The 57,671-nt window shown below is 65.4% G+C and carries 35 protein-coding genes (1 of these 35 running past the window's edge); 21 read left to right on the top strand and 14 right to left on the bottom strand.

Annotated elements, in window-relative coordinates; genetic code table 11:
* Positions 1-890: the 5' portion of an AraC family transcriptional regulator gene (locus ABFE16_19315; GenBank protein MEN6347450.1), read on the bottom strand. The gene continues 298 nt to the left of window position 1, outside the view; 890 of the gene's 1,188 nt are visible here — the first part of the coding sequence; its start codon is at positions 888-890; its stop codon lies off the left edge, out of view.
* Positions 891-1,117: 227 nt separating this feature from the next.
* Here ABFE16_19315 and ABFE16_19310 point away from each other — a divergent pair, with 227 nt between their 5' ends.
* Entirely contained in the window at positions 1,118-1,939 is an 822-nt protein-coding gene (locus ABFE16_19310) for an MBL fold metallo-hydrolase (GenBank protein MEN6347449.1), read from the top strand.
* Between the two features lie 16 nt (positions 1,940-1,955).
* Here ABFE16_19310 and ABFE16_19305 read toward each other — a convergent pair whose 3' ends face one another.
* Positions 1,956-3,317, bottom strand: coding sequence for an FAD-dependent oxidoreductase (locus ABFE16_19305; protein MEN6347448.1), 1,362 nt, complete (start codon positions 3,315-3,317; stop codon positions 1,956-1,958).
* 34 nt (positions 3,318-3,351) lie between these two features.
* Complete coding sequence (locus ABFE16_19300; protein ID MEN6347447.1) at positions 3,352-5,778, bottom strand: BNR-4 repeat-containing protein; 2,427 nt, start codon at positions 5,776-5,778, stop codon at positions 3,352-3,354.
* Positions 5,779-6,021: 243 nt separating this feature from the next.
* On the opposite strand from ABFE16_19300, the gene ABFE16_19295 reads away from it, so the two are divergent.
* Positions 6,022-7,275: an MFS transporter gene (locus ABFE16_19295; protein ID MEN6347446.1), complete on the top strand. Its 1,254-nt coding sequence runs from the start codon at positions 6,022-6,024 to the stop codon at positions 7,273-7,275.
* A gap of 18 nt (positions 7,276-7,293) precedes the next feature.
* On the opposite strand, the gene ABFE16_19290 is transcribed toward ABFE16_19295, so the two are convergent.
* Together ABFE16_19290 and ABFE16_19285 are read right to left on the bottom strand one after the other, a co-directional pair.
* On the bottom strand, positions 7,294-9,390 hold the full coding sequence (locus ABFE16_19290; protein MEN6347445.1) for an alpha-amylase family protein: 2,097 nt from the start codon (positions 9,388-9,390) through the stop codon (positions 7,294-7,296).
* Positions 9,391-9,450: 60 nt separating this feature from the next.
* On the bottom strand, positions 9,451-11,436 hold the full coding sequence (locus tag ABFE16_19285) for an alpha-amylase family protein (protein MEN6347444.1): 1,986 nt from the start codon (positions 11,434-11,436) through the stop codon (positions 9,451-9,453).
* A gap of 259 nt (positions 11,437-11,695) precedes the next feature.
* Between ABFE16_19285 and ABFE16_19280 the strand changes: the two genes are divergently transcribed.
* The 5 genes from ABFE16_19280 to ABFE16_19260 all read left to right on the top strand — a co-directional run bounded on the left by ABFE16_19280 (position 11,696) and on the right by ABFE16_19260 (position 17,605).
* Positions 11,696-12,859: a Xaa-Pro peptidase family protein gene (locus ABFE16_19280; protein ID MEN6347443.1), complete on the top strand. Its 1,164-nt coding sequence runs from the start codon at positions 11,696-11,698 to the stop codon at positions 12,857-12,859.
* 101 nt (positions 12,860-12,960) lie between these two features.
* Positions 12,961-13,845 carry a polysaccharide deacetylase family protein gene (locus ABFE16_19275; protein ID MEN6347442.1) on the top strand — a complete coding sequence of 295 codons (885 nt, stop codon included), beginning with the start codon at positions 12,961-12,963 and terminating at the stop codon, positions 13,843-13,845.
* Between the two features lie 46 nt (positions 13,846-13,891).
* The gene (locus tag ABFE16_19270; GenBank protein ID MEN6347441.1) at positions 13,892-14,266 is read left to right on the top strand and encodes a sensory rhodopsin transducer; all 375 of its coding nucleotides are present in this window, start codon (positions 13,892-13,894) and stop codon (positions 14,264-14,266) included.
* A 3-nt stretch (positions 14,267-14,269) separates the two neighbouring features.
* Complete coding sequence (locus ABFE16_19265; GenBank protein ID MEN6347440.1) at positions 14,270-16,540, top strand: hypothetical protein; 2,271 nt, start codon at positions 14,270-14,272, stop codon at positions 16,538-16,540.
* Between the two features lie 33 nt (positions 16,541-16,573).
* On the top strand, positions 16,574-17,605 hold the full coding sequence (locus tag ABFE16_19260) for a hypothetical protein (protein ID MEN6347439.1): 1,032 nt from the start codon (positions 16,574-16,576) through the stop codon (positions 17,603-17,605).
* Positions 17,606-17,679: 74 nt separating this feature from the next.
* Here the strand turns inward: ABFE16_19260 and ABFE16_19255 are convergent, their stop codons facing one another.
* A complete protein-coding gene (locus ABFE16_19255; protein ID MEN6347438.1) occupies positions 17,680-18,957 on the bottom strand; it encodes a Gfo/Idh/MocA family oxidoreductase in 1,278 nt (425 codons plus the stop codon).
* 53 nt (positions 18,958-19,010) lie between these two features.
* On the bottom strand, positions 19,011-21,323 hold the full coding sequence (locus tag ABFE16_19250; GenBank protein ID MEN6347437.1) for a Tex family protein: 2,313 nt from the start codon (positions 21,321-21,323) through the stop codon (positions 19,011-19,013).
* 236 nt (positions 21,324-21,559) lie between these two features.
* On the opposite strand from ABFE16_19250, the gene ABFE16_19245 reads away from it, so the two are divergent.
* Positions 21,560-22,525, top strand: a complete 966-nt coding sequence (locus ABFE16_19245; protein MEN6347436.1) for a sugar kinase — start codon at positions 21,560-21,562, stop codon at positions 22,523-22,525.
* A 65-nt stretch (positions 22,526-22,590) separates the two neighbouring features.
* Positions 22,591-23,223, top strand: coding sequence for a bifunctional 4-hydroxy-2-oxoglutarate aldolase/2-dehydro-3-deoxy-phosphogluconate aldolase (locus ABFE16_19240; GenBank protein MEN6347435.1), 633 nt, complete (start codon positions 22,591-22,593; stop codon positions 23,221-23,223).
* Between the two features lie 9 nt (positions 23,224-23,232).
* Here ABFE16_19240 and ABFE16_19235 read toward each other — a convergent pair whose 3' ends face one another.
* The 4 genes from ABFE16_19235 to ABFE16_19220 all read right to left on the bottom strand — a co-directional run bounded on the left by ABFE16_19235 (position 23,233) and on the right by ABFE16_19220 (position 29,079).
* Positions 23,233-24,483, bottom strand: coding sequence for a hypothetical protein (locus tag ABFE16_19235; protein ID MEN6347434.1), 1,251 nt, complete (start codon positions 24,481-24,483; stop codon positions 23,233-23,235).
* A complete protein-coding gene (locus ABFE16_19230) occupies positions 24,480-26,054 on the bottom strand; it encodes a LamG-like jellyroll fold domain-containing protein (protein MEN6347433.1) in 1,575 nt (524 codons plus the stop codon). Before ABFE16_19230 ends, ABFE16_19235 begins: the two co-directional genes overlap by 4 nt.
* 87 nt (positions 26,055-26,141) lie before the next feature.
* Positions 26,142-27,323 carry an amidohydrolase family protein gene (locus tag ABFE16_19225; protein ID MEN6347432.1) on the bottom strand — a complete coding sequence of 394 codons (1,182 nt, stop codon included), beginning with the start codon at positions 27,321-27,323 and terminating at the stop codon, positions 26,142-26,144.
* 124 nt (positions 27,324-27,447) lie between these two features.
* Positions 27,448-29,079 carry an SHOCT domain-containing protein gene (locus ABFE16_19220; protein ID MEN6347431.1) on the bottom strand — a complete coding sequence of 544 codons (1,632 nt, stop codon included), beginning with the start codon at positions 29,077-29,079 and terminating at the stop codon, positions 27,448-27,450.
* 168 nt (positions 29,080-29,247) lie between these two features.
* Between ABFE16_19220 and ABFE16_19215 the strand changes: the two genes are divergently transcribed.
* Positions 29,248-31,620, top strand: coding sequence for a carbohydrate binding domain-containing protein (locus ABFE16_19215; protein MEN6347430.1), 2,373 nt, complete (start codon positions 29,248-29,250; stop codon positions 31,618-31,620).
* A 46-nt stretch (positions 31,621-31,666) separates the two neighbouring features.
* Here the strand turns inward: ABFE16_19215 and ABFE16_19210 are convergent, their stop codons facing one another.
* Together ABFE16_19210 and ABFE16_19205 are read right to left on the bottom strand one after the other, a co-directional pair.
* Positions 31,667-33,274, bottom strand: a complete 1,608-nt coding sequence (locus tag ABFE16_19210) for a hypothetical protein (GenBank protein ID MEN6347429.1) — start codon at positions 33,272-33,274, stop codon at positions 31,667-31,669.
* Positions 33,275-33,421: 147 nt separating this feature from the next.
* Positions 33,422-34,051 carry a GDSL-type esterase/lipase family protein gene (locus ABFE16_19205; protein MEN6347428.1) on the bottom strand — a complete coding sequence of 210 codons (630 nt, stop codon included), beginning with the start codon at positions 34,049-34,051 and terminating at the stop codon, positions 33,422-33,424.
* 220 nt (positions 34,052-34,271) lie between these two features.
* On the opposite strand from ABFE16_19205, the gene ABFE16_19200 reads away from it, so the two are divergent.
* From ABFE16_19200 to ABFE16_19170, 7 genes are all read left to right on the top strand, one after another.
* The gene (locus ABFE16_19200) at positions 34,272-35,990 is read left to right on the top strand and encodes a hypothetical protein (protein ID MEN6347427.1); all 1,719 of its coding nucleotides are present in this window, start codon (positions 34,272-34,274) and stop codon (positions 35,988-35,990) included.
* 129 nt (positions 35,991-36,119) lie between these two features.
* Entirely contained in the window at positions 36,120-36,311 is a 192-nt protein-coding gene (locus ABFE16_19195) for a hypothetical protein (GenBank protein MEN6347426.1), read from the top strand.
* 289 nt (positions 36,312-36,600) lie between these two features.
* Positions 36,601-37,614, top strand: coding sequence for a serine hydrolase domain-containing protein (locus ABFE16_19190; protein ID MEN6347425.1), 1,014 nt, complete (start codon positions 36,601-36,603; stop codon positions 37,612-37,614).
* A 72-nt stretch (positions 37,615-37,686) separates the two neighbouring features.
* The gene (locus tag ABFE16_19185; GenBank protein ID MEN6347424.1) at positions 37,687-41,184 is read left to right on the top strand and encodes a carbohydrate binding domain-containing protein; all 3,498 of its coding nucleotides are present in this window, start codon (positions 37,687-37,689) and stop codon (positions 41,182-41,184) included.
* Positions 41,185-41,312: 128 nt separating this feature from the next.
* Positions 41,313-43,877, top strand: a complete 2,565-nt coding sequence (locus tag ABFE16_19180; GenBank protein ID MEN6347423.1) for a glycoside hydrolase domain-containing protein — start codon at positions 41,313-41,315, stop codon at positions 43,875-43,877.
* Positions 43,878-44,017: 140 nt separating this feature from the next.
* Positions 44,018-45,445 (top strand): glycosyl hydrolase family 28 protein, encoded by a 1,428-nt coding sequence (locus tag ABFE16_19175; protein MEN6347422.1) that lies wholly within the window; start codon positions 44,018-44,020, stop codon positions 45,443-45,445.
* A gap of 73 nt (positions 45,446-45,518) precedes the next feature.
* The gene (locus tag ABFE16_19170; protein ID MEN6347421.1) at positions 45,519-48,650 is read left to right on the top strand and encodes a glycoside hydrolase family 2 TIM barrel-domain containing protein; all 3,132 of its coding nucleotides are present in this window, start codon (positions 45,519-45,521) and stop codon (positions 48,648-48,650) included.
* 85 nt (positions 48,651-48,735) lie between these two features.
* Here the strand turns inward: ABFE16_19170 and ABFE16_19165 are convergent, their stop codons facing one another.
* On the bottom strand, positions 48,736-52,968 hold the full coding sequence (locus tag ABFE16_19165) for a VCBS repeat-containing protein (protein ID MEN6347420.1): 4,233 nt from the start codon (positions 52,966-52,968) through the stop codon (positions 48,736-48,738).
* A 357-nt stretch (positions 52,969-53,325) separates the two neighbouring features.
* On the opposite strand from ABFE16_19165, the gene ABFE16_19160 reads away from it, so the two are divergent.
* From ABFE16_19160 to ABFE16_19145, 4 genes are read left to right on the top strand one after another with little or no spacing between them, the layout of a single operon-like run.
* The gene (locus ABFE16_19160) at positions 53,326-54,348 is read left to right on the top strand and encodes a thiamine pyrophosphate-dependent dehydrogenase E1 component subunit alpha (protein ID MEN6347419.1); all 1,023 of its coding nucleotides are present in this window, start codon (positions 53,326-53,328) and stop codon (positions 54,346-54,348) included.
* A 9-nt stretch (positions 54,349-54,357) separates the two neighbouring features.
* Entirely contained in the window at positions 54,358-55,317 is a 960-nt protein-coding gene (locus ABFE16_19155; protein ID MEN6347418.1) for a transketolase C-terminal domain-containing protein, read from the top strand.
* Positions 55,314-56,363 (top strand): Gfo/Idh/MocA family oxidoreductase, encoded by a 1,050-nt coding sequence (locus ABFE16_19150; GenBank protein ID MEN6347417.1) that lies wholly within the window; start codon positions 55,314-55,316, stop codon positions 56,361-56,363. The genes ABFE16_19155 and ABFE16_19150 overlap by 4 nt, the downstream gene beginning before the upstream one ends.
* 54 nt (positions 56,364-56,417) lie before the next feature.
* Complete coding sequence (locus tag ABFE16_19145) at positions 56,418-57,461, top strand: Gfo/Idh/MocA family oxidoreductase (protein ID MEN6347416.1); 1,044 nt, start codon at positions 56,418-56,420, stop codon at positions 57,459-57,461.
* Positions 57,462-57,671: the final 210 nt, after the last annotated feature.

Below are 57,671 nucleotides of genomic sequence, written 5' to 3'. Positions count from 1 at the left end.
TACTGCACAGCCGCACCGACGAGGGCGCTGATGGGGTAGCTGTGGTGAGTGTGGATGGCGTCCATGATGCGCTCCAGCATCCCCACCAGCCAGGCGCAGAGCTCCTCCTCACCTTCAAGGCTTGCCAGTTCGGCGAAGGAAGAGTAGTTCGCGCCGAGGAGCGCTGCCGGATCGCCACCGGCCTCCACGGCGCTGCGCGACATCATCACCACAAGCTCCAGCAGCAGGCTCTTGAGCAACTCGGGTCGCTCGCGGCCGAGGAAGTACAGGCCGACGAGGACGCGGTTGATGCTCTCCCTTGCCGACGCACGATCGCCCCGCTTGATCGCCGCGATCAGTGCAGGCTCCTCGACCAAGTACACGTCGCGAAGGGTATGATGCCCGCGCTCCTTGAGAGCATGAATCGCCTCCGCCCGCCGTGACTCACGCTGCGCGGCCGCACGCCGGAGCTCGAGCAGCGCACCGTTGGTGAGGTTGGCCTCCTCGGCCTTCGCGAGCAGGTCCAGGGCAGCCTGGCGGATCTGCGTCGGGGTGAGTTGCGGCGACTCCTCAGGGAGACTGGGATCGGGCGCTGCAGACATCAGCCCGCCCAGGAGATCGGCATTGTACATCACCGGCACGGCCCACAGGATCATGCCATGCTGACACAGCATCATCGTCGGCTCGCCCCAACGCAGGGCCTCACGAAGTGCCCGTCGCCGCTCGCGGTTGCACTCGCTCTCACGGTCGCAGCCAGACTTGCAGTCGCCAACCTGGGCCAGCACGAGGCCATTGGCGTCTGTCAGCAGGCAGCACAGACCCCAGCTCTGGGAGTATCCGCGCCCCAGCGACTCGAAGCGGCTGCGGAGGTTCTCCGCTGTGGGCAGGGGCGTCAGAGGTGATCGTGGCACCGGTGGAGCGGTCATGCGCTAACCGTGCGTAGGTGATGAGTGAACAGCGCCCGCAGGCGGCCTGGGGCGATGATACCTGAAGCGCTCCTCCCTGCCAAGGCCCCGGAAGGCCGGCCTTGTCAGGAGGGACTGGTGCCGACCTTCGTCTCCACCAGCGGCCTGTGGCGTACACCAGGCCTCCCTTCCTCCTTCGTGACCACGCGACAGAGGTTGCAGGGACTGGTCTCGTGACCGTCGAAGTTCAGGACCCGGAGGTGGTGACGATGGTAGCTGCAGCAGGTGCGCAGTTGCTCTTGCTGTCAGGTGTGGTGCTGATCGCCGCAGCCCTGCCCGGAGTCGCAGCGTCTCAGACGAAGGAAGCACCGGCCGAGCAGGGGCAAGCTCAGGACGATGGCGTCACGATACGCTGGTGGGGTCACGCTTGCTTCTCGATCACCGATCGAGAAGGCACGTGCGTCATGACCGACCCCTTTCCGGAAGGGTACGGATACCCTCGTCCAGGAGCGGAGCCGCAGGTCTGCCTGATCACCCACGAACACCGCGACCACAACGGGATCGAGAACGTGCTGGGCCATCCTATCGCTTTGCGCGGAACGGGCATGCATGAGACAGCGGGCTTGCGCTTCAAGGGAGTGGCAACCTATCACGATGCGCAGCAGGGCGCTGCTCGGGGACCGAACACCGTTTTCGTCTGGCAGATGGGCGGCCTGAGGATCGCGCATCTGGGCGACCTGGGTCACGTGCTGACGGAGGAGCAGATGGAGGCCCTTGGCCGCGTCGACGTGCTCATGGTTCCTGTCGGCGGCTTCTACACCATCGACGCGCCGCAGGCGGTGCAGGTGATCCGCCGGCTCGAAGCACGGATAGTGCTGCCCATGCACTACAAGACGCCTGCGATCCCGAAGTCACCGGTGGCCTCGATCGACGCCTTGCTCGCGGCGGTCCCGCCGACGTGGAAGGTCGAGAAGCCGGCTGCTGCCGCCTTCCAGGTGCATCCTTCTGACCTGCCCGGTGAGACCGTGCGCGTGGTTGTGCTCAAGTACGAGTGAGCTGCGGCGGTAGGCGTCAGAGCTCGAGGATTGCGCCACGCTCAGTGAGCTCCTGGCGCAGGAGCGCCGTGTCCACTTGGTTGAAGGCTATGCCTGCGCGGCAGACCTGATGGGCAGCAAGTCCGGCTGCTTCGCCCATCGCCATGCAGGGCGCCATGACACGTAGCGGCCCCAGGACCTCGCGCTCCACGCTCACGGCCCGACCGGGGCAGATCAGGTTCCCCACAGGTCGCGGCACCATGATCCGGTAGGGAAGAGGAGTTACCGGCGGCTTCGCCTGGGCCCGCTCGTGCATGGGTTGGTGGCTCGGACGATGCGGGTCCGGGAGGTCCCAGCCGTAGCTGCTCAGGCCGATGGTGTCCTCGAAGGTTCGGCCGGTCACCACGTCCTCGACGGTCATCACCAGGTCACCCACGATCCGGCGTGTCTCTCGCACTCCCAGCAGCGGCGCCACGGCCTTCAGCCGGGCCTGCGAGAAGCCGGGAACGTGCTTGCGCAGGACGAGCAGCAGCGCTTCGGTCTCCTCGCGGCCCGCGCACATTCCATCACTGACCGAACGCGGGTCGGTGCCGTCCACTCCCACCAGGCGCGAGGTGTTGATCATCATCACGCCGGGCTCCACAAGCTGCACAGTGATGAGGATCTCGTAGGGGAAGGGCCAGTCGCCCTGTTCACGCCACCTTGTGATCTCCAGCCGGAAGCGCGGCGAGTCGTGCTCGTGGAGGTAGTCCGAGAGCATGCGCTGATCCACGTTGTCCACGTGGAACATCAGCGTGGCGGGCGCCATCAGTCCATCGCCCTCGCGTCCGCACTGGACCTCACAGCCAGAGGCGGCTGCCACGTCTGCGTCACCAGTGGCGTCCACGATAGCCCGTGCCCGCACCGCCGAAAGCCCCTGCTTGTTGGCGAGGATCACGTGACGGATCTCGTCACCTTCGCACGTCACGTCCACGGCGCGGGTGAAGTAGAGGACGTCGACCGATGCCTCGGCCAGCTTGCGGTCCAGCAGTCGTGCCATGGCGAAGGGATCGAAGGGCACACCATGCTGCAGGCCCTTGAGCCAGCCATGGGGAGTGAACCTCTCCTCCGGGTCATCGACGGGAAGCAGGGCCGCACCGGCTGCAGCCGCCTCCTCACTCAGCTCCCGAAAGATTCCACCGACTACCCACCGGCGTCCATCGAAGCTCCGTCCACCCAGCCAGTGTGACACCAGGCCACTGGTGCCCATGCCACCGCACTGCCCGAGGGCCTCGACCAGCAGGACCGACAGTCCTGAGCGTGCGGCACTCAGCGCTGCAGCACAGCCCGCCGGTCCGGCGCCACAGACGATCAGGTCCACGGGTTCAAGCTCGGGCAGGTCTCTTGCGTACGACAGCATCGCGGGCTCCCTCTTCTGCGGTCGCCTCCTTGGGTCACTGCAGGTCGGAGGTCTGCACCAGCTTCCAGGTATCGCCTCCGTCGGGCGACATGAGCAGCGCGCGACGCGAACCGAAATGATCGTTGCGGTAGAACCAGTAGGTCGACCAGTAGTCGTAGGACAGGAACAGCCGCCCGCGCTGATCGATGGTGAGTCGGTGGTAGAACACGCTGTACTCGGAGAAGGGCGCAAGGATGAGGATGCGGGGCTCCTCCCAGGGCTGGCCGGGACGCTTGCGCTGATAGGCCAGGGTGGCGTAGGAGCTCGCCGGGAAGGGCTCGCCGCTCCGCCAGAGACGGAAGGTGGTGTGGAGCGTGTTGTCGGCGCCACAGACCAGACCCACGTAGGTCTGGCTCAGGTCAGCGCCCGGTGCTTGAGGCTCTGTCCAGCCCGCGCTGGAATCGTTGGGCTTCAACGAGCGGGCGTACTGGAAGGGCCTGCCGTGAGTGCCCACCAGGATGTGCAGATACCCGTCAGCGTCCATCGTCATGCTGGGGGTGTTGTGAATGTCATTGGCGGGCGGCCCGTATCCGACCAGGGCCGGTGTTGTGAGCTTGCCCGTCTCGCGGTCATAGGTCACCACGTAGGTCGGAACACCAGGAGCCTTCGCCTCCGGGTCGGTCGCTTCGCCCCAGATGACGTGGACCTTCGAGCCCCGCGATACCACGGAGGACGGCATCCCGGAGTGCCCGGAAAAGCCGATACATTCGCGCGAGATCAGGATCGGCTGACCGAGATCCAGACGGTCACCGACCTTGCGCGGTACGAACAGCTCGAGGTCGTTGATACGCCGCCAGATGAGCTTGGGGTCGGAGGCCGTCGCGACGAACCGCACAAAGGGCATCGGCCCGTCCGGTAGATTGTGGCCGGAGCACTGCTCGAGGTCCAGGGCGCCGCGACGGCCGGGGATCACATAGGCGGTGAAGGTCTTGCCTCGGTCCGCCGAGTGCAGGAGCACAGGAGTACCTGCGCAGGTCGCCAGCAGGTACAGGCCGCCCTCACGGTCAAAGCCGACCTTCGTGGTCGACAGGGAGAAGGTCTCGCCCTTGAAGTCCGGCACGCGTGCGGTCACTGCGCGACTCAGGTCGATGGTGGTCCAGCGCCCATCGACCAGCATCGAGATGCCGCCGGCAACCTCCGTGACGGCGTGGTTCGAGGGGTCAAAGTACATCTGGTTCTGCAGCGGGTAGTCGGGCCTGTAGCCGAACTGCTCGTTCTCGTGCTGATAGGGCTTCAGCAGGATGGGCATCTTGAGGGCTTGCGTCGCCGGTGCGTTGCCTGGCTTGAGCAGCACCGTCGAGTAGGTCGAGAACCCGTCGTCCTCCGTGGTGGCGCGCAGGCGGAGCTGATGTGGCTTCCCGTCGGTCGGGAAGCTGAACTGCAGGGAGACCGGGACCGCCGAGCGACCCTTGACGCGGACCTCCTGGGTGGAGAGCTGCACCGGCCAGGGTGCCCCGTCGAACTCCAGGGCCAACTGCACCCCGCGCTCCTCGTCGGCGTTGTTGTGCACCTGGAAGGTCACTTGCTGCGGTTCCCCAGCATCGCCGTAGACCGTGGTGCTGTAGGGCGAGAGCAGCCAGCGGCTGCGCAGGAAGGGGAACCAGGAAGTCAGATCAGGTGACCAGTAGCAAAGGTCGGGGGCTGCATCCTTCGTCTCCCAGCGCGTGAGGCCGTCGAGGTTGAGGACACCCTTGGCGGCGGGGAAATGCAGGCGCCAGGGCTTGTCTCCGCGTGAGGGGTCGGCAGGGAAGCTTGCCTCCGTCTTGCCGGTGTTGTCGACCGGCAGCTCCTTGACCAGCTTCCCTGCGCCGTCGAAGAGCTGCAGCGGACCGGCGGAAGCCAGCAGACCGCTCGCGTCAAGGTTCATCTCGCCCTTGCGGGGGAGGAAGCACACATCACCGGGTTGCTCCGGGCTGCCCAGGACGATGGGCTCCTCATGTCGCCGATCCCTGTGCCCTCGTGCCGTCTCTACCAGGAAGCGTCGGCAGTTGGTCTTGAAGCCCCAGAGCAGGTTGTCACCGTAGCGGTCCTGCGAGACTGTGATGTTGACTGCATACACGCCCGCGCGCTCAACGGTGGTGCTCAGCGTAACCTGCTCCATCGGACCAAGCCCACTGCCCGTGGGCTTGCGGTCATCCGGGATCGAGACCTCCTGGAGCACCTGGCGATCCGGACCGACGAGAATCGCCCGCAGCTCGGCCGTGGTATCGCGAGTGTTGCGGTCGCGCTTGAAGAGGTCCACTACGAGGGGGCCTGATTCTGCATACAGATACACTCCACCACAGCCGCCAAAGAGCGGATAGGTCGGGCTCGTCACCGGAAGGGTCTCCTTTGGGGGAGCGGTAACTGGTTCCGCAGCCTGGGTCAGGCATGAGGCTGCCACCAGCAGAAGGGTGAGCAGGGGAAGCAGACGTCGTCGCATGTGTCGGCACCTCCGTGCACTTATGAGGGCAAGGTGTCGCGGGCGAGGCCCCCGGACTTCCGGCCAGGGACGCGGGGCTTGCTGCGTGCCCAGTTCGCCGCCGCTCGCAGGGGTCCTCCCGGTCGGTCACAGCACACCGCCTGCGCCGGTGGCGAGGCTGGTCAGTACCGGTCGGGTTGCCAGCGCCTCGAGTCTCGCCTACAATCTACCAGTCTCGCACCATCACCGCAGGAGCAAGCAGGCATGGAGACGCAGGACGCACCCCGGCATACCTCCACAAACTCGCCAATCGCGCCCCGGGAGCCAGTGGCCTATCTGCGCCTGATGGTCGCTTCCACGCTCGGCATGACCGTCTTCGGTGCCGTCCAGGTGGTCCCGGCGGTGTCCCTGGACGCGATCGGCACTGACCTGGGTCTGAACCTCGAGCACCGTGGTGCGGTGATATCGCTGCGGATGGTGGGACTGGTCGTGTCGCTCCTGCTGGTCGGATACCTTGGCCAGCGACGCGGCAAGCAGCATTTCCTGTTCTGGGGCTTCCTGGCCATCGCTGCCGGGAAACTCCTGGGGGCGCAGTCCAGCGGCTACTCCTCGATTCTGGGTGCGATGGGGATCACCGGCCTTGGGCTGGGCGTGGTTGAGGCTCTTGTCAACCCACTGGCGGCGCAGCTCAACCCACGACACTCCGCCCGGGCTCTCAACATCCTCAACGGGCTGTTCTCGCTGGGGCTGGTGGTGGGAGCCTTCACCACCGGGGGGCTGCTTGACTCGGGGCACTCGTGGCGGATGGCCTTCCTGATCTGGCTGTTGCCCTGCGCGGTCTGCGCCGTGCTCTTCCTGACCCCGCACTACCCAAGGCACAGGGAGGAAACCGAAGGGGCAAGCTCCGGCGCGTCGGAGCTGCGACGCTTCCTCGGCTTGCCCCTCTTCTGGGTGCTGTTTGTGGCGATGGTCATGGGTGGGGGCTGTGAGGCCGGGATTACCTCCTGGGCCCCCAACTACATGGTGAAGATCCTGGGCGCCTCGGCACGTGGCGGCGCCCTGGCAACGATCGTCTACGGCAGCTTCATGGCCCTGGGTCGGTTCGCCAGCGGCTTTCTGGTAACCCGCGTGGGCCCGGTCGGACTGATGACGGCCTCAGCGGTGTGCTGTGGGCTGACCACGGTGGGCCTCGCCGGTGTACAGTCTCCGTGGGCGGCCTGGTGCCTGTTCGCCCTCAGCGGGCTCTTCGTCGCCTGCTTCTGGCCCACGATGCTGTCCGTGGCCTCGGATCACATCAGCACCGCCTCCACGTGGCTCTTCGCGCTACTCTCGGCGGCGGGAGTCCTGGGCTGCGTGATCTTCCCCTGGACGATTGGCGCCCTGGGCGACGATTTCGGCCTGCGTTCCGCCGTACTGGTGCTGCCGGCGTCGATGGTGGTACTACTGGCGCTGATGGTCCCGGCGGCACGACTGGTACGCCCGCACCGTCATCGCGCCGAAGTAGTGCAGCCCCACTGATAGCCGGCTGCCTCGCCTCTATCCTCGCGCGATACGCACGACCAGATGGTCCCGGATGCCTGGGATCGTGAACTCCGTCCACTCCTCCGACTGGCGCAGCTCGTAGGTCTCTTTGGTCACGCACTCCTGGGCGCTGCTCACCTTCCAGCCCGGATTCACCCGCACGGTGATCGGGTCGGGCCGGTAGAAGCTGTCCAGGTACATGTCGTCGGTGCCTTGCTGCAGATGCACCAAGTGCAGCAGCCAGCCTTCCTCGTCCTGCATCAGCGAGGTCTTCACAGACCTCGGAGCCTCGACGCGAGCCTTGCCTGACACCCCGAGCAGGTCCGTCAGCAGCAGGGCAAAGAGCCGCTGCAGGAAGGGCGACTTCTTCGTCGCGTATCCCTGCAGGAAGGGAACCGCGAAGTAGAGGACCTGGCCCTTGCCGTAGCTGCTTAGTGTGATGCCGGGGTAGTCGGTCGCGTATCCCGGAGGCGCGTGGTCGTGGTACACATAGTGCCCGATCTCGAAGTCGCTCTCAATGATCGGGTCGGTGATCAGCGCCAGCGTCCTCGTCATCGGTCGCGGACGGCAGTAGAGAGCGTGGTTCGCCGGGTTCATCAGCCCGCTTGAGACGTCCTTGATGAGCAGCGGCATGTCGGGCAGCTCTCCGACGAGCGCCTCGTCGAAGTTGTCCAGGTAGCTGATGCTGTAGGCGGAGTCCTCCTGGTAGTCGCTCCCGAAGAGGTCGGCCAGGCTGAAGTTCTCCAGCTTCTCGCCCTTCTCACCGAACAGCGAGGTGTGGTAGCCGGCCAGGAGACGGCCGCCCCCCTCCACGTAGGCCCGCAGTTTGGTCGCAAGCTCCTCGGACACATAGGGCATGTAGGGCAGGATGATCAGCTCGTAGCTGCGCATCTGCTCCAGGGTCATCGTCTCCGGACAGATCTCCCAGGAGAGGTGAGTCTCGAGCAGCAACTGGGACAGCGCGGACTCGTTGCTGTAAGTGGCGGAGCCGAAGTGGCCTCCCTTGCCGGCACGGGCCATCGACTGCAGAAGCCGGGAGTTGTAGGCGGAGTGCAAGACGGCCACTGAGGGCACCGGGCGCTTGCCCGAGCAGAACTCCTCACGCTCGGCGACGAAGCGGAAGGTCTCAGCGATGGTGTCCCACACCTTCTGTGGGACCTTGCCTCCGTGGTCACCGCAGGGGTACGGGATGTGGTTGATGTTGAGCGCACCGCCGTGCGCCAGGGCGATTGCGGACAGCCCCTTGATGGTCGCCGGGGTCGTGACCGTCCAGTCGCCCCAGGAGCCCTGACTCTCGGGCATGAACAGGGTGAAGGGCTTGCCCAGCCCCTCGCAGTACCGGGTGGCATGACTCGCGTGGAGGTAGGAGGGAGGATGGGCCTCCGTGGACAGATAGTGGGCGCCCTCATCGAGGGTGGCCGAGATGGAGCTCGGGTTCCCGCAGCCGTTCCAGGACCAGCTCAGGCCGGGCTTCTCGGCATTGCAGCGGTCAAGGGCCTGGTGAATGAAGGCCTCGCGCGTCTTGACCTGGTAAGTGTACAGGTCGAGCCACTGGGCGACCCCGAAGTGCTCGGGGTCGAGTTCGTAACCGAACTGCTCCTTGAACCGGCGACGACAGGAGGGGCAGAAGCATCCTTGCGGCGCGAAGTACTGCAGGTCAAGGAACCAGCCGTCGATCGGATAGCGGGCAGTCGCCTCCGCCATGTGGCTGGAGACGTGATCGGCGAACTCCTCGTTGCTCATGCACGAGCACGGGTACAGGAACATCCGCAGCGGCTTGCCTTCTCGGTCGAGTTGGGTCCACTCCGGGTGCAGCCGCGCGAGCTCCCAGCTCAGGATCATGTTGTAGTAGGCGATGAACTCCAGCCCGGCCGCCTTGGCCCGCGTGGCGATCTCGCCGAACAGGTCGCCGTGCATCGTCCGGTTCGTGATGCCGACACTGCTGGGGAACAGGCAGGTCCCGTGGGCGGTCTTGGACATGAAGATCATGCTCTGCGCCCCGGTGCGCTTGACCCCCTCGAAGTACTCGTCGTAGTCGATCTTGATCTCGGGCAGGAAGTTGGGCATGTGCCAGTCGCAAAAGAGCATGCGAGTGCTGAGCTTGAACGCCATTGTCTCGTCCCCTCTCCAGGGAGGTTGTGGCGGTCTGGTAATCGCTGAGCCAGGCCCCTGCTAGTCCTCGAATACCACCATCGCGTAACCGTCCACCTCCGGCACGGTGGTGTGGATATAGCCGTCGCGGACCTCGAAGGGCAGTGCCTGCCGATCGGGCGCCAGGTATACGGACTTGACCTCATGGCCGTCCGCACGCAGCGCGACGGCGACGTCCCGCAGTTCGATACGCTCCTCGATCATGTCCACGGTGCCGCCACGGCGCTCCGGCACATAGGACATCAGGTGCAGCATCCGGCGACCGGGCTGAGCCGTGACGTTGGCACGGGCAAAGGAAGGAAGACCGGGCGCCTTCACCAGCGGATTCGGCATGATGCGGCCCAGCAGGTTCGCTACGATCTGCTTGATGGGCACCTGCGCATCGAGGTTGTAGCTGCTGAACACCGGGTGGCTGAAGTGCCCGAGACGACCCTTCTGGGTGAGTGCCGCTCGTCCAGTTGGCTTGTCCGGCGGCAGATACACGAACCCGTGCTCGCCGTCCCAATGGCGGTTGTAGTAGGGGGCGATGATCTCCGCAAGAACCTCCGTTCCCGGCAGCGGTTCGATGCAGGTGCCCTTCTGGTAGAGCGTGACGGGCATGTCCGGCATCTTCTCGGCGACCTCGGCAGAGGGGCGGAAGAACGCCGGGTCATAGGGGTCCTCGCCGGCGAAGTGCAGGCCCCAATCCTCGAAGACGAAGTCCTTGCCCTCGGGATCCAGACCCGACCAGGCGCTCGAGAGGATCGCACCACCCTTGTCGAGGTGCTTGCGGATTCGCCCTGCCCATTCCTCGTTGAGGGGAGTGCGGTCGGGCAGCACGAGCAGCTCGTACTTGTCCCAGTCCGAGAAGTCGGTGACGATGTCGAACTGCCACTTGAGCTCGCACAGCAGTCGGCAAGCGCCCTTCAGGGCCGTGTAGTACTGCGAGAAGGTCTCGCGGGCTGCCGGTGCCATGTACTTGTAGCCGGGGTAGGGATAGGGCCACACGATCGCGGTGTCGACCTCGGCGGTAGCCTTGTCCAGCCAGGGCTCATAGCGCTGGAGCCGGTCGTAGAGACGCTTGTAGAGGTCGAAGACCGCCTTGTTGATGTCGCCGCGCGGGTGGAAGTGGTCGCCGATGGTGGTGCGCATGGCGTTGGCCATACCGTACACGCAGTCGTACTCGAGACTGGCCTCGGTGCGGATGCCGCCGAAGTCGCCCCAGGACTTGTGGAACCGTCCGCTCATGTTCAGGACCGGCTTGCCCAGGGTCCGCAGGTAGCGAGCACCGACCGGAAGGGTCTCATAGCCCCAGCCGCCGGTGGGGAGGCACTCGAACTCCAGGTAGGTGCCGATGTCGCTCTGCGCCTCGTAGTCGACCCCGTTGCAGTAGAGCAGAAGGTTCGGGTTGACGGCCTTCGCGGTATCGGCAATCCGCCGTGCGAAGCGGTTCATCTTCATGTAGTTGTACTGGTGCAGTTCCTCGTCGCACTGCCAGTTCACGCCCAGTTCCTTCATCTCGCGGATGCACTCGACGCCCACGCAGGGCTGGGTGTGCATGCAGTCAAAGAACAGGCCGGAGATCGGATACCCGGAGACGAGCTCGCGGATCATCTCCTCCAGGTGTTCGGTGTAGCCGGTGTTGTAGCACATCTGGCGGAAGAAGTGGTCGAGACGGTTGGGGCGATAGGTGTACCCCTCGGGATTGAGCACGCACCATTCGCGGTGGAGGAGGGCCTCCTCGTGGCTGAGGCCGGTGTTGATGTAGCACGACAGCGCGATGCCGCGCTTCTGGCAGGCCTCGGAGAGCTTGCCGATGAGGTCGTACTGCAGCGAGGGATGGCGGATGCCGACCTTGGTGTTGTAGTAGGCCACGCCGAGATTGCAGCGGGCCGGGAATACCATGTAGTCCACGCCGCAGTCGGCGAGTTGGCCGGTGATGGCGTCGAAGTCGAACCCGGCGCCGACGTCAGGGCACGCCGGCATCGTATGGAAGTCAAAGAAGATACACCACTTGGGGTCATGCATGGAGCACTGGCCTCCCTGCGTCCTTGGTTCGCGATGGATACTGAGCGACAAGGCGACCCACTTCCCCGGGCGCGGACTGAATCCTTTGCCCTTCACCTCGACCTGAGGCAGGCTGGACAAAGTGGGCGTATCGATGAAGGGGAGCCCGGCCAGCTCGGCGAACCTGCACGTACCTTTGATCGAGAGAGTGACTGGTCGTACCCGAGCCACTGTGGCCCCTGGGCGACTTCACAGATCACCAACGGGAGTGAACGTGCTGATGGCAACGCCTAGCATCCCCAAGTCCGAGTTCGCCAAGCGTTGGGCGACACTGCAGGAGAAGATGGCGCAGGCCGATATCGATGTCCTCATCGCCCACGGGGACGAAGCCGATCCGTCCAACGTGCGGTACCTGGCCGACTACTGGCCGCTCTTTGAGACCGGCGGCGTAGCCCTGGGTCGGGAGGGAGACCCGATCCTGCTCATCGGCCCCGAGACCCTCACCTTCGCCCAGGACCGGGCCAAAACCGGCCGCATCATGCAGCTTCTCGAGTACCGTGAGTCGGCCGAGCCTGAGTATCCCGGCGTCGTCCTCGACACCTTCGCCGACGTGATCGCGGCCGCCGCTGGTGGCAAGGAAGTCAAGCGCCTTGGCATCGCCGGCCTTCCCGTCATGCCGGTCACCCTCCACGACGCACTGAAGAAGGGCGTCGGCAAGGCGAAGATCGTCCGCGCCGACGATCTCATCGTCGATATGCGCACCGTCAAGAGCGCCAACGAACTCAAGTGCATGCGTGAGGCCTTCCGCATCAGCGAAGTCGCCACCGAGTACGTCCTCAACAACATGAAGCCGGGCATGACCGAGCAGCAGGTTGTCGGTCTTGCGCAGGCAGCAATGTATGCGAACGGCGCCGAGTACGAGGGCCATCCGACCTACGTGCTCTCGGGCCGCAACAGCACCCATGCCATCGGCCGCCCGAGCCCCAAGGTCCTCAAGGAGGGCGAGCTGATTCAGCTCAACATCGGCGCGCTGGTCAACGGCTACTCCTCCAGCGTCGGCCGCCCGGTGTGCTTTGGCAAGATGCCGGCGAAGATGCGCGAGCTGGCGGAGTTCGGCCTGGAGGCGCACTTCAAGACCGCCGAAATGATGAAGGCCGGCGTGCCCGCGGCCGAGGTCGTCATCAAGTTCGAGGAGTTCGTCAAGGCCCGTGGCTACGGCGACTACCTGCTCTACGGCCCCTGCCACTCCATCGGCTTGATGGAAGTCGAGCGCCCGTGGATGGAGTCCAGCTCCAAGTACCCGCTGGCCGAGAACATGACCTTCCAGGTGGACACCTTCCTGTACACCAAGGGCTTCGGAATGCGCTGGGAAGACGGCGTGCGGGTCACCAAGTCCGGCGTCGAGTGGCTGTCCGAGAAGCACCTCGAAGTCATCGAGCTCTAGGTCGGGGCAAGTCTGCCTTGTGACCGATCGACGGGGGTCGCCGATTCGTCGGCGACCCGTTGGGTATCACCCAGACCTATACGAAGGCAAGTGAGCAGACCATGAGCGACATCACCGTCGTCTTCGGTTTCGACATGGAGACCGATGTGGGCAGTTGGGGAATCGACTACACCGGTGTGACCGACGGCACCCCCAAGATCCTGGACCTGTACCGGAGCCGGGGCATCACCGGCACCTTCTTCTTCACCGGCGAGAGCGCGCGGCTGCACCCCGAAGTGGTGCGCAGCGTCAAGGAAGCCGGACACGAGGTCGGCTGCCATTCGCTGTACCACGAGACCGTCGGCGACCCCATCTTCGAGATCCCCGGCGTCAAGCCGCTGCTGCCCGAGGAAGTGCCCTTCCGCCTGAAGGTCGCGACGGACTGGGTAACCGAGGCACTCGGCGAGAGGCCTGTCTCCTTCCGCTGCCCGCGTCTGTGGGGAAGCACTGCCGTATGCAACGCCCTGGACGATCTGGGCTACGTGGCCGACGCCTCCTATCCGCTCTACTGCTATGAGAAGCAGCTTGTGCCCTACCACCCGAGCCGCGAGGACTGGCGGGAGACCGGAGATCTGAAGCTGGTCGAGATCCCCATCTTCTGCGACATGACGGTCGAGAGCGACGACCCCTATCACCGTGACCGTGACCAATGGCCGCTGTTCCGCAACAAGAGCGCCGACGAGCTAATGGTGCACATCGACAACTTCCTCGGCTACATCGCTGAGCGGAGTCTGCCGGCAGTGCTGTGCTTCTACTTCCACCCCTGGGAGTTCATGCCGATGCCCACGCGACTGCACTACGGTGAGGGCGCCGTCGAGCCCGACTACTTCCTGGTGGAGAACTGCGGCGACTATGCAATGGAGCAGTTCACGGTGCTGGTCGACCGCCTGCTGGAGCGCGGTGCTACCTTCAGGACGGCACAGAAACTTGCGGGTCAGTGGGCGTGAGTACACGGCGCCTGGTCGCCGTCTGTGAGAAGCGAAGGAAGGAAACATGAACACACCGGACGGCCGCAAGACGTGGATCTTCCCCGATGGCGACCTGCCCCCGGCGGGTGAAGAGGGACTGCCGCTGGAGGGCCACGAGTCGCTGGTCGTACTGAATACCGGCGACGAGGACGCGCACATCGAGATGGACGTGTACTTCTCCGACCGCGAGCCCGAGGCCGGCATCAAGCTCCTCGCTCCGGCACGGCGGGTCACCTGCTTCCGCATGGACAAGCCCGTGGGCGACCGCAACTTCCAGGTTCCCTTCGGCCAGTACGCCCTGCGTCTGCGCTCCTCGGTTCCGATTGTGGTGCAGATGGGACGGGCCGATGTGCGCCAGCCGAACCTGGCCTACTACACCACCCTGGGCTACGGTGAGTAAGGCATGAAGATCATCGACTCGATGCCCTTCGCAGCGGAGCTTCTGACGCCGACCTATGAGGAGTCCTTCTGTCGTGCGGGTGCGGTTGCCGGTGCTGGTGAGGTGACGATCGACCAGACCTGGGCGATCCGCGTCGAGTGTGATGCGGAGTTGGCCCGCGTGGCGGCCGACCACCTGACGGACTTCATCACCCAGTCCGTGGGCGGCACGCTGGGCTGTCAGAGCGCTGCGCACCAGATCCGGCTGGGGATCGACCCGTCGCTGGACGCCAATCCGGAGACGCACCGAGTGTGTGTGAGTGGTGAGGGCATCGAGGTGACTGGTGCCGGTCCGACCGGCGTGCTGCAGGGAGTCTTCCGCCTGGAGAACCTGATGCGCGAGCGAGGTGGACCGATTGCCCCGCTGGGTGAGGAGACACGGCGGCCACAGTTCCGGCGTCGCATCCATCGCTCGCCGCTGTCGCCCTTCTATGTGGACGAACTGACGGGCTTTGGTGGCGACCCCTTCAATGCGGAGTGGCTCTCGCCCGGCATGGCCTACCCGGCCTATCAGGAGGAGGACGCCGGTCCCGACCTCTTCTACCACGACAGCCTCTTGATGCGGCTGGCTCAGCACGGGTTCAATGGAATCTGGCTGCGAGCCGCCTTCCGTCACTTCGCCAAAGTGAGTGTCTTCCCAGAGTTCGGGCAGCAGGCCGAAGAGGTCCTTGCCCGCCTCAAGGACCTGTGCCGGAGGGCCGCCCGCTATGGGATCGACGTCTTCCTGTACATCAACGAGCCCATGGCGATTCCGGAGACCGATGAGTTCTTCCGCAATCACCCGCAGTGTCGAGGTGCGGCCTCCAGCTACAAGCCGCTGGTTCAGCTCTGCACCAGCACCGACGAGGTCAAGACCTATCTGCGTGAGTCGACCGAGTACATCCTCCGGCATGTGCCCGAACTGGCCGGGATGATGATGATCACCGCCTCCGAGTTCCCCAGCCACTGCTGGTGCCGGTCGCGAGTGAACCCGCAAAAGCCCGAGGAGCGCACCGGCGAGGTCGCCACCTGTCCTCGCTGCTCACAGCGGACCCCTCAGGAAGTCGTCGGCGAGATCGTGCGACTGGTGCGGGATGGAGCCTGGGCAGTGAAGCCCGAGGCGGAGATCATCGTGTGGAACTGGAGTTGGGCGATGTGGGAGCCCGACCCGCAGCGCGGTGTGCTTGAGGCTCTGCCTGAGGGCGTGATCGCCATGGGTGACTTCGAGCGCGGCCAGCCCACGCAGGCCTGCGGGTATGCCTACACGAACGACGAGTACAGCATCAAGGTCGTCGGGCCCTCGCCGCGATTCCAGGGCGTTGCCGACTTCCAGCGCGGACGCGACCTGCCCGTGTACGCCAAGATACAGATCGGCACGACCCACGAGAACCCGGACGTGCCCTACCTGCCGGACCTGCCCAAGATCGCCCGGAAGTACGTCGCCCTGCGCGACACGGGCGTAAGCGGGATGATGACCTGCTGGAACTTCGGCAACATGCCCTCGCTGGGCACAGAGACCGCCGGCGAGTTCACCTGGTCCCCTCAGCCTGCGGAAGTGGCTGAGGGTCTGCGGCGTGTGGCCCTGCGGAACTTCGGGCCGAAGGTCGCCGACGAGGTGGTCGCCGCCTGGCAGAAGCTCTCGGAGGCCCATGAGGACTTCCCCAGCAGCATCCCCGTCATGTACACCGGGCCGGTCAGTCGGGGCCCTGCCTTCCTGCTGATCTTCGACCAGATCAACCGCGCCTTCCCGCACTCCTGGCTTCTGGACAAGAACATCGAGGGTGACCTGCTGAACTGGGTCTCGCCCTTCACGCCCGAGCAGGTGCTGGAGTGCTTCCGCTCCGAGGCGGCCAAGGCCACGGAGGCGATCGCCCTGCTTGACGCCGCCCTGGCGAAGATCGAGGGCGACGACCATCGACGCCTGGCGCGGGAAACAGCCGTCGCTCGGTTCCATGTCGTGCAAACCCTCAGCGCCGCCAACGTGGTCGACTTCCTGCTCACCAGGAACGCCTTCTGCGCCGCCGAGGAGGCTGCGACGAAGCGGAAGCTTCTCGACAAGATCGAGGCGATCTGTCGTGCCGAGGCCGAGAGCGCTGCGTCGGCCTTGCCCTTGCTCGACGCCGATTCCCGGCTTGGCTGGCATGGCGAGGCCTACGGGTATATGATCGACCGGCGGCTGGTGGAGGAGAAGCTGGGACGGCTGGAGCAGTTGCTGAAGGAACGTCTGCCGCAAGAGAGGGCTGCCCTCCGGGCCTAGAGTAAGTACAGCGCAGAAAGGTCGAACTCGCCGATGTGCGTCATCGCTGCATACCTGGGAGACAAGCCGGCAGCCCCGATGCTCTTGGAGATGCTGGAGCGTGAAGAGGGACTTGGTGGCGGCTTCTACACCGGCGTCGCCACGGTTCACGAGGGAAAGCTGCACTACGCCAAGGTTGTTGGCGACGTCAAGGCACTGCGTGAGCAGACGGACGCCATGGACCTTCCCGGCACGCTGGGGATTGCCCACAGTCGCACCCCGAGTGGCGGCGGCAGAGAGTGGGCTCACCCCTTCGTCGGCAACGCGGAGACCATGGCCTACGTAGCCAACGGCGCTGTGGGCGTCTTCTCCGACACCACCGACTACGTGCGTGCCGGCAACTTGCTGCTGGATCGCGGATATCGCTTCCGCTCAGGAGTCCCTGAGACGGTCGGCAACTACCCGATGCTGCAGGACGGCAACTCGGTCCACGTGAGCGAGGTCATGTGCCTGCAGATCGAGGAGTACCTGCGCGAGGGGTCTGACCTCCTGGAGGCCGGCGCACGGACCTTCCAGGACTGGCCTTCGGAGATCGTCGGGCTGACGATCAGCGCTGACGTGCCGGACAGCTTCGTGGGCCTGCGCATCAACCAGCCGCTGGTCCTCGGGCATAGCGACAGCGCCATCTACGGAGCGACCACTGAGATCGCCTTCCCGGAGGGCACGCAGTGGCGCATGGTGATGCCGGGGAACTGCGCCGGCAGGTTCTCGCTCTCGAGCTTCACCTTGCACCCGCTTACAGAGATCCGCATACCTGCCGGTCCGCCACCAGCCCTGGCAGCGGTGGTGGAGGCCGTTACGCCGGTCCTGCAGGAGCAGGGCATCTGCGGCCTGGGAAACCTGTGCAAGGCTGCGACGGCGCTGCGGTCGGAGGGCCATCTTGGGCAGGAGGCGCTGGTAGCCTACCAGGCCATCCACCGTCTGCTGCAGCAGGGAAAGGTCGAACTGGTGACCGAGAGGGTGCCGGGCATGTTCGGCGAGGGAACCGTGCCGCGCACCCGGGTGAAGTGGATCGCGGAGAACTGACGAGGCCTTGCGAGGATTGCTGCAGGGCGGGCTCTCGACCGTAGTGAAGGTGGAGAACCCGCCCTGTATCGTTTCTACTGTTTGAGGTTCTCGATCGGTACGACGCGGCTCTGCACCATCGCATCGTCGGCGGCGAAGGCAATCAGGTGGCCGTAGACCGAATCCTCGACCGACGTGGTGGAGATGGAAGGCTCGTCTCCCCGCACGACGCTCACGAAGTCGCCGACCAGACGCATGTCGCCGCCTCCGTGGCCATCGCCCGTCACGCTCAGGTCCACCAGTTCCTCGCTGTACTCGTGACCGGCCCGAGCATCCGGGTGGCGCACGACGAATTTGCCCGCCTCCATCTCGCCCTCGATCTCCCCGCGCGTCCCGACCACATGTAGCGTCCGACAGGGCTTGGCCGTGCCGCAGACCATCGTGTGCGCTGCGGTCGTACCGTCCTCGAAGTCGACGATGACCGACTGGTGGTCGACGACATCGTTGTCGCAGTGCCACACGCAGCGGCCATAGGGGTTGTCGGTGCGCAGAGACTCGAGCTTGTCCTCGTCCGTCGGGTTAGCGATGTGCTCGATACTCTCCCAGGCGTAGGCACCCCAGCGGCGCTGTTCGATGTAGTGCTTGCGGCAGGAGTAGCGGCACTGCTCCTCGATCTTGCAGTCCACCAGGCAGCGCTTTCCTGCGCCCTCAGGTGCGCACTCCGGCTTGAAGTAGCTCTGGTGTCCGAAGCTCGCTACCTGCGTCGGCGCCACGCCGCTCTTGAACCAGGAGATGAGGTCGAGGTCGTGGCAGCACTTGGCCAGCAGCATGGGGTTGACCTCGCGCCGGTTCCACTTGCCCCGCACAAAGGCGACCGCCATGTGGTGGTAGCTCACCCGCTCGGTAGTGTTGATGCTGATGATGTCGCCGATGTCACCCGTTAGGACGCGCTTCTTGACCCCAACGTAGAAGGGCGCATAGCGAAGCACGTGCCCGATCATGAGCTTGCAGCCGGTGCTTCGTGCCTTGGCAAGAAGCGTCAGCAGTTCCTCACGCGTGGGGCAGATCGGCTTCTCGAGCAGCACGTCGTAGCCGGCGTCGAGCAGCGGGAGTGTCGTCGGCACATGCTGTAGATCCATCGTGCCGTTGATCACCGCATCGGCGAAGCGTGGTGCAGCAGCCAGTTCCTCGGCAGTCCGGTAGCAGCGATCCGCCGGGAGGTCGAACTTGGCCCGCGTCTTTTCCCGGCGCACGTCGTCCGGGTCGGCGACGCCGACGATCTTGAGTTCCTCGGGGTGTGACAGGCTGTACGAACCGTAGCCGACGCCACGGTGTCCGGCTCCCACAATGACCGCGGTGACGAGTTTGGACATGTTTCTCTCCCTGAGTAGTCGAGCCAGGTCGACGCCTCCCGGCGCCCTTGGCGTTACTTGTCGTGCTTGTCCTGACCGCGTTGCTGGGCCTCGAAGAAAGCTGCACCGAGGGCCGTGGTCGGCTTTGGCTGAGGCCTGGACTCCTGACGCTTGGCCCTGGCGGGACGCTCCGGCCGCTTCCGGCTTTGCCTGTCGCCGGTCGGCTTGCTCTCGGCCTGCTGCCGTGCGGGCCTCTCACCGGTGCGCATGGTCAGCGCGATGCGACCTCGTTCGAGGTCGACCTCGACTACCGTCACCATGACCTTCTGATGGACCTTGACCACCTCGGTGGGGTCCTTGACGTAGTGGTCGGCCAACTGGCTGATGTGGACCAGGCCGTCCTGATGCACGCCCACGTCGACGAAGACGCCGAACTTGGTGATGTTGGTCACGATGCCGGGCAGGCGCATTCCCGGAGTGAGGTCCGCGATCTTCTCGACGCCCTCGGCGAACTGGAACACCTCGAACTGCTCGCGGGGATCCCGTCCGGGCTTTGCGAGCTCCTGGAGGATGTCCTGGAGCGTCGGCAGACCGACGGTGTCCGTGACGTAGTGATCGAGCGCGATTCGCTTGCGCAGGTCCTCGTCGCGGAGCAGGTCACTTACCTTGCAGCCGAGATCGGAGGCCATGGCATCCACCACGGCGTAGCTTTCGGGGTGAACCGCGCTGGCGTCCAGCGGGTTCTCGCCGTCACGAATGCGCAGGAAGCCTGCTGCCTGCTCGAAGGCCTTAGGCCCGAGACGCGGCACCTTGAGCAGCTCCTTGCGGGAGCGGAAGGGACCCTTCTCGTCGCGGTAGGTCACGACGGACTCGGCCAGTTTCGGACCGAACCCGGAGACATAGGTCAGCAGTTGCTTGCTGGCAGTGTTGACCTCAACTCCGACGGCGTTCACGCAACTGACCACCACGTCATCCAGCGACCGCCGCAGCGAGCCCTGCTCGACATCGTGCTGATACTGGCCGACCCCGATGGACTTCGGGTCGATCTTCACCAGCTCGGCCAGCGGGTCCATGAGCCGCCGGCCAATCGAGACGGAACCGCGCACGGTGATGTCGTAATCCGGGAACTCCTCGCGGGCGACGTCGGAGGCGGAGTAGATCGAGGCGCCGCTCTCGTTGACCATGACCACGGTGATTTCCTGCGTCAGGCCGGACTTGCGCACGAAGCTCTCAGTCTCGCGACTGGCCGTGCCATTGCCGATGGCGATGACTTCGGTGTGCATCTGCGCAGCGATCTTGCGCAGCTTGTCGGCTGCCTCGGTGGCCTGATGCTCGGAGCCGTGCGGGTAGAGGGTGTCGTTGTACACGAGCTTGCCCTGGCGGTCCAGGCACACCAGCTTGCAGCCGGTGCGGAAGCCCGGGTCGAGTGCCAGGACGTTCTTTTGGCCGAGCGGAGCGGCCAAGAGCAGTTGCCGCAGGTTCTCGGCGAAGACCTGGATGGCCTCTTCGTCGGCCCGCTGCTTCGCTGCCAGTCGTGCCTCGGACTCCATCGAGGGGCCCAGGAGTCTGTGGTAACCATCCTGCACGGCCATCCCGACCTGCTCCGAGGCAGCGTTCTGACCCTTGACGAAGCGTGCTTGCAGCAGGGCCAGCGCTTCCTCCTCGTCGGGCAGGATGCGCATGGTCAGCAGACCCTCGTTCTCGCCCCGGCGGACGGCCAGGATGCGGTGCGAAGGTGCTGTGGCCAGCGGCTCCTCCCAGTCGAAGTAGTCGCGGTACTTGGCGGCTTCCTCTTCCTTGTCGGTAACGACCTTGGACCGCAGCGTTGCCTTCTGCATGAACAGCTCGCGCATGACGGCGCGGGTGTCGGTGTCCTCGTTGACCTGCTCGGCGATGATGTCGCGGGCTCCGGCGAGAGCGTCCTCGACCGTCTCGACGCCCTTCTCAGCGTCTACGTACTCGGCTGCGGCGACGAGGATGTCGTCATCGCCCTGGGCGAAGATGAGCTCAGCCAGGGGCTCGAGACCCTTCTCCCGAGCGATCATGGCTCGCGTTCGCCGCTTGGGTCGGTAGGGCAGGTAGATGTCTTCGAGCACTGCCAGGGTCTCTGCGGCCTCAAGCTGTTGCTGCAGCTCATCGGTCAGTAACTCGCGCTCCGTGAGTGACTGCAGGATGGCCTCCCGACGCTCATCGAGCTCGGCCAGTTGGGTCAGCCGATCACGGATGGCGGTCACGGCGACCTCGTCGAGGCTGTCGGTGGCCTCCTTGCGGTAGCGTGAGATGAAGGGCACTGTGGCGCCCTCGGAGAGCAGTTTGGCGGTCGCTGCCACCTGAGTCTGGCGCAGGGACAACTCCGCCGCGATCTTGGTCAAATGGGCTTCGTTCATGCAATCCCTCTATATCGGCCTGGAGCGTGATGGAGAAAAAGATAAACGCCCGTCAGCATCCCGGGCGTTGCAGACGGCTGGGCTTGGCTCTATGATAGCCCGGAATACCGGCGACGACAAGGGTGGGCGTCCCGTCGGAGGTCGTGGAGGGGATTGCGCCGACCCTTGCGAACAGAACTCTGGGACGCCGGAGGGCTTGCGTCCACGTTACCAGGGGAAGGACAGAGCTGCCCACCATGTCGAAGCGTTTCGATGTAACGACCGTTGGCTCCACCATGCTGCGCCTGTCGGTCCAGCCGGGGGAGAGGCTGGAGACCGCGCCGATGTACGAGGTGCGCACTGCCGGGACCGAGTCCAATACCATGGTGGCCCTGGCGCGGATGGGACGACAGACGGCCTGGGTCTCGCGACTCACCGACAACGCCCTCGGGCGGCGCGTGGCACGGGAGATTGGCCACCACGGCGTCGACGTCTCAAGAGTAGTCTGGACCACCGAAGCCCGCAACGAGGTGTTCTTCGTCGAGGCGGGCGCGAGCCCGCGACCGACGCAGGTGATCTACGACCGCAGCCACTCGGCCGTCGCGTCGATGCAGACCGCAGAGCTTGACCTCGACTTCCTGCTCGACACCCGGATTCTGCATCTGTCAGGGATCCTCCCTGCACTCTCCGAGCAGTGCCTGCAGGTGACTCGCGACCTGGTCCAGGCTGCCCGGTCGGCGCACGTGCCGGTCTCCTTTGATGTCAACTACCGGGCGAAGCTGTGGTCGCCCCAGCAGGCCGCCCGGAGCCTTGAGCCACTCATGCAGGGCGCTGACTACCTGTTCCTCACCCGCGAGGATGCCGGGCAGGTGTTCGGTCTGCAGGGCGAGCCGGAGCAGCTCGTGCGGTCCTGTTCGGATCGCTTCGGCGCGGGACTGTGCGTGGTGACTCTCGGCGGAGAGGGTGGAGTGGCCTGGGACGGTCACGACCTGCACAAGTGCTCGGGGTACCCGGTCGAGGCCCAGGATCGGCTCGGAGCCGGGGATTGTTTCGCAGCCGGAGTCCTCTGCGGCGTGCTCGAGGGCTCGGTGTCACAGGGCATGGCCTTCGGGGCCGCCATGGCAGCACTCAAGCTGGGTATCCGGGGCGACTACTTTGTCTCGGATCGCGCCGAGGTGCTGCGACTGCTGGACAGCGCACCAGGCCGTGAGGTCGGGCGTTAGGGCCTCGCGAATCCATCACCAAGTACTCGGCGGCCACAGACTTGCCGCCGATAGGGGAGAAGATCATGGCCGCTGAGCAGTTCTACCAGGACCTCCGCCAGGAGAAGATCATCGCCATCGTGCGCGGGGTGTCGGCCTCCACTATTCTGTCCATCGCCGAGTCCCTGTACGCCGGGGGGATACGACTGATGGAGATCACCTGCAATACGCCTGGCGTGACTGACATGCTTCGCGAGGTAACAGGGGCCATGGGCGACCGCATGGTCTTCGGCGCCGGGACGGTCATCAGTCGCCAACTGGCCGAGGCCGTGCATGCCGCCGGAGCTCGCTACATCGTTGCGCCGGATGTGAACCCCGAAGTCATCGGCTACTGCGTCGATCACGGCCTGCCGGTGATTCCTGGTGCCGCAACGGCGACGGAGATCCTGACGGCCCAGCGTCTGGGAGCGCCGACCGTCAAGATCTTCCCTGCGGAGCCCCTGGGCTGCGGGTACATCAAGCAGCTTCGCGGGCCCATCAAGGACATGGACTTCGTGGCCGTAGGCGGAGTCACCGCTGAGAACGTGGCAGACTTTCTCAAGGCCGGGTGCGTGGGAGCCGGTCTTGGCGGAGCACTCGTCAACCCGAAGCTCGTCGAGCAGGGCGACTGGGAAGGCCTGACTGCCCTGGCGGCCCGCGTCAAAGCGCAGGTAGGGTAGAGCCCCGGCTTACTGAGTTGCCGGCTCGTGAACGTACTTGCACTTGCCCTCGGCTAGAGCCTTCATTGCCTGCCGGGTCGCGGGGACGTAGTTGTTGTAGTCGACGCACTCCAGGCTCACACCGGCGGCCCCTTGCTCCCAGGCCATCTCCATCAACTCGGCGGCCAGGTCGGCCTGCGAGCGCTTGGTGGCCTTCTGGTAGGAGGGCAGGCCGTAGCCGCTGTAGTCGTAGGCGCGGATCGGCCAGTACACACGGCAGCGGCCTCGGGCGACCTTCATCACATCGTTGCAGAGCTTCTTCGTGCTGCCCATGGGATCGGCGGCGTCCCAGGATACGTAGTTGATGACCAGACCGTCGATGATCCCCTCGTCGATCCAGCGCCGCCAGTCGGTGGGCTGCGCTGCGGCCCACTGGTTGTCCAGCGGTGCGATCCCCGGGATACCGACCATCAGGTCGATCTTCCGCCCGGAGGCGTCGAAGCGCTGTCGGATGGCCTTCAGGAAGTCGGTCACCTGGTCGGAAACGAGAGCACGCCAGCGTGGGTCGGCGGAGCTGATCGGTGCCGGCTCGCCGTAGCGCTTCTCGAAGGCCTCCCTCATCGGGGTCACGTACTCATAGGCCGCACCCCAGCCGCCCGTGCGGAAGAAGTCGATGAAGAGGGTCTCGATCCCGCGATCGATCAGCTCGTCGACCAACCGCAGTTTGTGGGCCATGACCTCCGGGAAGGCCAGGCTGGTTCGTCCCCACCAGGGCTGGCCCGAGACGTCTTGCGCCCAGAACTGCGGGTGGTCGAGATTGAAGCCGCCTGACGTCCAGCTTGCCCAGTGGGTCTCCTCGAAGGGCCAGTGCACACCGGGCTTCAGCCCACGCTCGCGACACATCTGGAGGGCTGTGCGCAGGATGTCCGGGTCTGCCTCGCCGTACCGCACCCAGCCACCGGGGTCTACGTTGTTCGGCAGCCGACGCTTGTCGGGGATCGTCGCATGGTGCCCGACGTCTTCGCGACTCTGGTAGCGCATCGTCGCTCCACCGCAGTTGCGCCACAGGATCGTGGTCGTGCCGACCTCCTGCACGTGGTCGAGGATCTTGGCGCACCCCTCCGGGGTCTCCGTGTCGAATACGTACTTGCCCTCGGCCTTCACGCCCGTGAAGTCGTAGTGGTCTACCCAGGACGCAACCTCAAAGCGAGGTGCCGCCAGGGCGCCTGAAGCAAGGCCCATCAGGGCCAGTATTGTGGAAGCTGCGAGTCGGCAGGTCATGGTTTCAGGAACTCCTCCAGGGTGGGTCCGCCCAGGTCTTCTGGTGATAGCGCCCCCTGGTAGACCGTCACGTCGTAGATCCTCCCGACGAAGGGGGCGCTGCCGTTGTAGTGCGTGCCGACACGAAGCTGCAGAGCACCGGGGTAGGGTATGGTGGCCCCGGTGCCGGTGCTTCCCTGCGGCACCCCGTCAACGTACAGCTGCACGCCACCACCCGGGCGGCGCACGCCGGTCAGGGTCACCTTCCGTCCGACAGGCAGCGGCACATCGGAAGTGGCGCCGACGTAGATCATGTCCGGCGTTCGCGAGTTGAAGCACACACTGTTGGTGTCGTTGAGGTATAGCTGCCACCCGTAGTGGTTATCGGGGTAGTCACCGACAGCGATCATCTGCAGCTTGTTGATGTGTTGGTCGACGCGAACCGTCGCCTGCACGCTGAACCCGTCGACGCCGAAGTCGAAGCCGCTGGGTTGTGAAACGGCCACGGAGTGCCCCGGACCGCACAGCAGTCCACCCTCCGCCACGTCGATCGGACCGGTCACCGTCGCGGCATTGCCCTGCCCACTCAGATCAGGCGCCGAGGGACCCTCGAGGCGGCTGAAGTCGAGCTTCACCACCGGCTTCGGCGGCACGGCTCTTGAACGAGAGGCGACCGTGAAGGTGACGGCCGGCACCTGCATCCGGTAGAGCTTGTAGACGCCGGTGCGGTTGTTCTCGAAGATCAGCTCGCGGCCGTCGGGTGACCATACGGGCGAGCGCGAGTTGCCCGGACCGGTGTCAATCCGGCTGCCGGCCCCGGTCGCGACTTCGACGAGGTAGATGCCCCAGCCGGGATCGCCGGTGCGGAAGCCCGTGCAGGCCAAGACCTTGCCGTCGGGACGCCAGGCGGGTGAGTAGGTCGGGTGGTTGCTCTCGCTGAGTGCGAGGTCGCTAACCTCGGGCTGCAGGCGAAGCAGGCGCAGCGTCCAGTTGGCACGGAAGCCGCCGAGGTACCCGCAGGCCAAGAGACGGCCGTCTGGTGACCAGGTAGGTTCGAGGACCCCGATCTGGTCGCCATCACGCACGAAGACCGGCTCCGGTTCGCCACCTTGCACGGCGACTCGGAACAGCCCCATGCCGTCTCGCTTCAGGCCCCGGTTCGAGGAGAAGTACACCCACTGACCATCGGGGCTGAAGGTCGGTGTGTAGTCGCGCCAGCGCCCGGAGGTCAGTCTCTTGGGTGTGCCGCCCTCGGCGGGCACCAGCATGAGGTTGTAGCCGTTCTCCAGTCCGGAGGCAGCAGTCCCGTCGAACCTCGCGTAGGTGTACACGATCGAGCGACCGTCCGGCGACCAGGCAGGGAAGGTCGCTACTCCCCGGCCGGTGACCAAGGGTGATACGGCGCCGTTAGCCGCGTCCAGGAGGAACAGTTCGACGTTGCCCTCCTGCTCCCGCTGAAAGACTACCCGGCGTCCGTCGGGAGACCAGGCAGGTTCGGTGTCACTTCCGGGTCCCGAGGTGATCGCCGTCGGTTGGGCCTGAGCCCCGGGAAGGATCGCCGCAATCCCCAAGAACAGCAAAGCATAGCTCATAGGCATCCTCGTGAGTCTTAGTCATCTGAGGCGAGGCCCCTTCGACATGGAGACCACGTCGGCCTCCCTAGGGCCCGAAAAGGGCAGCTACCGGTCGGACATGCAGTAGTGGTTCTTGTAGTCCTCGCGCGCGTACTCCACCGAGCCGTCCTTCAGGACCAGGCACAGGTTGGCCTGGTCGTAGAGGACGCTGATGTCCTGCAGCGGGTCCCCGGCGACGACGAGCACGTCGGCACGCTTCCCCGGCGTCAGGGTTCCCAGGTCGTCGTCCTTCGCGTAGGCTTCGGCGTTGATGCGAGTAGCCCCCAGGAGCGCCTCCATCGGGCTCAGGCCACAGCGCACCAACTCCTGCAGCTCGTACAGCGTCCGGTCGCCGACCTCCCAGCCTCGTGGGTTGCCGGGGTAGTCGCAGCCGACACCGATCCTCACCCCGAGTTGGTAGGCCAGGCGGACTCCGGCGCGGTGGATCGGCTGAGCCAGCGCCATCTCCTCCGTCTGCCAGGGCTGGTCGTAGAGCGAGTCGATATTGCGCCGGCAAGTGACGGACAGCGTGGGGATATAGAAGAGGTTCCTGGCGGCGATTCCGCGGACGGCCGCCTCATCGATGAAGGCGCCGTGGTGGATCATGTCGGTCCCGGCCTCGACACAGTAGGACAGGCCCGGCTGCGTGTGGACGTGGACAGCCACCGGTACACCCCAGGCATGGGCCTCCTGGGTGAGTGCCTGGAGTTCCTCGGGGGTGTAATTCGGGGATGCGCACTTCTCGTTCTTGGCCCAGAATCCGCCGGAGGCCGCGGTCTTGATGAAGTCCGCACCGGCCTCCACCATCTCCCGGACCGCCTTGCGAACTTCCCAGGGGCCGTCGGCAGTGCGGAACTTCACGTGCCCATGGGTGGGCGTCACAACGCACCCGGCGATCATCCGCGAGCAGCCACGCACCTGTCCGGCGGCGATGGCGTCGCGCAGGGCGATGCCCTTGAGGTTGGCCGAGACGCTGCAGAGGGTGGTGATGCCGCGCTGCAAGGAGAGGCGCAGGGTCCGCACGGAAGGCCAGTCGCCGCCGACATGCGCGTGGCCCTCGATGAGGCCCGGCAACACAGTGCATCCCGACGCGTCGATGATGTAGGCATCCGGGGGCACATCGACTTCGTCCCGCGTACCGACGGCTGCAATGCGCTCGCCCTCAAGGAGCAGCACGCCGTCGAAGAGCACGGGTACGCCGGTACCATCAAGGAGGTTGCCGCCAAGGATGGCCGTCGTCCGGTTCATAGCGCTGGACCCCCGGTTGCGAAGAGGTGGAAGGGCAGAGGCCCTTCGCCACGCACCGGGCGATTCCTTGGCAGGCACGCCTACCTTCCGACGTCCGCCTCTTGGGCGATGGACGGGTTCCGAGCTATCCGGACCAGACCTCGCCGTTGCCGCCACTCTCGAGTCTGAGTTCCCTACCGCCGGCTCCCGCCTGGAGTTGGTAGCGGAAGTGCTCGACGTCCCCGTCCTCCCAGGTCAGGTACAGGTGTCCTTCGGCGGCGTTCCAGTGTCCACGCTTGGTGTTGGTGCTCTTGTCCTCGATCCAGATCCCTGCGGCGCCTGCGAGCATCTCTCGCTTCGTGGTTCGCGTGACGGTGCCGTCGGCCAGAAGCTCCATGGTGCGCTGACTCTCCGACACCATCTTGGCCTTGGAGTAGGAGTCGTAGTACCCGACACGCTCCCCCATGTCGTTCGAGAGGGCGTAGGTTGAGCGGAAGGCCCACTGCCCCACGAGCTGCGGGTCCACCTTGCCCGCCTCAAGACTGACAGAGGAGAAGACGCGCCGCAGCTCAGCGTCACGACCCTCGACACGGTCCTTTGCCCCCAGCGCGAAGAGGGCGACGCCGAAGTCGCGCAGGATGGTGGCGTAGACTCGAGCCTTGACCGGCTGTCCCTGGGCGTTCTGGGCCGTCCAGTCGACGCAGACGGCTCGGCCGTTGTCCAGGGCCAGACGCAGGGCCTCGCCGCTTCGCGTCAGGGTTGGGAGGAACTGGCGCACCTGCTCCTCAACGAACTGCAAGACTCGCGGATCGTCGGCCGAGGCGATCCCCTCACCGGCAACACTGACAGCCGTCAGCGCGTAATACTCGGCAGGACCGCTGGCCGTGGTCGCCTGATCAGGCGGCACGAGCTGCAAGCCTTCCTCCTGGGTCTGCACCTTCCAACCGGTCGGGTACCAGAATCGGAACCCCATCGGGTGGTTGTACAGTTGCCCACCGTGAACCGCAGGCGCGGCCTGCGGGGTCTGTGCGGCAGTCGTTGTTGGGGTCGTCGCAGGCGTGGCCAGAGGAGTGGCCGGTGCTCCGCCCAGGATCTCTGCGCGTTTGCGGGCGTACTCCTGCTGATCCAGGACTCCGGCCGCCAGCGCGGTATCCAGGGCAGCCAGTTTCTGACGAGCGGCGGCATCGAGAGTAGGTGTTGCCCCTGCCTGGGGTTGCAGCTCCGCTCGCTTGCGGTCGTACTCCTCCTGCGTGATCACACCGGCCTGTAGCGCCGTGTCCAGCGCCCGGAGCTTGGCGTTCACGTCGCCGCCGGTTGCAGGGGGAGCGGGAGTAGGAACAGTGGGAGTTGCTGGAACTGTCGGCAAGGGAGTGGGAGCGGTAGTGGCGGCTCCCAAGGGCAGGTTGATCGTCACCGGCTGCCACTTGCCGCCTTCACCGGCGCGCATCGCCAGGATCTGGGCGGTCCCTGTGGCAGAGGCCAGGGCCGCCTCGACGGCCTGCGGGGAGTCCACGCCCCGGGCAGCAACCGTCAGCAGAATGTCCTTGGCCCTCAGATCGGCCGCTGCTGCGGCTGAGCCCGGTGCAACACCGATCACGACGACCCCTACTCGGTAACCGGAGGAGGCCTGGATCGTGTTCAGGTCCTCCTCGGAGAGCGCCTGTAGTGTCAACCCGACGGCTTGTGTGGCAGGACCCGTCTGTGCCCAGACGATGGACCACGACATCAAGACCAGCACCACAACGCAAGCGGCCCAAAGCATCCCCCGGTTTCCCATGGTCGCACCTCCACACCGGCAATGTGACGACTGGTCGCCTTAGTCAAGAATTATACCCCAAAGTGGCTGCTGCAAGGCCCTATCCGTGAGTCCGGGGCAGGTCACTCCCGCGCCCTGGGCGAAGCGAGTCGGCACACCTCGAACCTGATGGACCTGGAGGGGCTGCCCATGCATCCCGGCCTTCTCGTTGGCTCGCTACTGCTCGGCCTGGCCCTGGCCTCGGGCGCTGAGACAGCGCCTGGAGCAGGTTCGGTGCTTACCGACGGTGACTTCGAGACAGAAGGTCTCCAGGTTGTTCCTCCGGCCCAGAAGGGACCGTGGATGGGCTACCTGCATGGCCAGTCCGATGCGGCCTTCACTCTGGTGGAGGGTGAAGGACGTGGCGGATCGCGAGCGGTTCGCTTCCAGCGCACGACCCCGGGCAGCGACAACGCCCACCTGGACCAGATCCTCACGGTGCAGCCCGGGACAGTCTACCAGGTGTCGGCCTGGGTCCGCAGCGACGGGCACCTCCAGCCGCTCTTCGCCGTGATGACCATGGACTGGCGTCCCTTGGTGACGGTCATCGCGCCCACCTCGAAAGAGTGGAGCCAGATCCGGTTCAGCTTCAACACCTACGACAGCAAGCAGGTGCGGCTCGAGTGGTTTGGCGGGGCTGAGGGTAAGCTCTACACCGGCGCCCCGGGCACCACCTACCTCGATAACGTCTCGGTCGTGCCGGTAGCCTCTCCTCCAGAGGCGCTGCTACGGGCCTTCGACCTGCTGCGGCCGAAGACCGGCGAGGAGATCGCCCCCAAGACTATGGGGGTGCAGCCCGTAGGCCGTCATCAGGCTCCGCGACCGATCAGTTGCCGCAAGGGCGCTCTGGTGTACGATGACGGCACCGAAGTCGCCCTGTGGGGTGTCAACTTCCAGACTGCGCTCTCGTGGGAGTACAGCGGGCGGCTGAAGTCCGTTGGTATCCCGCTGGAGGCCGAGGCCCTCAAGCGTGTCGCGGACACGAACCTTGCTGAGCTGCCGCCGATGGGTGCCGGTGTCATACGGATGCACCTGCTCCCGGCCGACTTCAGCGATGCCGAGGGCAACCTGAAGGACAGCGTGTTCCTCGATGTCCTCGACTACACCCTCGCCGGGTGCCGCAAGCGCGGGATCTATGTCTACCTGACCCTCGTGAACGAGATGGGTGCGTCCTTCCTGCCGGATTCCTTCCTGGCGGGGCGTGACCGCAAGGAGTGGATTGCCGATCCGGCGCTGAGTGCCAAGATCGCTCGGTACATGCAAGGGTTGCTGTCCCACGTGAACCGCTACTCCGGTCTGCGCTATGCCGACGACGAGACCATCGCAGTGGTCGAGATCGCCAATGAGCCCGGCTACGTGGACTACCCAACGATGGTCTCCGACGATCGCTACGCCCCTCTTCGGGCGGCCTTTGACAAGTGGTGCAAGGACAAGGGGATCGAGACCGACCGCGAGGTGTGCTACGCGACCTTCCGCTACGAGTGGGTCAGTCGGTTCCTGGCGCAGATGTGCACGGCGATTCGCGACACCGGGTGCCAGAAGCCGGTCGCGTGGAACCTGAACTGGCCGCGGATGATTCAGGGCCATGAGGAGGTCTACCAGGCGGTCGCCGAGAGCCCGGTGGACGTGGTGTCCTTCTGCCTGTACCCCGGTCAGTCAGACGTGGCGAGCCCGTTTTGGGACCACCCGGTGGACTTGAGTGGGAAGAACTACCTGCCCTACCTGCGTGAGCACTGGCAGGACTACAGTCGGCTACGCTGGCTTCTGGGGACCAGATTCGCGAACAAGGCCAAGGCGGTCTACGAGTTCGAGACCTTCTACAACCAGACCAGTTACCTGTACCCGGCGATGGCCCGTCTCTTCCGCGCTCTCGGGGCACAGGTGGCAAACATGTGGACCTACTCGCTGACCCCTTCTGCGGAGTACCTGCGGGGCTCGCACTACCTGAACCTGTACTGCACGCCCGAGAAGGCCGTCAGCTTCGCCATCGCTTCGGAACTGTTCGCCGAGACGCCACGCTACACGCCCTATGAGGCGGTCGGCGACGACAACCTCACCTTCGGCAACTGCGTGGTCTCCTTCGAGCACAACCTCAGCGCCTTGCAGACGCCCGAGCTGCTCATGTACTCCCGCGGATGGCAGGACTGGCAGCCCTTCGCCGCAAGCCCGAAAGTGAAGCGGATCGTCGGGTGTGGAAGCTCGCCGGTAGTGACCTACGGGGGAACCGGGGCGTACTTCGTGGAGGTCGGCAGCGACCAGATCCACGTGACGCTGAATCCCGATGCGACTTTCGTGCAGCCGCCCTGGGACCGTCAGAGGACCAGGCCCTGGACCCTGACCTGCCGCCTGGACCGCGACACGCCCCATGCTCTTACCTTGCGCCTGGCCGGCTGGGAGGGCGAGGTCACAGTGTGGCGCCTCGACGATGGCCGAGAGACCAGGATCGAGAGCCGAGGACCCGGCATGACCTTCGATGCCCTTCCGGGGGAGTACCGGGTTACGAAGGGGACGCCTCGTCCTTGAGAAGCTCGGGCGCAGTGTGGGACTTCTTGCAGTCGGTGAGTAGACCCTAACTGGCCGGCCCGCCGGGAGTCTCGCCGGGCGTCAGGGGCATGCCGCAGGTGGCGCCTTTGAGGTGCTCCCAGACGTCGCTACCTGGGAAGGCCAGCACCCACAGGTAGTACCTGTGTGGGTCGAACTCCATGGCCCTCAGCGGCCTCATGCCTCGCGCGAGGCTTGCGTGGTACAGGTCTGCCTCGCGATCCAGGTGCGGGACGAAGACGGTTGCGCTGGACGATATGAGGACCAGAACATCCGGGTGCTGAGACAGCACATACTCCGGATCGTGCTCGCGTGATAGGGCGATATGGGGCTCGTTGAGACCAAAGATGTCGATCGTTCGCCAACCGGAGTAGTAGGGCACTGCACCGGCGTCGCCTATCGCCAGCACCGGTTGCCGGCCTGCCGGCTTGAACTCCGCGAGGCACTTGCCCAGGGCGATGTGCGCCCTCTGAAGTCCTGCCGCGTAGTACCTCACTTGCGTGGTGTATGCGCCGGGGAGGCGAGGCACCTGGCTGACGGCAAGGAGGAGGCACAGGGCGATGGCAGGGAGATGGCGCGCCCAGGGCCTTCCTTCCTTCTGGGATGAGAGTGGAAGGGTAAGGAGCAGGGCCAGCCCGGCGCCGCCCAGGGCACAGATGGCCGGTACAAGTGGGTATAGGAACCGGAAGCAGTAGCCCATGATGTGGGCCGGGAACAGAAAGAACACCAGCAGCGAGAGAGAGGCGAGGAGGCCGGGCGCGTGTGTGCGTTTGAACCGGATTGCCGCGACGCACATCAACACGCCGAGAGCCGAAGTGCCGTAGGTGGCCAGGAAACCCACCACTCCACGGAGGCCAGCGAGGGTCTGCTGGTTCGCAGCCTTGAGGTAGAAGGGCAGCGGCAGGAGTTGCCCGTAGTAGTGGAAACGCCACAGGAAGTAGGCTAGCCCGGGCAGGACGTAGAGAAGCAGCGCAGACCAGACGAGCGCCGACCTGCGGCGGCCCTGGAGCATCGGCAGCAGCGTCAGCAGGCCGACCAGGACTGGCAGGTTGCCTTCCGGCCGGGTTAGCCCAAGGAGAAGCCCGGTGAAGGCCAGGGCACCGAGGCACCGGTTCGTCTGCTCTTCGGCGCTGCAGAGGCACTGGTAGAGGAAGGCGGTCAGGAGCAGGGAGTAGAGCGCAGTCTCCAGACCTGCCACGGTGTGGATCGCGGTCTCAGCCTGCGCGGCCAGAAGGAGGATCGCCATTCCGGCCGCGAAGGTGGTTTGACCTCGCTCTCCCGGCCCGATCAGCCGCAGGGACAGCCGGAAAGTGACGGCCATGCAGGCCAGGGTGGCGAGGACTCCGACGACCTTCGCAAAGACCTCGACGTCCAGCCCCAGGCGTGCGGGGACCGCCATCAGCAGCACCCACAGAAGGCCCGTGTAGCCCTCTATAGGAGGTCCGCCTGCATTGTAGGTGAGGCCGTAGCCTTGCGCCAGGTTCCGTGCATACCTGAAGCTGATGAAGGCGTCGTCAACCGTATAGTCCCAGAAGGCGGCCGTGAGGGCTGCAAAGACCAGGGCGGCGACCCCAACCGGCACATAGGGCCACAGCCTTACCAGCGTGGTTTCCTCCTGGTGCGAGTCGTTCGCCATCCGTCTCCCCCGATCGGTGTTGCGGAACCGGGCGACCCGCCCCGAGCCCTCCAGGCGGCGGCTCTCCCTGGCTTCGTCGGTCACCTCGTACGTTAGCGCCCTTCTGCGCTCGCAGCAAGCTCCGTGCCCAACGCAACCACCGGTCAGCTATTCCCCGCAGGTGAGCGCCCGATGGACCTCCGCTGCGATCCAGCCCGCTCCTTCGGCGCTTGGATGGACGGTATCGGGGAACAGTTCGGGGTGACCTGAGAGGGCGGAGTATAGGTCAATCGTCGGCAGGCAGCGACGGGCCGCCAGTTGGCGAATCTGTGGCACGACCTCCTCGCGCACCACGTCGTCACGGATGCCCCATTCGCCGGGAAAGGCCGGAACGGGCAGGCACAGGTACACCTCTGCCGCGGGGTTCACCTCGAGGAAGGCGTCAGCAAGAGACTCCAGATCCCGGGCGAAGCTGTCCGCAAACACCCAGTTCTGGGGCTTGGTGTCGTTGGTCCCGAGAGCGATCACAACGACCTGCGGCTGCCAGGCCAGCGCCTCCGCATAGGCGGCTTCACGCGAGTAGGGGAAGTCACCACGCCGGAGGGCCGTTGTTCCGCCGACACCGAAGTTGCGCACCTCCCAGCCCTCACCGAGCTTGCGACCCAGTTGTGCCGGGTAGCTGTCGTGGTCACGGTCTGCGATGCCCGAGCCGTAGGTGATGCTGTCGCCGACGCAGGCAACACGGACCGGGTACTCCGAGGTGCAAGTCTTGGTGCAGAGATCCTTCTGGTCAGACATGAGACGGTCGTACCTTTCGTTACAGGAAGGCTAAGCGGACTGGGGACTTGTGAACCCCAAGCCCCACAGGTTACCCCCTCCGCCGAAGTCAGGCAAGAACCAAGCCCTCCCTGCCAGCCTGCAGCCGATCCTTGTCGACAGGAGACCGGGCGGCCGATGGAGAAGTGAGGCCTTGCGCACCGTGAAACTCGAGTTGCTCTCACAGTCCGGGAGGTAGTCCATGAACTGCTCGGCACGCGTCCTGACTTGTCTGGCTGTGGCGGCTCTCCAGGGACCTTCGATGGCTCAGTCGCGCTGGCAGCCGGAAGTCTTCCCCATCAGCTACTGGGTGGGGCCGCAGGTGGACTACAACAACCTGGAGGCCTGGCAGACGGTGAAGGACTGCAACTTCACCGTGGCCGGTCCAGCCTGCTGGAGCAAGCGCCCGGCTGACCTCGTGGCCGAGAACCGAAAGATGCTGGACCTGTGCGGGCAAATGGGCCTCAAGGCCATCGTCATCGACGGTCGCCTGGCCTGGACGCTGCCGCAGGAGGACAACTGGAAGGACAAGGTGGCGCAGGTTGTTGCCGACTACGGCTCCCATCCGGCGCTCTTTGGGTACTTCCTCCAGGACGAGCCGAATCTGGAGCAGTTCGAGGGCCTGGGAGCTCTCGGGGAGGAGTTGCAGCGCGAGGACCCGGTCCATCCGCCCTACATCAACCTCTTTCCGACCTACGCCTCAGTGCAGCAGCTCGGGACACCGACCTATGCCGACCACCTCGAGCGGTTCCTCACCACCTCCCGGCCACTCATCCTCAGCTATGACCACTACTGCCTCATGGCCGGTGGGGTCGACAAGCCCGACTTCTTCGAGAACATGGAGCTGATTCGTGAGGCAGGCCTGCGGCACAACGTCCCGACCTGGAACATCATACAGGCCTGCTCCTGGACGCCCGCAGTTCGCCAGCCCTCCGATTCGGAGATGCGGTGGCAGGTCTACACCTCCCTCGCCTACGGCTTCAAGGGCATCCTGTACTTCGTGTACTGGAGCTGGAACAACGACGACTACGCCTCCGCGGGAATCGTTGACAACACGGGCAAGCCGGGACGGCTGTACCCGATCGTCAAGCAGCTCAACGGTGAGATGCTGGCCCTGGGGCCGACGCTGCTGCGCTGCACCTCCACGGGGGTGTTCCACACCGGCCCGATCCCGACAGGCGCTCGCCGGCTGAGTCGCGACGCGATCCTGCAGGTGCCCTCCGAGGTTCCGCTGGTGATCGGGTTCCTCCGTGACGACGCCGGGGCCGACTACGCCTTCGTGGTCAACCGCGACCATGACCAGCCAGTGGAGTTCGAGGCAACCCTCATGCCGCACGTGGTGGGAGTGACCGAGGTCAGCGCGGCTGACGGGCAAGACAAGCCGCTGGAGATGGTCAAGAACCGGATCAAGCTGTCCCTGGCCGCAGGCGACGGCAAGCTCCTGCGGCTGCAGACCCGGTTCGCGTACCCGAAGCCGGCGGAGCCTGCGACCACGATCGACTTCCGCTTCGACCGCGAGAACGATATGCAAGGCTGGCAGGGCATGAACTCCCTGGCGGAGCCCAGGTGGGTCGACGGGGCCCTTCAGCTCACCTTCACCGGCCAGGACCCCTTCATGGTCCGCCCCATGCTGCGGCTCAATCCGGACCAGTACACGAAGCTGAGGGTGCGAATGAAGCTCCCCGCCTGCAACGCAGAGGGGCAGGTGTTCTGGACCACCAGTGAGGAGCCTGGCTTCGCCGACAACAAGTACCTCAACTTCGCGGTTAAGCCCGACGGCGAATGGCACGAGTATGAGATTCCGGTGGGAACCCATGCCAAGTGGCGAGGTCAGGCCATCCGTGGCCTGCGCCTCGACCCGACGACCGGCGGAGCGGAGCCCGGAACGAAGGTAGAGATCGCCTGGATCAAGGGCGAGTAGGTGCAGCCTCAAGAGCGACTGAAGAAGCCAGAAGGGCCTTGCTGCCGCGGTTGGTGCCCGCTCCGGTGGGTATAATGAAGGCGGCGACGTGGGGGTCAGAGTTGGCTCAGGGGAGAGGAGGGGTGCGCGATGAGCCCGCAGGTATATCTCAGCGATCAGGAGTGGCATCTGCTTCAGCAGCTGTTGGAGACGGAGCGCCGTGAGTTGGTCTCCGCAATCCATCGCTGCGACACTCACCAGGGGCGGCTAGAGCTGCACGAGCGCGAGAAGCTGGTCACCGAGTTGATCGCACGACTGCACGCAACGGCAGTGGCCGCCTAGCGGGTGCGTGCAATCCCGCATCGGGACCGTCTGAGAAGGCCCGGCCTGACGCTAGTCCGGGCCAAGTGCTGTTGTCCGCTTGAGCCGAAGGTCCCAGCCTCCACTCGTTCGCGGAGTCCCCGTCATCAACTGTTGTCGCTGCACAGCCCCCCCGCAAGGCCCACCAGTCCACCCTCGGCAGGTACTCGTTGTGGTTCTGCGCGCGGCCGCCCGGAGCTTGAAGGTGCGTCCCGGGGCGAAGCGAAACAACCTCCACGCCCCTAACGACGCTTCCCTGGAGAACCACACCATGATATCGCAAGCACAGATTGACGAGTCTCTGCGCCGAGCGCGCGGGTATGTCGAGAGCGGGAACCTGCCCCTGGTCGTCGTGGGCGTTTCCGACGCAACCGGTCTACGCGTGAGAGTGGGGTATGGCGAGGGTGCCCGTGAGGACGATTCGCTGGGCAATGGCGTCTTCGCCCTGGCCTCGATCTCGAAGAGCATAGCGGGCACGGTAGTTGCACGCCTGTACCAGCAGGGCATCCTGGACTACGACACGCCCATCGCCGAGTACGTCCCGGAGTTCGGCACCTCGGAGGTGCGCAAGGGCATCCTGGTATCGCAGATCTTCAACCACTCGACGGGCCTTCCCTCAGCCTTCGTGGACGCCTCCGGCGCGTCCGACTTCAGTGGCGAGAAGGTCCTCGGGCTGCTCTGCACCCAAGACCTGGTGTACGAGCCGGGCACTCAGTCTTGCTACAGCACGCACACCTATCAGCTTCTCAACGCGGCCATCCAGCGGCGCCTGGGACTGAGCATGGAGGAGGCGTTGCAGCGCTACGTGTGCGAGCCCTGCGGCATGACGGCGACCGGCTTCTACCCGGATTCGGCTCGCGCCCTGCCGGTAGTCGATCACCCGGTACCCGAGGGCGCGCTGCGCAGTCTCTTCGAGCGGATGGAGATGTCCGGCGGAGGGATGTGGAGCACGGTGGATGACCTCCTGGCCCTTGGGCGGGCCTGGCTCACTCCGAACAAGCTGGTCTCGCCCGAAGTGTTCGCGAAGGTGACGGCCACGCTTCCGGGGCTGCCTGTGGGAGGCAATCCGGAGGTGCTCAGTCGTCGGACACTGGGCTGGAACCGTGAGAACATCGGCGCTTTCCTGCACCAGCCTGCCTCCGGGTTCTTCCATGGTGGTGCGACGGGGACTCTGCTCTGGCTCGATCCCGAGGCCGAGTTGGTCTTCGTGTTCCTGACCAACCGCTGGGGCTGCGGGAACGACCAAGCCTTCACCACGCTGGATGCTCTCTACGCCTCCTGCTAGCCGAAGCCCTCTGGCTCCGTGATGCACACCAGGTACTGACCGAACCGGCTGTGAGCACAAGAAAGGACGCACATGAAAGCGACTATCTGGGCCGCCCTGATGGCGCTGGCCCTGTGTATACCCGCCCTGGGGCAGACGGTGCCGACTGACCGGAACATGCTCGACAACTCGTCCTTCGAGGCCGTCCAGGGAGCCTTGCCCTCCGGATGGCAATGGTCTCCCGGTGCGGCCCATGCGACGCTGACCCCTGACGAAGGTACCGCTCACTCCGGGTCGCGCAGTGCGAAGATCGTGAACCCGACGGCGAGGCAGGACAACGTCTACGGGCGCATGAACGCGAGTGTGCGCCTGACCGTGGGGCGGACGTACACCCTGAGCTGCTACGTCAAGAGTGCCGACCCTGGGCAGGCCTGGATCGGTGCAGGCAGCAAGTGGCAGTTCCGCTTCGCCTTCCCCAAGGCAACGGAGTGGACGCGAGTCAGTGGCACCTTCGTCGCCGACACCGCCCAGCAGGACGTCATGGTTGTCAGTGAGAGTCCGACGGCCGGACTGTGGGTGGATGACGTGCAGCTCGAGCCCGGCGACCAGGCGACTCCCTACCTGTTTCCCGCGACGCTGCAGCCAGGCCAAAGCGAGCTGAAGGTCCTGCAGGGCGACTGGGTATCCCTCGCGCCGAACATGGTCGCCAACTCCAGCTTCGAGACTCTGGAGGGCGGAAGGCCCAAAGGCTGGAGCTTCGATCGGCGCAACACCGACGCCACCATGACCATCGACGAGACGGTTGCGCACTCGGGCAAGCGGTCCTTGCGGCTGACCAACGGCACGGCCTTCGGCGCGCATGTCTACGGGATGCTGAGCTACGTCGGCGGAGTGCAGGTCAAGCCCGACAAGGACTACACGATCAGCTGCTACGTCCGCAGCGACGGCCCCGGAACGGCCTGGATCGGCGGCGGTCCCGGCTGGCGGATCCGCAAGACCTTCCCGCGGACCACCAAGTCCTGGACGCGGGTCAGCATCAGCTTCCGAGCCGAAGAGAGTGCCGAGGGATTCCCGCTGCTGGTCATCACGGAAAGCCCGACGCAGGGCGTCTGGATTGATGACGTCAAGTTCGAGCAGGGCAGCGAGCCGACGCTGTACATCGCCGACCAACAGGCTGAGGCGGCACAGGTGGTGCCGGTTGCGCAGGGAGAGGTAATCGCGGACCAGTCGGCGGAGTTCGGTACCTGGCTTTTCGTGCCGCGGGCCCTGGACAGGGGCTCTGTGCAGGCCGAACTGCGCAGTCAGACCGGCACACCGCTGGCAAGCACGACCTGGGAGGGCGCTCTGGATAAGGGCGTCGCTTACGCTGCTCTTCGCTGGGGGGTGACCAGGGGTCAGGTAGGTAACTGCTCCCTTACCGTCACCCTCAAGTCAGGCGGTGAGACCCTTGCCTCGGGGACTTCGCCGATGACGATCCATACCGTCGCCGGCGCACAGCAACAACTCGAGGCCTTGCGCAAGCGGACCGCTGCAGGCAAGGACCTGCTCGCCCAGGCTCGCGCGAAGGGCTTTGACGGAGCCTACCCACTGGTGGGTCTGACCGTCGCGGAGAACTTCTGCGACTTCGTCGCCGAGGATCTGGCTCATCGGGAAGTGCTGCGCGCCGAGGAGCAACTTGCCTCGATGGCAGGGATCCTCGGCCGCGTTGAGCGGGAACTGGGAGACCTCCTGAGCGGCCGCAGGAAGGAGCTTGTGGCACCGCGCTACGTCACGAGCCCCATCGAGATTCAGGGCACTTCCTTTGTGGCAACGGTGCGCTGGCCGGACGGACGCGAGGAGCGCCGGCCGGTGTTCTTCACCGGCTACGGGCATTTCGCTTCGGTCAAACGTGATCTGGAGAAGCTGCCCGCCTATGGCCTCAACTTCCTGCAGGTCGAGGTCGGCCCCTCGTCTACGGTGCGCACCGAAGACAAGGACGACCCGCAGGCGATAGAAGACTTCGCACGGCTATTGCAGCGCGGGGCGGACGCCAACGTGGCCGAGAACTTGCTTCTGTCGCCGCACTACTTCCCACAATGGGCCTACGCCAAATGGCCGCAAGTGGGTGGCGTGAAGGGCGGCTTCCTGCACTTCTCTGTGGACGCGCCGGAAGCGCGGTCCGTCATCGAGCGGCACCTGCGGCTGACTTCGGCGCTGCTCAAGGGCAAGCCCGCGCTGCACAGCTATTGCCTCTCGAATGAGCCCATCTACCTCGACCCCTCGGCGGACCCGTGCAACAAGGCGAAGTGGGCGGCCTGGCTGAAGGACCGGTACCAGACTGTGCAGGCCATGAACGCGGCCTACGGCTCCACCTACGACTCCTTCGACAGTGTGCCGGTCGTGCCGCCGGGGATGTCGCAGCCGAACCGGCTCTACTACGACTGGTGCCGGTTCAACATGCAGCGCTTCGCCGAGTGGCATAGCTGGATGGCCTCGGTAGTCCATGAAGTGGACCCGGCGATGCCCGTGCATGCCAAGACCATGAACACCCACTTCTCCTACACCCAGATGAACAACGGTGTGGACGCCGAACAGTTCTGCGACCTGTCGCAGATCGCCGGAAATGACTCCGCGAAGTGGTTCAACCATGGGAGCGGGGACTGGGCGAATAGCTGGCAGGCGCAGAACATGCACTTCGATCTGCAGCGCTCCCTGCGCGGCCAGCCCATCTTCAACTCCGAGAACCATGTGATCATCGACCGCGACCTGCTTTACGTTTCCGGCGTACACCTCCGCAACGTGCTGTGGCAAGGGTCGATCCACGGTGAGAGCGCCTCGACGATGTGGGTTTGGGAGCGCACCTTCGACAATCAGAGCGACTTCGCCGGGAGCATCATGCACCGGCCGGAGTGCGCCGAGGCCCATGGACGTGTGGCGCTCGACCTCATGCGCCTGGCGCCCGAGGTGACCGCCTTCCAGCAGGCTCCGGCACGAGTGGCGGTCGTCTACTCTATCGCCTCGCTGATCTACGGCACCCAGGAGAGCGCTTCTGAACTGCTGCGGGCGTACCACGCGCTCAACTTCTGTGGCGAGAAGATCGACTTCATCACCGAGCGGCAGTTGGCGGCGGGCAAGGCGAAGCAGTACCAGGTCATCCTCGCTCCCGGCGTCACCCATCTGCCCGAGGAGGCCCTGCGGGGTCTGGCAGCCTACGACGGGCTGGTGCTCACCACGAGTGCGAAGTGCCTGAGTCGAGACGACTTCGACCGGCCGCAGACCGTCGGGATGCCGAAGCGCCTCCAGGTCCTGCCCAGCCTTTCTGCCGTCGAACTGCGAGACGCTCTGCTCCCGCTGCTGGAGCAGGCCGGGGTAACGCCGACGGTGACGGTACGCGACTCGGCGACGGGCCAGGTGGCCTGGGGAGTCGAGTGGCAGACGGTGCCGACAGCAGACGGGTTCCTGGTGAACCTGGTGAACTACACGCAAAAGTCGCAGACCGTCCGTCTGGAGGGCCTGCAGGGCACCCCGGTCAACCTGCTCACCGGCGATGCGACCGGCAGCACGATTGACCTGGCGCCGCTGGAGCCGGTGCTGTTGCGCGTCGGCAAGTAGGACGTGCGTCGCTACCGGGGAGGGACTCGCGCAGAACCGGCGAAGGACCCGCTCCAGACACAAGCAGGGATAACTGAAAGGCCTCGGCGCCGTCCTGGGCCGGGAATGTAGGAGAGGAGCCTGCAGGTATGAAGGTACGCGTGGCACTCGTCATCTGTCTCCTGGCGATGGGAGGGCTTCAGGTGTCGGCATCGACCGTGCTGTTTGACTTCGAGAAGCCGGCAGACCTGTCGATCTGGCACAACGAGGGGAGCACAGTCCTGGGCGCGGACAAGCAGCTCACGCAGTCGGAGCTCTTCGCCGCCTCGGGCAGGTACTCAATGCTGCTCCAGACTCCGGCCTGGCGTCCTCAGGAGCACGGTGGAGCCCAGCGGTGGCCTGCCTTCGAGGGTACGCCCCCGATCACGGACTGGTCGAAGTATGACCGGCTGGTCATGAGCCTCGTGAACGTCACCGACGCCCCGCAGAAGCTCATGCTGTTCATCACCGACTCGAAGCACCCCACTCGTAGCGGGGCCAGCTTCCGCGTCGACCTTGGGCCACGCTCGCAGGCGCAGGCGGTCATGAGCATCCGCAAGGCCTTCGCTGACCAAAAGCTCGATGCGCGCGACATCAAGACCATGCACTTCTTCACGGAGGACCCACCGGAGGACATGGCGATCCATATCGACCGGCTACTCCTCCTGCAGCCCGACGAGGCGGTCCCGCCGCTGCCGACCGCCTACTACCGGCAGATTGGGGACCTGCAGAAGGATGCTGCGCTGCAGCTCGGCCAGACGGTGAGCGACTCCTTTGCCCGGATGCGACAGACGGCCAAGGATTCGCCGGCAGCCCTGAAGTGGCTTGCCGACGAGCAGGCGAAGGCTGAAGGCCGCGTCGCCGCCGTCCGCACTCTCCTGGCGCGTGGGGATGAGTCAGTCCTCGGGGTCAGCCAGGAGGTCGCCGCGGTCAACACCGAGGTGGCGCACGCGGAGTCTCTGCTTGGTCTGCACCTGAGCTTCGACAAGGTCAGGCCGGCTGTTCAGGTCGACCCCTCCGCCGGTGCCGAAGTTGCCGTCGGCTTCGCAACTTCCATGGAGAAGATACTGCCCCGTGCCGGTGTGCCCGCACTGAAGACCCGCCGGTCGGCACGGCTGGCTCTCGCCCAGAACGAGAAGGAGAGCTTGCAGGTCGTCGTGCTGCCCTTCGAGCGGGACCTCAAGCAGGTTAGCGTGCAAGTGACCGACCTGAGGCGAGGCGACGGACAAACCTTCTCGGCCTCCAACATCGACACGGTCCTGGTGGGCTATGTGCAGACCAAGGCGGTGCCGCCCTACGGTTCGTCACACGTGGGCTGGTGGCCCGATCCGATCCTGAACTTCCTGCACGAAGCCGACGTGGCTCGTGGTGACGCCCAGGCCTTCTGGGTGCGCGTGCATGCCCCGAAAAACCAGGCTCCCGGCGTCTACCGGGGCAAGTTGAAGGTCATGACGGGGACGACGACCGCCTTCGCCTTTGATCTGTCCGTGCAGGTGTACGGCTTCGCCACGCCGGAGGTGTCGCCGCTGCCGATGGCGATCACCTTCAAGCCCGGCGACCACCCGATGCCCGACACCCAGGCGCAGCAGGCCGAGTACCGCAAGTCGCCCGACTACCCGATCAACGCCTGGCGCAGGCACAAGTCGGAGTGGGCCGACATGCTGGCCGACTACTACATCACCTACGACAGCCTCTATGGGTACACGGACTGGGCTCCGGACTTCGTCGAGCTGAAGCGGCTGCATGACGAGGGACGCCTGGGCACCTTCAACCTTGGCTACTATGGCACGCTCGGTGAGGGCGAGGCCGCAGCCAAGTCCTGGCAGACCGGCACGATTGACCGGCTGAAGCCCCGGTATGAGAAGGCCAAGGAGCTGGGGATCCTCGATCACGCCTATATCTATGGCTGCGATGAGAACCCCAAGGATGCCTTCCCGGGCGTTCAGCGCGCTGCGAAGTCCCTGAAGGAACACTTCCCCGGCGTGCCGATCATGACCACCACCTACGACAACACCTACGGCCAGGAGACCGAGATCAAGTCGATGGACGCCTGGTGCCCGCTGACCCCGCGCTTCGACGCGACCAGGGCTGCCGAAGTGCGCAAGCTCGGTCGCGAGGTCTGGTGGTACATCTGCTGCGGCCCGCATCACCCCTACTGCAACATGTTCGTCGAGTACCCGGCGACCGAGGGGCGCGTTCTGATGGGTGCGCAGACCGCCAAGTTCCGGCCGGATGGGTTCCTCTACTACCAGATCAGCATCTGGAACTCGTCCAAGTGCATCGACAGCGGCCCCTTCACCGACTGGGATCCGCGAAGCTGGACGACCTACCACGGTGACGGCTCCTGGACTTGCGCCGGACCGGACGGAACTCCCCTGCCCACGATCCGGCTGGAGAACTTCCGCGACGGTCTGGAGGACTACGCCTACTACCGGACCCTCGAAGCGATGGTGGCGCAGGTGGAGGCTTCGTCCGAGCTGAAGGCGGAGAAGTCGGAGTGGCTGACGAAGGCCAAGCAGGCCCTGCAGGTTCCGGACAGCGTGACCAAGAGCATGGCGGTCTACACCCGCGATCCGGCGGCGATCTACCGGTACCGCACGCGGCTGGCTGCGGCCATCGAGGCGGCCGGTATGCCCGCACCAGAACTCTGGGCCGACGGCTCGCCGCGTCACTAGGGCAAACCAAGACCACTTGGTCAGCAGTGATACACTGGGCCGGAGGCTGCTTGCACGAGGGGGCTTCCGGCCCTACCATCTTCAGGGACGACAGCGCCCGGCGGCGGGTGCCGGTGCCTGTCTCGTCGAAAGAGGTTCCTGTGAGACCATCCGCGCACCGACAGGTCTGGGCCGTGCTGCTCAGCAGTTGGCTTGTCCTACTCGTACTGACCACGGAGGTTGCCATGGGTGCAACATCGCCCGTCCAAGTGTATCCCTTTGCACCGGAGCTGCCCGGCTCCACTCACTACCGTTTGCAGGTGAACGACCAGCCGGTGTTCGTCCATGCAGCCGAAGTCGCAGACTTCGCTTGTTTCGCGATTGGCGGCCCGGTGACGGTCTCGGTCACCTGCAACGAGGAGGTAACCAGCGCACTGGTGCGGCCTCGCTCGCGGAAGATCGAGACGAGGATTGCAGGCAAGACCGTGAGCTTCACCGTCGACGGCCCTGGTCCGCTGACGCTGGAGGTCAACGGCAAGATCCGCCCGGCGCTGCACCTGTTCATCGACCCGCCGGAGGAGAACGCCCCGGCAGTTGGTGCTCCGGGCGTAGTTCGGTTCGCCGGCAACAAGGTGCATGAGGTCGGCGAGATCGTGCTCAAGGACAACGAGACTCTGTACCTGGAGCCGGGTGCCGTGGTGCGTGGGGTGGTTCGTGCGACGGGCGCCAAGAACGTGCGCATCCTCGGCCGTGGGATTCTCGACGCGCGAACCCGGACCACCAAGACCAAGTTTGTTGACCTGCGCGACTGCGACGGTGTGCAGATGAGCGACGTGACCGTGGTGGGCAGCTTCGGCTGGACCCTGGTGCCCTGGCGGTGCCGTAACGTGCGCTTCACCAACGTGAAGGTGTTCAGTTGGCGAGACAACGACGACGGTCTGGACATCTGCGGCTGCCGTGACGTGGTGGTCGACCGCTGCTTCTTCCGCACCAAGGACGACTGCATCTCGATCAAGTCGCCGCAGTTTGACCCCTCCGGCAAGAACGACGTGGCGGACGTCCTTGTGCAGCGGTCGGTGTTTTGGAATGCCGAGTGGGGTAACGCGATGGAGATCGGCTTCGAGCTTCAGACCCCGAAGATCAGCGGAATCGTATGGCGCGACTGCGACATCATCCGCGTGGAGACCGGAGCGGTCTTCAGCATCCACAACGGCGGCGTGGCGACGGTGCAGGACGTGCTCTTCGACAACATCCGTGTGGAAGATGCGCGCGATAAGCTCCTCGATCTGCATGTTGGGCTGTCGATCTACAGCGACGACTGCCCGGAGCGCTACCACCGGCGCAATCCACAGCGCAAGCCGACGGGCGCAGGTCCATGGGTGCCCTTCTCGCTGCTGACCGAGGAGGAGCAAGCCGTCTCACGCCAGCGGCGCGGAGCCATCCGCAACGTGCGCCTCAAGGACATCCAGCTTCTGGAGCAAGTGCCGCCGCACTCCTTCATCATCAACGACGGCGGGACCCTTGAGAACGTGACCTATGAGAGCGTGCTGCACGAGGGCAAAGCGCTGCAAGTGCCCACCACTCAGTAGGCCGCCCCTTGACCCCTGCGTGCCGGGGTGTAGACTCGCGGCTTGATATCACTTGTATGAAGCGGAGGACATCATGAGTGAAGCTGTCCACGACTGGGAAGCTCCCGGTCTGTTCCAGATCAACCGGCTGCCTGCCCGCGCCTACCTGTTCCACTATGCCGACACCGAGGCAGCCCTGAGCTGCGACCGCGGCGCGTCGCAGATGCTGATCCTGAACGGGCCCTGGAAGTTCAACTACGTCGCCAACCCGATACTGGCGCCCGAGGGCTTCGAGAGCCCCGAGTTTGACGACACCGACTGGAACGACCTCGAGGTCCCAGGCTGCTGGCAGATGCAGGGCTACGGCCTGCCTCACTACACCAACGTGGTCTATCCCTTCCCGATCGACCCGCCGCGGGTGCCGGACGACAACCCGACCGGCTCCTACCGGCGGCAGTTCGAAGTGCCCGCTGAGTGGGAAGGCAAACGCCTCGTGCTCCGGTTCGAGGGCGTCGACTCCATGCTCAAGCTGTGGGTGAACGGCACCTTCGTCGGGCTGAGCAAGGGGAGCCGACTACCTGCTGAGTTCGACATCACCGACCTGGCCGCGCCGGGGCTGAACACCCTGGCCGTCCGCGTGCACAAGTGGTCGGACGGCAGCTACATGGAGGACCAGGACTGCTGGTGGTTCTCCGGCATCTTCCGCGACGTGTACCTGAAGGCCGAAGCGCCCGCCGGAATCCGCGACGTCTTCGTCAAGACGCTGCTGGAGAACGGCTACCGGGACGGGCGACTCGAGATCAGCGCCCTGGTCGCGAATCAGGCGCAGGAGGCGCAGGCAGCGGCGGTTCATGCGACTCTGCTCGACGGCTGCGGCGCTGTGGTCGCAGAAGGCGAAGCTGCTCTGGAGGTCGCTGCCGGAGAAGAGGGCATGGCAGCGCTGAATCTCGCGGTTCCCGGGTGCCACACCTGGACGGCCGAGGACCCGTATCTTTACACCCTCGCTCTGGAGTTGCGCTCAGCCTCCGGAGAGGTCCTGGATGTCACGTCGCTGCGGACCGGCCTGCGTCAGGTTGAGATCAAGGGCGACGTGTTCTGCGTCAACGGCAAGCCCATCAAGTTCAAGGGCGTCAACCGGCACGACCATGACCCGAAGACCGGCCGCGCGGTCTCCTTGGCCGACATGGTGCGCGATGTCCTGCTGATGAAGCAGAACAACATCAACGCGGTGCGAACCTCGCACTATCCGAACGACCCGCGCTTCTGCGAGCTGTGCGACTACTACGGTCTGTACATGATCGACGAGTGCGATCTGGAGAGCCATGGCTTTGGCTATGGCGGGAACCGCGACGCCAATCCCTCCTGGGCGCCCGAGTTCGCCGATGCCTGTCTGGACCGGATGATCCGGATGGTCCATCGCGACCGCAACCACCCGTGTGTGGTGATGTGGTCGGCGGGCAACGAGTGCGACCATGGGCCGAACACCCGCGCGATGCTCAACAAGGCTCGGGAGCTGGACCCGACGCGACCGGTGCACTTCGAGCGCGATATTGAGGTCGACACGGCCGACGTGTTCAGCCAGATGTACACGCATCCCGACCTGATCCGCAAGATCGCCGAGCGCCAGGACTTCGAGGCCTGGGGCGGCGTGAAGAGCAATGAGCGGCACAAGCAGAAGCCCTTCGTGCTGTGCGAGTATGCCCATGCGATGGGGAACGGTCCCGGAGGACTGAAAGAGTACTGGGACCTCATCTACCAGTACCCGTGCCTCTGCGGCGGGTTCGTGTGGGAGTTCATTGACCACGGGATCGCGATGACGGACGAGTGCGGTCGGCCCTGGTACGCCTATGGCGGCGACTTCGGCGAGTACCCGCATGACGGCAACTTCGTCTGCGACGGTCTGGTCTTCCCCTGGCGCGAGCCCTCGCCGGGGATGCTGCAGTACAAGAAGATCATCGAGCCGGTGCGTGTCGAGGCCGTCGACCTGGCCCGCGGCGTGTTCCGCCTGCGCAACCTGTATGACTTCTCGGGCCTGGAGAACCTGACGCTGCACTGGAGCCTGGAGAGGGACGGCGAGATCCTGCGCAGCGGGACGGCCGCAATCCCGGCCACCGCGGCCCAGCAGTCGTCGGAAGTGACCATCCCGCAGGCAGCCGCAGAGGGCTTCGCGGCAACCGGTGCGCACGTGAATCTGTCTCTGCGTCTGGCCGGGGCGACCTCCTGGGCCGATGCCGGTCACGAGGTTGCCTGGGGTCAGTTCGAGCTCCCGGTGACGGCGCCCAAGCGCGTGGCCTATCGCACCAAGAGCCCGGTGACGGTGCTTGAGGAGCAAGCGCAGATGGTCCTGTACAGCAACCGCATGGCGGCTTTCGTCAGCAAGGTCGACGGCCGCGTGCGAGACTGGACCTGGGAGGGACGTCGGCTGTTCGCTGAGGGGCCGGCGCTGGGGTTCTTCCGCGCCGTGACCGACAACGACCGCTCGCTGGGGACGAAAGCCTGGTACGAGAAGCCCGACTTGAGGCACTTGATGCCCAAGCTTCGTGACCTCACTGTCGAGCCCTACGGTGACGGAGTGCGGGTCATCACCCAAGTGCGGCTGTCGCCGCCGAACCAGCGCCGGGCCTACGACTGCCGCTACCAGTACACGTTCCAGGCCGATGGAAGCCTGCAGTTGTTGGTCAGTGGCGAGCCCGTCGGCCCCTGGGAGGAGCAGGACATCCTGCTGCGAATCGGCGTTACCTTGCACCTGCCGGGCGCGATGGATCAGGTCGCCTGGTACGGTCTTGGCCCCGGAGAGAGCTACCCGGACACCTGGGAAGCGCAACGCATGGGCCTGTGGCGGAAGGACGTCGACGGCCTCGAGACGCCCTACGTGTACCCGCAGGAGAACGGCAACCGCAGTCGGGTCCGCTGGCTAACGATGACCGACGAACGTGGTCGCGGGATGCTCGTGGCCGGGATGCCGGAGGTCAACTTCAGCGCTCACCGATACTCGGTCGAGGACCTCAACGGGGCGCTGCACATGAACGAACTCGTCCGCGGCGAGGACATCTACCTCAACCTGGACCATCGGCAGCAGGGAATTGGGTCGGCCAGTTGTGGCCCGGCGCAGTTCTCGGGCTACATGCTGCGTCCGATGGCCTTCAGCTACGAGGTTCGATTGGCGCCCTGGGACGCCGATACGGGTGCACCGCAGTTGACCGCCGCTGCCTTGCGTAGCGAGTAGTCACAGAGACGGAGAGCAGTAACAACGGAGCCCCTCCTGAGGAGGGGCTCCGTTGTGTTTGTGGGTGTTGTTGGGCCTGCGGCACTCAGCGCTCCGGGAGCGCAACTCCCACGACCCTGCCGTCGCGGGTTGTTGCAGTGACGGCCGTCGTTGTTGCCACGAGGTTGCGGGCAGAGCCACTCACGGGCACGGTGGCCAGAACCTTGCCCTGCGCATCCAGGAACATCACACCGGCGGAGCCTGCTGCTGCGGCAAGCACCGGGCCTTGCGCGTCCCTGGTCGCTGCGAGGTCGGAGACGCCGTCGGGCAGCGCTCTTCGCCACAGCACTGTACCGTCCAGGCCGAGGGCGAAGACATGGGCGCTCTCTGCCGCGCAGGCGAGTTCGAGCTTGCCGTCACCGTTGAGGTCGAGAGGCAGGATGCGCGTGACCTTGTCGCCAAGGTTCGCGGCCCAGAGTTGTGTGCCGTCGCGCTGGAAGCAGTGCGTCCAGCCGCCGTCGGTGCCGATGATCACCTCGGGCAGGCCATCACCGTTCACGTCTGCGGCGGCGACCGCGGTCTGCTCCGGGCCGATGTTGCCGCTGCCGCCGAAGAGCAGGCGCCCGTTGTCGTCGATCACCTGTGCGCGGTAGTAGGCGTTCCCGGCGACTACCTCGTCCCGGCCGTCACCGTCGAAGTCGGCTGCGCAGGAGACCGTTGCCGAATGGGCGTAGAAGACGTTCTCCCACAGCTTCTTGCCGGTGGCGTCGAAGGCGAAGAACATCCAGCTTGCGGTACCGGCGAGAACCTCGGGCTTGCCGTCGCCGTTCACGTCCGCGCCGACGACGGTCTTGACGTCGGCGTTGATCCCTCGGAAGGCGGGGAGGGAGGTCTCCCACAGGAGCTTGCCCTCGGAGGACAGCAGTGCCAGCCACGCGCCTGTCCCGCCACAGATCACCTCGCACTTGCCGTCACCGTTCACATCGGCACAGACGACGGCATCGATGGATGCAAGCTTCGACCGCCGATAGCTCCACAGTGTCTGGCCCGAGTCGGTGAGGGCGCAGACGCCACCCGAGTCACCCGTGACAACGGTCTCCAGGCGGCCGTCCCCGTTCAGGTCAGCGGCAGCGATGGCTCGGACATCGGGGTGTTTGCCGGCCCCAACGCCTTCGACCTCTGCCTCGGCGAGGTACACACTGCATTCCGGGCGGGACGGGGTGAGGGTGACGCGCAGGTGGGTAGCGGGCTGGTCAATCACCGCCGCCATGAGGGTGTTGACGTTGGCGCCCCACTCTTGCGTGCCGACTTGCTCGAAGGTCGCTTTGACCGGCCTGATGTCTTTGTCGAAGCCGTCGCTGCTGACCTCGACGCGCCGGTCGCTCACATCCCAGACCGTGTTCATGTGCCACTCTCGCAGCACCAGCCGATGGACCACGCCGGGCTGCTTGAGCTCAAGGGTGAGGGTGGGCGAGACGCCCGCGGGCCACAGCGCGGAGAAGGCGGAGGAGGAATAGCGGCCGTCCTTGAGCTTGTCCACCGGGCCATGGGTGCGGGAAGTCGGCTCCGTGCAGGTCACCTGCTCTAGAGCCAGCGTCTCCGGAGAGGGCTCGAAGGGCTCCTGAGTCCAGGCGGGTGCAGCCGTCGCAGCCTTCGCTGATTCTGCCGCGACCGGGGCCACTGCGGGACGCGTCGACAAGCCCTGGAAGGCCTCGGCGAAGGCCGTTGGCAGGGCCGATGGGGTGAAGGTGAGCTTGTGCTTGCCGGTCGGCACGCTGAGGCGAACCGTGCCGTCGGGCTCGGTCGTGCAGGGCTTGCCATCCATCTGGAGCTTACTTGCGGCACCCAACTGCAGGGAGACCTGCACGTCGGCGGAGGCGGTCAGGGCCCCTGTCCCGGCGGCGAAGTCAAGCTCCAGGGATACCGGGGCAGAGGACCGCAGGAGGTAACCTGCAGCGCCAAGATTCGTGGCTTGGGCGACGGCAAGTTCAGTCCCGGTCAGAAGCAGCATCTCGCCGTCAGAGTGCAGGCCGGCGAGGTCGTCAGTGGTGGGCGCCAGGCTGAGAACCTCGGGTCCATGGGCGGTTTCGACCACCAGGGCTGCCGGACCGATCCTGCGTGCGCTTACCTGAGAGGGGCCCTCCAGAGGGTCGGCGTGGACCAGATTGAGAAATAAGTACCTGTCACCAGGTGTCAGGGTCTTGCTGACTTGCTGGGAGAGCCGGTTGACGGGCCACAGCTCGGCGACCTTCTGAATCTCGTTGCTGCAGTTCGCGCCGTCGAGGTTCGCGATGACCAAGCGTCGCGGGCCATGGAGCGCGGTGGCGACGCCCTTGTCCAGGGTCAGGTCGCCCCAGGGGCGCCAGCAGCACCGAAGTGTGTAGTCGCCGGCCTGGAGCGCCTGGACCTCATCCGCGACGACGAAGTAGCCGCCGCGACGCCACAGGATTCGGCGGTGCCAGTCGGCGCCGTTGTAGTTGTGCAGCCAGGTGCGCGTGTAGCAAAGGGAGCCCAGGTCCTCGGCGGCACCAAGACCGGTAACGGCAGGCGTGAGCTCCGACTGGCCGTCGCGGAGGATCACGAGACTGCTGTGGTGCTTGGGCGCGTTGCGGATGTACTCGCCATCGACGAGGAGTGGCTCGCCACCGGAGGAGTAGCGGAGGATCGCGTTGGCGTCGAAGTGCATGTGAGTGCCGCGGCCGAAGCCATCGAGAAGCAAGTAGGCGTCGTCTCGATCAAGGCCGTCGCGAAGGGAGAGCTTGTCGAAGATCTGATCGAGCGGCAGGTTCGGCTCCACGGGGTACTGCGGGCTGTGAGAGATGTAGTTGTAGCACAGCGGCGGGAGCTTGGAGAGGCAGACCCCGGTCAGGTCGGTCGGGGCACGGGGCTCAAGGTTGACGGCATAGGTCTGCTGCAGAGTCCCGACGGGTTCGGGTGATACCTTCCGGGCTGCCCAGAGTATTTCGGGTGAGCGGTAGTACCAGGCGATCATCTGCAGGATTTCGGGCATTCCGCTTGTGGACTTCTCCTCGGCATGGTCGCCGTAGGCAGCCTGATAGCCTGCATTGTCGGTGACCATCATCGCCACGCGAGCGGCCTCGCGGGCATGCCCCTCCTCGAAGAAGGTGTAGTCGCCCTGGGCCAGCGACCAGATCATGACGTGGGCGATAGGCAGCCACTGGTAGCCTGCGGCGTCTTCCAGGGGCTTGCTGCTGTGCTTTTGGCCGTTGAAGATCCCGTTGGCGACGGTGAGCCAGTCGTCGGCGGCCTTCAGGCCGTAGTGCCACTTGAGGTAACGGCCCACGAAGTAGATGCCCAGCGCCGGGAAGGTGTTGTGGTTGTGGACGATGTCCTGATTCGCGGCCCAGTTGCGGAAGGCGTCGGGGTTGTCATAGCCCTGGTAGAAGACGCACTCGAGCGCCAGGCGCAGGATGAAGTTCGTGTAGGTCAGACGCTCGGAGTCTGAGAAGGCGCCGCTCTCTTCGTTGAGGTCCCAGAGGATACCCACTGTATGCGTCCAGGCATCGCGGAAGTCGCGGTCGTACCGGTGCATGCCCTCCTGGGTGATGTAGGTGTCCGTCTGGTAGTACTCAACCAGCGCCTGCATGAGCGCCCGGTAGGCCTCCAGCGCCCTGGGATCGCCGGTGTGGTGGTAGACGGTGCCATACTTGACGAGCTGGGCGATTCCGGCACGGCCCTGACCCGGGCTGAACATCAGGCGGCGTCCCTCGGCGATAGCGCGGTCACGATCCTCGGCGCTCATCCAGGAGGGGCGTACCCACTGGCCCTCGCGGTCGAGGCGACGGACCTCAAGGAGGCGGTCGAAGGTCAGCTCACCCGGCTTGCCGGCCTTGGCGACCTCCCCGGCGAAGTCCTCCGCAGCGGCCTTCGTGCTTGCGGGGCTGCTACCGCCCACCAGCAGGAAGTTGCGGCCATCACCGAAGGGGTTGTGGACGGTGCGGATCTCGTAACCGTCCGTGCCGGGCGTCCCGGTGTCCAGGCAGACGAAGAAGCTCCGGTAGAGCTGCGACACCACGCGGTGGTTGTCCAGGTGACCGATAAGGATCGCGTGAGGCTGGGCAGGGCGCCTGGCCTCGTACTCCTTGTCGGTAAGGAGGGGCAACTCGACACCGGTGGCCTTGGCGATGGCCGCCTGGATCGTCAGTGCGGCCTCACGCCAGGCGGGAGAGTCGGCATGGCACAGCACTGCCTTTGCCTGGTTGCCCTCGACCAGGGGAGTGTTGGTGGCGAGGGGCATGAGCTGCGACGGCTTGATCTCCAACTGCGCCAGCGTGGCCTTCTCGGCGGCCAGCACTTCGGGGGACGGTTGGGCCTCCACCGGTAGGCACCTCCATGAAAGAGTGAGAACCAGGGCGGCCAGCGCAAGGGGCAGCCAGGGCAGCCTGCGCCGGATCGTTGCTGAGTAAGGGTGACTGGGCTTCGGCGTGGAGCTGGTCATGTGCGCCTCCGTCATGGGTCAAGGTCGTCTGCCTGTGGCCCGATCTCGCGCCCCAGGTGCGGGGCATTTCCGCGTCGGAGGGCCTTCCCCCTGTGTGCCGGGGCGGATTGGCTCTGTCGGGAGGCAGGTGCCTGAGGGTGGCTGAGGAAAGGTCGCGACGTTGCGCCGAATAGGGCCCTCCGGTGTCTGAGCCAGGGAGAAGGCCCCGGGAACCCGCAAGGGAGTGACAAGCGACCCATGGTCAGCAGCGCCGAGTGCGTAGAGATGCTGCAACGGATGTGGCGCATCCGGCTGTTCGAGGAGCGCCTGAAGCAGTTCTACAACTACACTGCCTACGCCAACCTAAGCTCAGGTCCGCACGGCCAGTTGGGCGACGACGGGTATGACTTCGCCAGTGACGGGCTCATCGGCGGGGCCGTCCATCTCTCCATCGGGCAGGAGGCTGTGTCGGTTGGCGTGTGCTCCGTGCTTGACGACGCGGACTCCATCTTCAGCAGCCACCGCAGTCATGGCCATGCGCTCGCCAAGGGTGTGCCGGTGAAGAAGGCCCTGGCCGAGCTGATGGGTCGCGAGGGTGGATGCTGCCACGGGTGCGGCGGGTCGATGCACCTGTTCGATCCGGAGCACGGAATGCTGGGTGGCAATGGGATCATCGGGGCACAGCTTGCGCTGGCGCTTGGACCGGCCTTCGCAGCGAAGTACCGAGGAACTCGGGAAGTCAGCGTTCCCTTCTTCGGCGATGGTGGAGCGAACCAGGGCACCTTCAACGAGTCGCTGAACCTGGCGGCGCTGTGGAAGCTCCCGGTGGTCTTCGTGTGTGAGAACAACCTGTATGCGAACAGCACTCCAGTCGGGATTGCGCTGGCAACGCCCGATGTGGCAGACCGGGCAGCGGGCTATGGGATGCCCGGCGTGGTAGTGGATGGGCAGGATGTAAGGGCGGTGCATGAGGCAGCGGCGACGGCGGTGTCACGGGCACGAGAGGGAGAAGGACCGACGCTGCTTGAGTGCAAGACTTACCGCTTCGAGGGTCACTGCGGGGTCTCGGCACAACACCAGAATCCGGAGGAGTGTGCCCGGTGGCGTCAGCGTGATCCTGTTGTGCTCTTTGGGGCTCGGCTCGCGCAGGAGGGAGTGCTCTCCGAGAGCGGGCAGGAGGAACTGCGACGGGGAGTTGAGGCGGAGATCGACGAGGCCGAGAACTACGCCAAGCATAGTCCCTATCCGACACCGGAGCTTCTCGCGGAGCTCGTACTCTAGGAGGCAGCCATGCGTGAGCTAACCTATGCAGCAGCTGTGGCGGAGGCGCTCCGCGAGGAGATGGAGCGCGACGAAAAGGTGTTCCGCATCGGGGAGGACATCGGCGGCGTCCGAGAGGCCGACGACCTCTTCGCTGAGTTCCAGAAGCACCGCGTCTGGCAGACTCCGATCTCTGAGTCGGGCTTCACCGGGCTTGCCGTGGGTGCGGCCGCCAAGGGCCTGCGCCCCGTGGTCGATATCATGTACTGCGACTTCGTGTCTGTGGCGATGGACCAGATCTGCAACCAGGCGGCGAAGATCGCGCTCATGTCCGGCGGGAGTGTGAAGGTCCCGCTGGTCATCAAGACGCCGGCGGGAAGTGGCACGCGGGAAGGCGGCCATCACAGCGGGAGTCATGAGGCCTGGTTCATGCACACGCCGGGGCTCAAGGTCGTGATGCCCGCAACGCCGGCGGATGCGAAGGGGCTCATGAAGTCTGCCATTCGCGACGACGGTCCCGTGATCTACATCCAGCACCGACTGCTGCATCCGACGACCGGGCCGGTTCCGGAGGGTGATCACCTGGTGCCCCTGGGTGAGGCGAAGGTGCAGCGTCCGGGAACGCAGGTCACGGTGGCTGCGGCCTCCTATGCCACCATCAAGTGTCTCGCAGCGGCCAGGGAGCTGGAGGGCGAGATCGACGTGGAGGTGCTGGACCTGCGCAGCCTGGTTCCGCTGGACCTGAAGGCGCTGCTGGCCTCCGTCGGCAAGACGGGCCGGCTGCTGGTGGTGCATGATGCCCCGGAACGCGCCGGCGCCGGTGCCGAGATTGTGCGACGCGTGGCGCAGCACGGATGGGAATTGCTGCAGGCTCCACCACGGGTTCTCGGCGGGCGTAACATCGCAATGCCCTACAGCCCGCCGCTGGAAGACTGGTGCATTCCGCAGACGCAGGATATCGTTGCTGCGATCAGGGAGATGGTCGCATGAGCCGTCAGATTGGTGCTGCCGTGATCGGCTACGGGCCGATGCATAACTTCGGATGGGCGCACTCCGCCTGGATCGATGCAACGCCCGAGCTCAACCTGGTGGCGATCTGCGACCGTGACCCGGAGCGAGGGGAAGCTGCCCGGCAAGCCTTCCCGCAGGTGCGAACATATAACGATGTTACGCAAGTCTGGGCTGATAAGGACATTGAACTGGTCTCGATTGTCACGCCGCACTTCACCCACTGCCCGCTGGTGGTAGCAGCTTTGGAAGCCGGTAAGCACGTTGTCGTCGAGAAGGCGATGTGCCTGAAGGTGGCCGAGGCGACGCAGATGGTCGAGGCCTCGCGGAAGGCCGGCAAGATGCTGTCGATCCACCACAACCGAAGGCATGACGGGAACTATCGTCGCATCGTGGAGATCGTGCGCAGTGGACGGATCGGCGACGTCTTCGACGTGCAGCTCTCGGCAGGCAACTACGGGCCCTTCCGGCACGGCTGGTACTCGGAGAAGGCCACTTCGGGCGGCGCGTTCTTCTACTGGGGCCCCCATGCTGTCGACTGGGTTCTCAACCTGATTCCAGAGCGCATCACCGGCGTGAACGGGTACTTCCACAAGCTCGTATGGCACGAGAACACGAACGAGGATCAGACGCGGGCGCTGATTCGCTTCGCCAGCGGGGCCGTGGCGGACGTGACCTGGTCGCACGTGGCGGCGATCGGCAAGCCGCTGTGGCGGATCCTCGGCACCAAGGGTGGAATCCTGGACACGGGTCGCGGCGGGAATGTGGGCTATGAGAAGCAGATCCACGGTCCCTCGGGCGGGAGCCTCACGCTGGTGACTTGCGACGAGCAGGGGCGGCATGAGGAGGAAGTGCCGTACCTGGAGTCGGACTGGGACAGCTACTGGCAGGAGGTTGCCGATCATATCTTGAGAGGCGGACCGGTGCCCGTGCCTGCAGAGGCCGGTCGGCGCGTCATCGGCGTGTTCGAGACGGCGGAGAAGTCCTCTGCCAGCGGCCAGACGGAGCAGGTCCCCTACGAGAGCTGATGTGAAGAGCACAACCTCTGCCCGGCTGCGGCAGGGGAGGAGGAGATGGTCAGGATGGCGACATACCGGAGCGTGATCCTGGGGTGTGCCTCGCGCTCGGAGGAGCATCTGCGGGCGTACCGGCTTGTGCCGGAGGCCGAGGTCGTGGCCTGCTGCGACCGCAACGCCGAGCAGCTTGGGAAGTTCGCGACCCGGCACGGGCTGCGAGGTTACGCGGACTTGGCTGAGATGGTGGAGAAGGAGAAGCCCGACCTGATCCACGTGGTGACGCGTCCCAGCACTCGCGTCGAGCAGCTCAAGCTGATCAGCGAACTGGGCGTCCCTGCCTGCATTGTGGAGAAGCCGATTGCGACGGCCGTGCAGGACTGGCGGGCGCTGAATCAGCTCGCGGAGAGCACCTCGATGAAGATCGGCGTCGGGGCGCAGTGGCGATACAGCCCGCTGCTGGGACACCTCCGGGAGGCACTGGATTCCGGTCGTCTGGGTGCGCCGCTGTTCATGGAGGCCACGGCCGGGTCTACGATCTGCGACCAGGGCGTACACGTGCTGGACTGGATCATGCTGCTCAACGGCGACGCCCCTGCGACGCAGGTCTTCGGGACTGCGAGCGGCGGCGAGGAGCTGGAGACGAAGCACCCGAGCCCCAACGATACGACCGCGCAACTGGTCTTCGCGAACGGGGTCTACTGCGCCTGGACTCTGGGCACCACGGCGCCGCGGGTCAAGTGGGTCTACGAGGCGATGCCCCGCTACTCGCATTGCCGGGTGGCCGTCTACTGCGAGCGAGGTCGGGTGCTGTTCGAGGAGTTCGGGAAGTGGGAGATCGTCAGCGCCGAGGGTGTTGAGACGGACCACAGGACTTCGATGGCGGATTGGTGCGACCAGAACGATCGCTCGCAGGCTGGTCTCACGCGGGCGATGCTGCGCTGGCTGGAGGATGACGCTCAGCCTGCCGGGACGAACCTCAAGGCCAGCCTGCGGCAGTGGAATACCATCCTGGGTCTGTATGCCAGTGCGGTGAGCCGCAAGCCGGTGGAGCTGCCCTTCGACCCGCCTGATACGCTGCTCGAGGACCTGACGCGTGTGCTGAAGGAGTAGCGAGGCCAGCGGCCTACGCCGACCAGCGAACAGACGAAGGGGCGCGTAGATCGCGCCCCTTCGCATTTGTGGGGAAGGAGGGATGACGGCCTAAGCGAGAGTGGCTGCCAGGCAGGAGACATGAGGAGCGGGAAGATCCTGCGGAAGCTGCGCGACCAGGGCACCCTCTCGTTGCTCGTAGGTGACAGGGGCATCGGTGCCCAGGAGTCG

The organism is Armatimonadia bacterium (assembly GCA_039679385.1).
In the GTDB taxonomy this organism is placed as follows: Bacteria; Armatimonadota; Zipacnadia; order Zipacnadales; family JABUFB01; genus JAJFTQ01.
The sequence above is the reverse complement of the archived record's forward strand: the minus strand, read 5'-3'. Positions and strand labels throughout refer to the sequence as shown.

Excerpts from the sequence above, each read along its gene's own strand:
- ABFE16_19305 (MEN6347448.1), bottom strand. The coding sequence starts at position 3,317 with ATGCTGTCGTACGCAAGAGACCTGCCCGAGCTTGAACCCGTGGACCTG.
- ABFE16_19300 (MEN6347447.1), bottom strand. The coding sequence starts at position 5,778 with ATGCGACGACGTCTGCTTCCCCTGCTCACCCTTCTGCTGGTGGCAGCC.
- ABFE16_19295 (MEN6347446.1), top strand. The coding sequence starts at position 6,022 with ATGGAGACGCAGGACGCACCCCGGCATACCTCCACAAACTCGCCAATC.
- ABFE16_19290 (MEN6347445.1), bottom strand. The coding sequence starts at position 9,390 with ATGGCGTTCAAGCTCAGCACTCGCATGCTCTTTTGCGACTGGCACATG.
- ABFE16_19285 (MEN6347444.1), bottom strand. The coding sequence starts at position 11,436 with ATGCATGACCCCAAGTGGTGTATCTTCTTTGACTTCCATACGATGCCG.
- ABFE16_19280 (MEN6347443.1), top strand. The coding sequence starts at position 11,696 with ATGGCAACGCCTAGCATCCCCAAGTCCGAGTTCGCCAAGCGTTGGGCG.
- ABFE16_19275 (MEN6347442.1), top strand. The coding sequence starts at position 12,961 with ATGAGCGACATCACCGTCGTCTTCGGTTTCGACATGGAGACCGATGTG.
- ABFE16_19270 (MEN6347441.1), top strand. The coding sequence starts at position 13,892 with ATGAACACACCGGACGGCCGCAAGACGTGGATCTTCCCCGATGGCGAC.
- ABFE16_19265 (MEN6347440.1), top strand. The coding sequence starts at position 14,270 with ATGAAGATCATCGACTCGATGCCCTTCGCAGCGGAGCTTCTGACGCCG.
- ABFE16_19260 (MEN6347439.1), top strand. The coding sequence starts at position 16,574 with ATGTGCGTCATCGCTGCATACCTGGGAGACAAGCCGGCAGCCCCGATG.
- ABFE16_19255 (MEN6347438.1), bottom strand. The coding sequence starts at position 18,957 with ATGTCCAAACTCGTCACCGCGGTCATTGTGGGAGCCGGACACCGTGGC.
- ABFE16_19250 (MEN6347437.1), bottom strand. The coding sequence starts at position 21,323 with ATGAACGAAGCCCATTTGACCAAGATCGCGGCGGAGTTGTCCCTGCGC.
- ABFE16_19245 (MEN6347436.1), top strand. The coding sequence starts at position 21,560 with ATGTCGAAGCGTTTCGATGTAACGACCGTTGGCTCCACCATGCTGCGC.
- ABFE16_19240 (MEN6347435.1), top strand. The coding sequence starts at position 22,591 with ATGGCCGCTGAGCAGTTCTACCAGGACCTCCGCCAGGAGAAGATCATC.
- ABFE16_19235 (MEN6347434.1), bottom strand. The coding sequence starts at position 24,483 with ATGACCTGCCGACTCGCAGCTTCCACAATACTGGCCCTGATGGGCCTT.
- ABFE16_19230 (MEN6347433.1), bottom strand. The coding sequence starts at position 26,054 with ATGAGCTATGCTTTGCTGTTCTTGGGGATTGCGGCGATCCTTCCCGGG.
- ABFE16_19225 (MEN6347432.1), bottom strand. The coding sequence starts at position 27,323 with ATGAACCGGACGACGGCCATCCTTGGCGGCAACCTCCTTGATGGTACC.
- ABFE16_19220 (MEN6347431.1), bottom strand. The coding sequence starts at position 29,079 with ATGGGAAACCGGGGGATGCTTTGGGCCGCTTGCGTTGTGGTGCTGGTC.
- ABFE16_19215 (MEN6347430.1), top strand. The coding sequence starts at position 29,248 with ATGCATCCCGGCCTTCTCGTTGGCTCGCTACTGCTCGGCCTGGCCCTG.
- ABFE16_19210 (MEN6347429.1), bottom strand. The coding sequence starts at position 33,274 with ATGGCGAACGACTCGCACCAGGAGGAAACCACGCTGGTAAGGCTGTGG.
- ABFE16_19205 (MEN6347428.1), bottom strand. The coding sequence starts at position 34,051 with ATGTCTGACCAGAAGGATCTCTGCACCAAGACTTGCACCTCGGAGTAC.
- ABFE16_19200 (MEN6347427.1), top strand. The coding sequence starts at position 34,272 with ATGAACTGCTCGGCACGCGTCCTGACTTGTCTGGCTGTGGCGGCTCTC.
- ABFE16_19195 (MEN6347426.1), top strand. The coding sequence starts at position 36,120 with ATGAGCCCGCAGGTATATCTCAGCGATCAGGAGTGGCATCTGCTTCAG.
- ABFE16_19190 (MEN6347425.1), top strand. The coding sequence starts at position 36,601 with ATGATATCGCAAGCACAGATTGACGAGTCTCTGCGCCGAGCGCGCGGG.
- ABFE16_19185 (MEN6347424.1), top strand. The coding sequence starts at position 37,687 with ATGAAAGCGACTATCTGGGCCGCCCTGATGGCGCTGGCCCTGTGTATA.
- ABFE16_19180 (MEN6347423.1), top strand. The coding sequence starts at position 41,313 with ATGAAGGTACGCGTGGCACTCGTCATCTGTCTCCTGGCGATGGGAGGG.
- ABFE16_19170 (MEN6347421.1), top strand. The coding sequence starts at position 45,519 with ATGAGTGAAGCTGTCCACGACTGGGAAGCTCCCGGTCTGTTCCAGATC.
- ABFE16_19160 (MEN6347419.1), top strand. The coding sequence starts at position 53,326 with ATGGTCAGCAGCGCCGAGTGCGTAGAGATGCTGCAACGGATGTGGCGC.
- ABFE16_19155 (MEN6347418.1), top strand. The coding sequence starts at position 54,358 with ATGCGTGAGCTAACCTATGCAGCAGCTGTGGCGGAGGCGCTCCGCGAG.
- ABFE16_19150 (MEN6347417.1), top strand. The coding sequence starts at position 55,314 with ATGAGCCGTCAGATTGGTGCTGCCGTGATCGGCTACGGGCCGATGCAT.
- ABFE16_19145 (MEN6347416.1), top strand. The coding sequence starts at position 56,418 with ATGGCGACATACCGGAGCGTGATCCTGGGGTGTGCCTCGCGCTCGGAG.